Origin of the sequence: Microbacterium sp. VKM Ac-2923 (assembly GCF_022815605.1) — a bacterium.
Lineage (GTDB): Bacteria > Actinomycetota > Actinomycetes > Actinomycetales > Microbacteriaceae > Microbacterium.
Window position 1 is genome coordinate 1 of sequence record NZ_JALGRP010000016.1, and the last position, 51,392, is coordinate 51,392.

63 protein-coding genes are annotated in these 51,392 nt (G+C 69.2%); 30 read left to right on the plus strand and 33 right to left on the minus strand.

Going from position 1 to position 51,392, the window contains the following annotated elements:
* The 8 genes from MT347_RS16940 to MT347_RS16975 form a co-directional block, all read left to right on the plus strand.
* Window positions 1–622 (plus strand): hypothetical protein (locus MT347_RS16940; RefSeq protein WP_243502562.1); only part of this gene is annotated, 622 nt, incomplete at its 5' end.
* Between the two features lie 101 nt (window positions 623–723).
* A complete protein-coding gene (locus tag MT347_RS16945) occupies window positions 724–2,226 on the plus strand; it encodes a hypothetical protein (protein WP_243502563.1) in 1,503 nt (500 codons plus the stop codon).
* Between the two features lie 3 nt (window positions 2,227–2,229).
* A complete protein-coding gene (locus tag MT347_RS16950) occupies window positions 2,230–3,741 on the plus strand; it encodes an SCO6880 family protein (RefSeq protein ID WP_181065741.1) in 1,512 nt (503 codons plus the stop codon).
* A 478-nt stretch (window positions 3,742–4,219) separates the two neighbouring features.
* The gene (locus MT347_RS16955; protein ID WP_243502574.1) at window positions 4,220–5,800 is read left to right on the plus strand and encodes an ATP/GTP-binding protein; all 1,581 of its coding nucleotides are present in this window, start codon (window positions 4,220–4,222) and stop codon (window positions 5,798–5,800) included.
* Window positions 5,797–5,991, plus strand: coding sequence for a hypothetical protein (locus MT347_RS16960; protein WP_104277468.1), 195 nt, complete (start codon window positions 5,797–5,799; stop codon window positions 5,989–5,991). The genes MT347_RS16955 and MT347_RS16960 overlap by 4 nt, the downstream gene beginning before the upstream one ends.
* A complete protein-coding gene (locus MT347_RS16965; protein WP_104277469.1) occupies window positions 5,988–6,200 on the plus strand; it encodes a hypothetical protein in 213 nt (70 codons plus the stop codon). The genes MT347_RS16960 and MT347_RS16965 overlap by 4 nt, the downstream gene beginning before the upstream one ends.
* Entirely contained in the window at window positions 6,200–8,017 is a 1,818-nt protein-coding gene (locus MT347_RS16970) for a type IV secretory system conjugative DNA transfer family protein (RefSeq protein WP_159424208.1), read from the plus strand. Before MT347_RS16965 ends, MT347_RS16970 begins: the two co-directional genes overlap by 1 nt.
* Complete coding sequence (locus MT347_RS16975; RefSeq protein ID WP_159424207.1) at window positions 8,014–8,493, plus strand: DUF4913 domain-containing protein; 480 nt, start codon at window positions 8,014–8,016, stop codon at window positions 8,491–8,493. Before MT347_RS16970 ends, MT347_RS16975 begins: the two co-directional genes overlap by 4 nt.
* A 58-nt stretch (window positions 8,494–8,551) precedes the next feature.
* Here MT347_RS16975 and MT347_RS16980 read toward each other — a convergent pair whose 3' ends face one another.
* The 9 genes from MT347_RS16980 to MT347_RS17020 form a co-directional block, all read right to left on the minus strand.
* Complete coding sequence (locus tag MT347_RS16980; RefSeq protein WP_146084500.1) at window positions 8,552–9,907, minus strand: hypothetical protein; 1,356 nt, start codon at window positions 9,905–9,907, stop codon at window positions 8,552–8,554.
* A gap of 31 nt (window positions 9,908–9,938) precedes the next feature.
* Complete coding sequence (locus tag MT347_RS16985; RefSeq protein ID WP_159424206.1) at window positions 9,939–11,651, minus strand: relaxase/mobilization nuclease domain-containing protein; 1,713 nt, start codon at window positions 11,649–11,651, stop codon at window positions 9,939–9,941.
* On the minus strand, window positions 11,648–12,301 hold the full coding sequence (gene mobC / locus MT347_RS18570; RefSeq protein WP_374206550.1) for a plasmid mobilization relaxosome protein MobC: 654 nt from the start codon (window positions 12,299–12,301) through the stop codon (window positions 11,648–11,650). Before mobC ends, MT347_RS16985 begins: the two co-directional genes overlap by 4 nt.
* A gap of 687 nt (window positions 12,302–12,988) precedes the next feature.
* Window positions 12,989–13,420, minus strand: coding sequence for a hypothetical protein (locus tag MT347_RS16995; RefSeq protein ID WP_243502564.1), 432 nt, complete (start codon window positions 13,418–13,420; stop codon window positions 12,989–12,991).
* 1,031 nt (window positions 13,421–14,451) lie between these two features.
* Window positions 14,452–14,697 (minus strand): hypothetical protein, encoded by a 246-nt coding sequence (locus MT347_RS17000; protein ID WP_243502565.1) that lies wholly within the window; start codon window positions 14,695–14,697, stop codon window positions 14,452–14,454.
* Between the two features lie 83 nt (window positions 14,698–14,780).
* Entirely contained in the window at window positions 14,781–15,401 is a 621-nt protein-coding gene (locus tag MT347_RS17005) for a recombinase family protein (RefSeq protein ID WP_104305026.1), read from the minus strand.
* 212 nt (window positions 15,402–15,613) lie between these two features.
* Window positions 15,614–16,006: a low molecular weight phosphatase family protein gene (locus MT347_RS17010; protein ID WP_159424203.1), complete on the minus strand. Its 393-nt coding sequence runs from the start codon at window positions 16,004–16,006 to the stop codon at window positions 15,614–15,616.
* Window positions 16,003–17,388 carry an FAD-dependent oxidoreductase gene (locus MT347_RS17015; protein ID WP_159424202.1) on the minus strand — a complete coding sequence of 462 codons (1,386 nt, stop codon included), beginning with the start codon at window positions 17,386–17,388 and terminating at the stop codon, window positions 16,003–16,005. Before MT347_RS17015 ends, MT347_RS17010 begins: the two co-directional genes overlap by 4 nt.
* Window positions 17,389–17,405: 17 nt before the next feature.
* The gene (locus tag MT347_RS17020; protein WP_159424201.1) at window positions 17,406–18,149 is read right to left on the minus strand and encodes an MIP/aquaporin family protein; all 744 of its coding nucleotides are present in this window, start codon (window positions 18,147–18,149) and stop codon (window positions 17,406–17,408) included.
* A gap of 49 nt (window positions 18,150–18,198) precedes the next feature.
* On the opposite strand from MT347_RS17020, the gene MT347_RS17025 reads away from it, so the two are divergent.
* Entirely contained in the window at window positions 18,199–18,867 is a 669-nt protein-coding gene (locus MT347_RS17025; protein ID WP_159424217.1) for an ArsR family transcriptional regulator, read from the plus strand.
* Here MT347_RS17025 and MT347_RS17030 read toward each other — a convergent pair whose 3' ends face one another.
* Window positions 18,868–19,218, minus strand: coding sequence for a metalloregulator ArsR/SmtB family transcription factor (locus MT347_RS17030; RefSeq protein ID WP_159424200.1), 351 nt, complete (start codon window positions 19,216–19,218; stop codon window positions 18,868–18,870).
* Window positions 19,219–19,306: 88 nt separating this feature from the next.
* Here MT347_RS17030 and MT347_RS17035 point away from each other — a divergent pair, with 88 nt between their 5' ends.
* Together MT347_RS17035 and MT347_RS17040 are read left to right on the plus strand one after the other, a co-directional pair.
* Window positions 19,307–20,626: an NAD(P)-binding domain-containing protein gene (locus MT347_RS17035; protein ID WP_159424199.1), complete on the plus strand. Its 1,320-nt coding sequence runs from the start codon at window positions 19,307–19,309 to the stop codon at window positions 20,624–20,626.
* Between the two features lie 14 nt (window positions 20,627–20,640).
* On the plus strand, window positions 20,641–21,117 hold the full coding sequence (locus MT347_RS17040; protein WP_159424216.1) for a GNAT family N-acetyltransferase: 477 nt from the start codon (window positions 20,641–20,643) through the stop codon (window positions 21,115–21,117).
* Window positions 21,118–21,218: 101 nt separating this feature from the next.
* Here the strand turns inward: MT347_RS17040 and MT347_RS17045 are convergent, their stop codons facing one another.
* A complete protein-coding gene (locus MT347_RS17045; protein WP_208544898.1) occupies window positions 21,219–21,932 on the minus strand; it encodes a DUF3800 domain-containing protein in 714 nt (237 codons plus the stop codon).
* Between the two features lie 140 nt (window positions 21,933–22,072).
* The gene (locus tag MT347_RS17050) at window positions 22,073–22,483 is read right to left on the minus strand and encodes a MerR family transcriptional regulator (RefSeq protein ID WP_159424197.1); all 411 of its coding nucleotides are present in this window, start codon (window positions 22,481–22,483) and stop codon (window positions 22,073–22,075) included.
* Between the two features lie 96 nt (window positions 22,484–22,579).
* Between MT347_RS17050 and MT347_RS17055 the strand changes: the two genes are divergently transcribed.
* The 9 genes from MT347_RS17055 to MT347_RS17095 all read left to right on the plus strand — a co-directional run bounded on the left by MT347_RS17055 (window position 22,580) and on the right by MT347_RS17095 (window position 27,690).
* Window positions 22,580–23,563, plus strand: coding sequence for a bile acid:sodium symporter (locus MT347_RS17055; RefSeq protein ID WP_159424196.1), 984 nt, complete (start codon window positions 22,580–22,582; stop codon window positions 23,561–23,563).
* Window positions 23,564–23,570: 7 nt separating this feature from the next.
* The gene (locus tag MT347_RS17060; RefSeq protein WP_159424195.1) at window positions 23,571–23,882 is read left to right on the plus strand and encodes a thioredoxin family protein; all 312 of its coding nucleotides are present in this window, start codon (window positions 23,571–23,573) and stop codon (window positions 23,880–23,882) included.
* A 325-nt stretch (window positions 23,883–24,207) separates the two neighbouring features.
* Window positions 24,208–24,450: a helix-turn-helix domain-containing protein gene (locus tag MT347_RS17065; RefSeq protein ID WP_146076566.1), complete on the plus strand. Its 243-nt coding sequence runs from the start codon at window positions 24,208–24,210 to the stop codon at window positions 24,448–24,450.
* 173 nt (window positions 24,451–24,623) lie between these two features.
* Window positions 24,624–24,875, plus strand: coding sequence for a hypothetical protein (locus MT347_RS17070; protein ID WP_243502566.1), 252 nt, complete (start codon window positions 24,624–24,626; stop codon window positions 24,873–24,875).
* Between the two features lie 484 nt (window positions 24,876–25,359).
* The gene (locus tag MT347_RS17075; protein ID WP_104349134.1) at window positions 25,360–25,551 is read left to right on the plus strand and encodes a hypothetical protein; all 192 of its coding nucleotides are present in this window, start codon (window positions 25,360–25,362) and stop codon (window positions 25,549–25,551) included.
* A 210-nt stretch (window positions 25,552–25,761) separates the two neighbouring features.
* Window positions 25,762–26,358, plus strand: coding sequence for a recombinase family protein (locus MT347_RS17080; RefSeq protein WP_243502567.1), 597 nt, complete (start codon window positions 25,762–25,764; stop codon window positions 26,356–26,358).
* Between the two features lie 192 nt (window positions 26,359–26,550).
* Window positions 26,551–27,099 carry a hypothetical protein gene (locus MT347_RS17085; protein ID WP_104353530.1) on the plus strand — a complete coding sequence of 183 codons (549 nt, stop codon included), beginning with the start codon at window positions 26,551–26,553 and terminating at the stop codon, window positions 27,097–27,099.
* 63 nt (window positions 27,100–27,162) lie between these two features.
* The gene (locus tag MT347_RS17090; protein ID WP_104353531.1) at window positions 27,163–27,411 is read left to right on the plus strand and encodes a hypothetical protein; all 249 of its coding nucleotides are present in this window, start codon (window positions 27,163–27,165) and stop codon (window positions 27,409–27,411) included.
* Window positions 27,412–27,543: 132 nt separating this feature from the next.
* Window positions 27,544–27,690: a hypothetical protein gene (locus tag MT347_RS17095; protein ID WP_159424192.1), complete on the plus strand. Its 147-nt coding sequence runs from the start codon at window positions 27,544–27,546 to the stop codon at window positions 27,688–27,690.
* Window positions 27,691–27,699: 9 nt separating this feature from the next.
* Here the strand turns inward: MT347_RS17095 and MT347_RS17100 are convergent, their stop codons facing one another.
* Genes MT347_RS17100 through MT347_RS17120 form a run of 5 tightly spaced genes read right to left on the minus strand, consistent with a single transcriptional unit; the run spans window position 27,700 to window position 29,407 of the window.
* A complete protein-coding gene (locus tag MT347_RS17100) occupies window positions 27,700–28,431 on the minus strand; it encodes a single-stranded DNA-binding protein (protein WP_159424191.1) in 732 nt (243 codons plus the stop codon).
* Window positions 28,428–28,658: a glutaredoxin-like protein NrdH gene (nrdH, locus tag MT347_RS17105; protein ID WP_159424215.1), complete on the minus strand. Its 231-nt coding sequence runs from the start codon at window positions 28,656–28,658 to the stop codon at window positions 28,428–28,430. Before nrdH ends, MT347_RS17100 begins: the two co-directional genes overlap by 4 nt.
* On the minus strand, window positions 28,655–28,921 hold the full coding sequence (locus tag MT347_RS17110) for a hypothetical protein (protein WP_159424190.1): 267 nt from the start codon (window positions 28,919–28,921) through the stop codon (window positions 28,655–28,657). Before MT347_RS17110 ends, nrdH begins: the two co-directional genes overlap by 4 nt.
* Window positions 28,918–29,178 (minus strand): hypothetical protein, encoded by a 261-nt coding sequence (locus MT347_RS17115; protein WP_216848815.1) that lies wholly within the window; start codon window positions 29,176–29,178, stop codon window positions 28,918–28,920. The genes MT347_RS17110 and MT347_RS17115 overlap by 4 nt, the downstream gene beginning before the upstream one ends.
* 28 nt (window positions 29,179–29,206) lie before the next feature.
* A complete protein-coding gene (locus MT347_RS17120; RefSeq protein ID WP_104277728.1) occupies window positions 29,207–29,407 on the minus strand; it encodes a hypothetical protein in 201 nt (66 codons plus the stop codon).
* A 750-nt stretch (window positions 29,408–30,157) separates the two neighbouring features.
* Between MT347_RS17120 and MT347_RS17125 the strand changes: the two genes are divergently transcribed.
* From MT347_RS17125 to MT347_RS17140, 4 genes are all read left to right on the plus strand, one after another.
* A complete protein-coding gene (locus MT347_RS17125) occupies window positions 30,158–30,685 on the plus strand; it encodes a hypothetical protein (RefSeq protein WP_243502568.1) in 528 nt (175 codons plus the stop codon).
* A 151-nt stretch (window positions 30,686–30,836) separates the two neighbouring features.
* A complete protein-coding gene (locus MT347_RS17130) occupies window positions 30,837–31,346 on the plus strand; it encodes a sigma-70 family RNA polymerase sigma factor (RefSeq protein ID WP_056045897.1) in 510 nt (169 codons plus the stop codon).
* Window positions 31,343–32,053, plus strand: a complete 711-nt coding sequence (locus MT347_RS17135) for an anti-sigma factor (RefSeq protein WP_132437352.1) — start codon at window positions 31,343–31,345, stop codon at window positions 32,051–32,053. Before MT347_RS17130 ends, MT347_RS17135 begins: the two co-directional genes overlap by 4 nt.
* Before the next feature lie 68 nt (window positions 32,054–32,121).
* Window positions 32,122–32,580: an OsmC family protein gene (locus MT347_RS17140; RefSeq protein WP_243502569.1), complete on the plus strand. Its 459-nt coding sequence runs from the start codon at window positions 32,122–32,124 to the stop codon at window positions 32,578–32,580.
* Window positions 32,581–32,646: 66 nt separating this feature from the next.
* Here MT347_RS17140 and MT347_RS17145 read toward each other — a convergent pair whose 3' ends face one another.
* Together MT347_RS17145 and MT347_RS17150 are read right to left on the minus strand one after the other, a co-directional pair.
* On the minus strand, window positions 32,647–33,213 hold the full coding sequence (locus tag MT347_RS17145; protein WP_243502570.1) for a uracil-DNA glycosylase family protein: 567 nt from the start codon (window positions 33,211–33,213) through the stop codon (window positions 32,647–32,649).
* Between the two features lie 18 nt (window positions 33,214–33,231).
* On the minus strand, window positions 33,232–34,392 hold the full coding sequence (locus tag MT347_RS17150) for a TDT family transporter (protein ID WP_243502571.1): 1,161 nt from the start codon (window positions 34,390–34,392) through the stop codon (window positions 33,232–33,234).
* Between the two features lie 69 nt (window positions 34,393–34,461).
* On the opposite strand from MT347_RS17150, the gene MT347_RS17155 reads away from it, so the two are divergent.
* The gene (locus MT347_RS17155; RefSeq protein ID WP_123706064.1) at window positions 34,462–35,367 is read left to right on the plus strand and encodes a LysR family transcriptional regulator; all 906 of its coding nucleotides are present in this window, start codon (window positions 34,462–34,464) and stop codon (window positions 35,365–35,367) included.
* Between the two features lie 440 nt (window positions 35,368–35,807).
* Here the strand turns inward: MT347_RS17155 and MT347_RS17160 are convergent, their stop codons facing one another.
* The 10 genes from MT347_RS17160 to MT347_RS17205 all read right to left on the minus strand — a co-directional run bounded on the left by MT347_RS17160 (window position 35,808) and on the right by MT347_RS17205 (window position 44,246).
* Window positions 35,808–36,230 (minus strand): hypothetical protein, encoded by a 423-nt coding sequence (locus MT347_RS17160; protein WP_056045796.1) that lies wholly within the window; start codon window positions 36,228–36,230, stop codon window positions 35,808–35,810.
* A 69-nt stretch (window positions 36,231–36,299) separates the two neighbouring features.
* Window positions 36,300–37,697, minus strand: coding sequence for a ParB/RepB/Spo0J family partition protein (locus MT347_RS17165; RefSeq protein WP_243502572.1), 1,398 nt, complete (start codon window positions 37,695–37,697; stop codon window positions 36,300–36,302).
* 398 nt (window positions 37,698–38,095) lie between these two features.
* Window positions 38,096–38,656 (minus strand): hypothetical protein, encoded by a 561-nt coding sequence (locus MT347_RS17170; protein ID WP_055794437.1) that lies wholly within the window; start codon window positions 38,654–38,656, stop codon window positions 38,096–38,098.
* A gap of 12 nt (window positions 38,657–38,668) precedes the next feature.
* Window positions 38,669–38,926 carry a hypothetical protein gene (locus MT347_RS17175; RefSeq protein WP_055794438.1) on the minus strand — a complete coding sequence of 86 codons (258 nt, stop codon included), beginning with the start codon at window positions 38,924–38,926 and terminating at the stop codon, window positions 38,669–38,671.
* Between the two features lie 327 nt (window positions 38,927–39,253).
* Window positions 39,254–40,261 (minus strand): DUF3560 domain-containing protein, encoded by a 1,008-nt coding sequence (locus tag MT347_RS17180; protein WP_159424187.1) that lies wholly within the window; start codon window positions 40,259–40,261, stop codon window positions 39,254–39,256.
* 27 nt (window positions 40,262–40,288) lie between these two features.
* Entirely contained in the window at window positions 40,289–40,654 is a 366-nt protein-coding gene (locus tag MT347_RS17185; protein ID WP_159424186.1) for a hypothetical protein, read from the minus strand.
* Between the two features lie 343 nt (window positions 40,655–40,997).
* Window positions 40,998–42,011: a zeta toxin family protein gene (locus MT347_RS17190; RefSeq protein ID WP_243502573.1), complete on the minus strand. Its 1,014-nt coding sequence runs from the start codon at window positions 42,009–42,011 to the stop codon at window positions 40,998–41,000.
* The gene (locus MT347_RS17195) at window positions 42,008–42,457 is read right to left on the minus strand and encodes a hypothetical protein (protein WP_159424184.1); all 450 of its coding nucleotides are present in this window, start codon (window positions 42,455–42,457) and stop codon (window positions 42,008–42,010) included. Before MT347_RS17195 ends, MT347_RS17190 begins: the two co-directional genes overlap by 4 nt.
* Window positions 42,458–42,511: 54 nt before the next feature.
* Complete coding sequence (locus MT347_RS17200; RefSeq protein ID WP_104353510.1) at window positions 42,512–43,807, minus strand: Y-family DNA polymerase; 1,296 nt, start codon at window positions 43,805–43,807, stop codon at window positions 42,512–42,514.
* Window positions 43,797–44,246 carry a LexA family transcriptional regulator gene (locus MT347_RS17205; protein WP_104277457.1) on the minus strand — a complete coding sequence of 150 codons (450 nt, stop codon included), beginning with the start codon at window positions 44,244–44,246 and terminating at the stop codon, window positions 43,797–43,799. The genes MT347_RS17200 and MT347_RS17205 overlap by 11 nt, the downstream gene beginning before the upstream one ends.
* Before the next feature lie 189 nt (window positions 44,247–44,435).
* Between MT347_RS17205 and MT347_RS17210 the strand changes: the two genes are divergently transcribed.
* Both MT347_RS17210 and MT347_RS17215 read left to right on the plus strand, forming a co-directional pair.
* Window positions 44,436–45,194 (plus strand): ParA family protein, encoded by a 759-nt coding sequence (locus MT347_RS17210; RefSeq protein ID WP_104277458.1) that lies wholly within the window; start codon window positions 44,436–44,438, stop codon window positions 45,192–45,194.
* On the plus strand, window positions 45,191–45,511 hold the full coding sequence (locus MT347_RS17215) for a hypothetical protein (protein ID WP_146083931.1): 321 nt from the start codon (window positions 45,191–45,193) through the stop codon (window positions 45,509–45,511). The genes MT347_RS17210 and MT347_RS17215 overlap by 4 nt, the downstream gene beginning before the upstream one ends.
* 68 nt (window positions 45,512–45,579) lie before the next feature.
* Here the strand turns inward: MT347_RS17215 and MT347_RS18500 are convergent, their stop codons facing one another.
* The 4 genes from MT347_RS18500 to MT347_RS17235 all read right to left on the minus strand — a co-directional run bounded on the left by MT347_RS18500 (window position 45,580) and on the right by MT347_RS17235 (window position 49,000).
* Window positions 45,580–46,707, minus strand: a complete 1,128-nt coding sequence (locus MT347_RS18500; protein ID WP_159424214.1) for a S9 family peptidase — start codon at window positions 46,705–46,707, stop codon at window positions 45,580–45,582.
* A gap of 5 nt (window positions 46,708–46,712) precedes the next feature.
* The gene (locus MT347_RS17225; RefSeq protein ID WP_159424213.1) at window positions 46,713–47,666 is read right to left on the minus strand and encodes a hypothetical protein; all 954 of its coding nucleotides are present in this window, start codon (window positions 47,664–47,666) and stop codon (window positions 46,713–46,715) included.
* Entirely contained in the window at window positions 47,663–48,205 is a 543-nt protein-coding gene (locus tag MT347_RS17230; protein WP_159424212.1) for a hypothetical protein, read from the minus strand. Before MT347_RS17230 ends, MT347_RS17225 begins: the two co-directional genes overlap by 4 nt.
* A gap of 96 nt (window positions 48,206–48,301) precedes the next feature.
* A complete protein-coding gene (locus tag MT347_RS17235; RefSeq protein WP_104277462.1) occupies window positions 48,302–49,000 on the minus strand; it encodes a helix-turn-helix transcriptional regulator in 699 nt (232 codons plus the stop codon).
* Window positions 49,001–49,135: 135 nt separating this feature from the next.
* On the opposite strand from MT347_RS17235, the gene MT347_RS17240 reads away from it, so the two are divergent.
* From MT347_RS17240 to MT347_RS17250, 3 genes are all read left to right on the plus strand, one after another.
* Entirely contained in the window at window positions 49,136–49,672 is a 537-nt protein-coding gene (locus MT347_RS17240; protein WP_146086139.1) for a hypothetical protein, read from the plus strand.
* 25 nt (window positions 49,673–49,697) lie between these two features.
* Window positions 49,698–50,837 carry a hypothetical protein gene (locus MT347_RS17245; RefSeq protein WP_159424211.1) on the plus strand — a complete coding sequence of 380 codons (1,140 nt, stop codon included), beginning with the start codon at window positions 49,698–49,700 and terminating at the stop codon, window positions 50,835–50,837.
* 72 nt (window positions 50,838–50,909) lie between these two features.
* A complete protein-coding gene (locus MT347_RS17250) occupies window positions 50,910–51,215 on the plus strand; it encodes a hypothetical protein (protein ID WP_104277465.1) in 306 nt (101 codons plus the stop codon).
* Window positions 51,216–51,392 lie beyond the last annotated feature (177 nt).

The window sequence follows — 51,392 nt, forward strand, 5'->3', positions numbered from 1 at the left end:
TGGTGGCGGGCAGCAGAGCGCGCCCGCCACCACCGCGACGCCGACGAGCGCGGCGACGCCCGAGGCCGACGCGGACGCGGACGCCGCAAGCGTCTGCGGACTTCCCGGGTACGAAGAGAGCGGCACCCTCACCGCCGCCCCCGTGACCGAATGGACCATCGTCGGCACGATGGCCGCTCCCGGAGGCGCCGACGTCGGCCCGGGTGTGACCGACAGCGACGGGCTCCGCCGCTGCTACGCGCACACGGTGGAGGGTGCCCTGTTCGCCACGGCGAACATCTGGGCGATGGGTACCAACGGAAGCCTTGGCGACTCCATCACCGACAAGCTCTCGGTCCCCGGGCCTGGCCGCGATGCGGCAATGGCTCGCCAAAGCTCCAACACAAGCAACGGACTGAGCGCTCAGATCATCGGTTTCAAGACGCTGGCCTACACCGGCGACGCCGCGACGATCGATATCGCGTTCCGCCTGAACACGGGAGTACAGATGAGTATCGCAACGGAGCTGCGCTGGTCGGAGGGCGACTGGAAAGTCCAGCTCACCGACGACGGCCAGAGCTCCTACCGCCCGGTCACCCTGCAGAGCCTGGGTGGCTACGTGCCATGGGCGGGTGTTGAGTGAACCCCGCCGCCGCTACGGACGCCCCCTGCGACTTCTGGGACCTCGGATGCCAGGCCGGTCAGGGCCTCGGTGAAATCGTCTCTCAGGCATCGAACGATGCCTTGCAGCAATTCGTGAACAACATCCTCGAGGGCTACGGCAAAGCGATTGTCTCGCTAGGCACCCTCTGGGTGAACGTCCCCTCCCCGGTGACCGTGGTCGACAGGGGAGGCGGCGTCAACGGCGGCGGAACCCCGCCGCTGCCTGAGGCTTTCGAGACGATCCTCGGTTACGTGACGTGGGTCGCCGCGGGCCTCGCCGTCATGTCGCTCATCATCGCTGGCGTGATGATGAGCAGCCGTCGTCGCCACGGCGACGGCGAGGCGCACATGGGCCGCATCGGCGTCATCATCCTCGCCGTGTTCCTGCTCTCCTCGGCATCCGCGCTCGTAGCTGGGTTCCTCCCGCTGGCGATGCACCTCAATGAATCCTCGAGCGTGGTCGGCTGGGTGCAGGGGCAGCTCGAGTGGTACGCCGGCGGCCTTGCAATCCTCTCGATCCTCGTCGCCGCGGGCCGCATGGTCTGGACGCAGCGCGCGGGCGAGCTGCGCACCCTCGCCCGCTCCGTGCTGACGCTGATCGCTGTCGCCGGGGCCGGCCTCGTCGTAATCCGTCTCGCCACGCAGGCGGGTGACGCCTTCTCCATCTGGATCCTCAACAACTCCACCAACTGCGACGTCACCAACGGTGAGAGCAACTGCTTCGGCACCAACATTTTCGCGATGATCAGCCTCACCGCGACCGCGCCCATCGGCCTGATCGGTCTGTTCTTCCTCGGCATGCTCGCCGTCCTGATGACCTATATCCAGATCGCTCTGATGATCTTCCGCGGCGCGATGCTCGTCGTCCTCGCCGGCATCTTCCCCATCGCCGCGGCCGCGACGAACACCGAAATCGGTCAGCAGTGGTTCAAGAAGGCGATGGCCTGGACTCTCGCCTTCATCCTCTACAAGCCCGCCGCCGCGATCGTCTACGCGATCGCGTTCCGGATGACCGGCACCGACCTGTTCAAGTCGGACGGCACTGGCCTCTTCCAGATTGTCACGGGCCTCGCACTGATGCTGATCGCGCTCATTGCCCTACCTGCGCTGATGCGCTTCCTCGTTCCTGCTATCGCCTCGGTTGGTGGCGGCGGCGGCGCAGGACTCCTGCTCGGCGCAGCAGCGGTGAGCGGGGCCGGAGACATTGCCACCGGTGCGATCCGGGCTAGCAACGGGGGCGGAAAGTCCGGAGGCGGAGGCGGCGGCTCGTCGACGAACGGACCGACCGGAAGTAACTCCTCTCCGGGATCGCCAGCGTCGTCATCCGGGATGGGTGCCGCGGGTGCGGCGCCTACCGGCGGTGCGGGAGCTGCAACAAGCGGAGCGGGTGCCGGAGCGGGTGCCGGAGCGGGTGCCGGAGCGGCAGCCGGAGGCGGAGCGGCCGCAGGTGGCGTGGCCGCCGCTGGGCCGATCGGCGCCGGTGTCGCCGTCGCGATGAAGGCCGCCGAAGGCGCCAAGCACGCGGCGGGAGCCGTGAAGTCGGCCACCGACGACGCCACGGGCAGCAATCAGAACGGGAGCTAGACCATGACCACTACCGCACCTGAGCCGGTCAAGGCTCGCACCTACGGCAACTGGCGAAAGCCCCAGACCGCCGGCCTCGGCGGGCTCGGGCAGCTCGCCACCCTCGTGATGTTCGTGGGCATCTTGTCCTCGATCGTCGCGTCCATGTTCGCCGGCCTCGGGCCGGCACTCATCGTCGCTGGGATCTTCGGCGGCATCCTCCTGACCGTCTCGGTCAAGGACAAGCACGGGCAATCAGCCCTGGGAAGGACGGTGGTCCGCGTGAACTGGTGGCGCACCAAGAGCAAGGGAGCGAACATCTACCGCTCCGGCCCGATCGGCCGCGCGAAGTGGGGGACGTTCCAGCTGCCTGGCCTGGCCGCACCCTCGCAGCTCACCGAGCACGAGGACTCCCACGGCCGCCGGTTCGCGCTGATCAGCACCCCCATGACGAAGCACTTCACCGTGGTCCTGGCGACGGAGCCGGACGGCGCCGCGCTGGTGGATCAGGAGCAGATCAACAACCAGGTCGCGGAGTACGGCATCTGGCTCGCCAACCTCGGAGACGAGCCCGGTATCGAAGCCGCCTCCGTCACTGTCGAGACGGCTCCGGACACCGGCACCCGGCTGCGCGGGGAGGTCGAAGGGTCGATGGACCCCGACGCCCCGCTATTCGCTCGAGCGATGCTCGCTGAGGTCGTGGACAGCTACCCGGTCGGCTCCGCGACCATCCGCGCGTACATCGCGCTCACCTTCACGGCCACGGCTCGGATCGGCGGAAAGCGCCGCAACGCCAAGGAAGTGGCTGCGGATCTTTCCGCGCGCATTCCCGGCCTGACGAACTCGCTCGCAGCGACCGGCGCCGGTGCTGCTCGGCCTCTGAACGCGCAGGAGCTGTGCGAGGTCATCCGCACCGCCTACGACCCCGACGCTGCGGTGCTGATCGACCAGGCCCGCGCTGCGGGCGAGACAGCCGACCTCTCCTGGACCGACGTCGGCCCCGCCGCGGCCGAAGCCCACTGGGACTCCTATCGGCACGACGGAGCCGTGTCGACGTCGTGGACGATGACCGCCCCGCCGCGCGGCGTCGTGCAGGCCGGCATCCTCGCCCGTCTGCTCGCCCCGCATCGCGACATCGCCCGCAAGCGCGTCACCCTGCTCTACCGCCCCATCGACCCCGCCCGCGCCGCAGCGCTCGTGGAAGCGGACCTCAACGCTGCACAGTTCAACTCCTCGGCCTCGACCAAGCCGACCGCGCGCTCGACGCTCTCGACGCGCTCGGCGCAGGCGACAGCCGCGGAGGAAGCCTCCGGCGCCGGGCTGATGAACTTCGGCCTGATCGTCACCGCCACGACGATGCAGCGCACGCAGGAGCCCGAAGCGCGTGCCGCCGTCGACTCCCTCACCTCCGCCGCACGGCTGCGGATGCGACCGGCCTACGGATCGCAGGACTCCGCCTTCGCCGCCGCGCTCCCGCTCGGCCTGGTCCTCCCGCGGCACCTGCGCATCCCCAACGAGGTCCGAGAAGCGCTGTGACCTCGATGAGCGCGCAGGGGACGGCACCGGGCGAGTGTCCGGTGCCGTCTCCGCTTAAGTCCCACCGCCCCGCCCCGATCACTGCCGGAGGTTCCCAGTGAGCATCATCAGCACCAAGTTCTTCTCTCGCCACCGCGACGAGACGCCCGATGACGTCTCCACGGATGCCGACGAGCTGCCCACCGGCGCCGGCGGAGTCGATGAGGAGCAGGAAGCTCTCGACGTCGACGTGTTCGACACGGCCGTGCCCACGGGTGCGGTCGGTGCTCCGTCGACGGCGGAGGCCGCGTCGGCGTCGATGTACAGCCGTGCCGGCTCCCGCCGAGCCCGCAAAGAGGAGGAGGAGGCTGCTGCGGCTCGCGCTGCGGCATCACCGCTGGCGCGGGAGAAGCCCTCGAAGCGGTCGCGGAAGAAGCGGGCGATCCCGCACCAGGGCGGCAAGCAGAAGGTCGAGAAGAACGTCGCGCCGATCCGGCCGATGCGCCCGACCTCGACGGGGTGGCTGGGACGTGGCGGCGGGCAGGCCGTCTCGATCCAGCCCGCCGATGAGTTCCGCGCAACGACCGTGCAGGTGTGCGGGCTGTACCCGTTCTCGGTCGGCACCGGAACTCCCATGATCGGCGTGCCGCTGGGGAAGAACCTCGCCACCGGGGCGTCGGTGCTGTGCGATCCGATCAGCTGGTTCCAGCGGGCGCAGCTCATCTCGAATCCGTCGATGTTTGTCCTCGGTAAGCCGGGCCTCGGGAAGTCCTCGCTCACCCGCCGCATGGCGACCGGGCTCGCCGGATACGGCACCCTCCCGCTGGTCCTCGGTGACTTGAAGCCCGACTACGTGGACCTGATCCGCGCCCTCGACGGCCAGGTCATCACCCTCGGCCGCGGCCGCGGCTACCTCAACATCCTCGACCCGGGCGAGGCGACGGTCGCCGCGCAGCGACTCCGCGACGACGCCGACCAGGCCCTCGAGCGCGCCTCCGAGCTCGACGCTCGCGGCGAGAACTCGGCGGAGGAGCGCAAGCACGCGGTGAAGTCGCAGCGCCTCGCGTCGCAGGTGCTCGCGGACGCTCACGGCCGCCGGCACACGATGATCGCGGCGTTGCTGACGATCCTCCGCTCCGAGCCGCCGAGCGACCGGGAAGAGACGATCATCGACCGGGCGCTGAAGTACCTGGACGAGACGCACGAGGGCATCCCCGTCCTCGCGGATCTTCTGGCCGTGATCCAGGCAGCGCCCGACGAGATTCGCCAGGTCGCCCTCGACCGCGGCGACCTCGCCCGCTACAAGGCGATCACCGAGAACCTCGAAGCCTCCCTCATCGGCCTCACGACCGGCGGCCGGCTGGGCGAAATCTTCTCCCGCCAGACCACCACCCCGATGCGCCGGGATCGCCCTGTCGTCTACGACGTGTCCTCGATCGATGACTCCGAAGGCGATCTGCAGGCCAGCATCCTGCTCGCCTGCTGGTCCGCCGGCTTCGGAACGGTCAACGTCGCCTCCGCCCTCGCAGAAGCGGGGCTGGAACCGCGCCGGCACTACTTCGTGATCCTCGATGAGCTGTGGCGGGCGCTGCGCGCGGGCAAGGGCATGGTCGATCGCGTCGACGCGCTCACCCGCCTGAACCGTGCCCGCGGTGTCGGCCTGGCGATGATCAGCCACACGATGAGCGACCTGCTGGCCCTCTCCTCGCAGGAGGATCAGATGAAGGCCAAGGGCTTCGTGGAGCGCTCCGGCATGGTGATCTGCGGCGGGCTCCCCGGCGCGGAAATGCCGCTGCTGACCTCCGCAGTGCCGATGTCGAACGCGGAACAAGCGATGCTGACGAGCTGGCAGGACCCGCCCGCGTGGGACCCGGTATCGGGACATGAGTCGGAGCCTCCCGGGCGCGGCCGGTTCCTGATCAAGGTGGGCGGCCGGCCCGGTATTCCGATCCGGGTGCAGCTGACCAGCGCCGAGCTCGACGTCAACGACACCAACAAGCTCTGGCACACCACCTCCCGTGCCGGACGCGCGAACGAGCCGCTGGCGACCGATCCGGTCGTGGTGGAGATCCTGCCGTGAACCTCTGGCTGGGCTTCGTCGGAGTCGTGATTTTCGGCCTCGGCAGCCTGTGCCACGTCGTCGTGCAGGGCACCGACGTTTGGACGCAACGCACGTTGACCCGGCCACACGCGCTCTCGATCGCCGGCTGGCTGTTCACCGCCGCCGGCGCGGCGACCGTCGCCGCCGTGATGATTCCCGCGCTGCCATGACCTGCCCCTCGACCCTCGCGTTCGAGGGCTACCTGTGGTCCTGCGTCACCAGCTCGCCCTGGCATGAGTTCCACGCCGCGGACCTTCCGATCGAGTTCGTAGAACGCGGTCTTGCCCTCGTGCACTGGGGCACCACGCAACAGGCACCCGACGACGACCCGACCCCGCGGTGGGTCGGCCCGATCTACACGACCGAGAGGACGAACTGATGAGCATGACCAACAACCGCCGCAGAGAGCCGGGGAAGGCCGGCGGCGGGTTCGGGATAGCGATCGCGGCCGGCGGTGCACTCGTGGTGATCCTGGGGCTGTACATCGCGATTCGCGTCGGATCACAGGCGGACGGGGTCAACCCCGACATGAGCACCGACCCCTCGAACTTCGTCAGCGTCGTGGTCGACGTGTTCCGCGGCCGCCTCGTCTGGCCTGCGACTGCGACGTGGATTGCGGGCGGCATCGGCGCCGTTCTCGTCGTGCTGGTCGTGTTCTTCCTGCTGATCAAGTCCAGCGGCGGCAAGCACCGCACCCCGCTCGACTGGGCTGCCCGCCACATGGCGACGCCGAGCGAGCTGCGTCAGATGCGCGGCAAGGAGGCCAAGCAGAAGTCGGCGCGTCTCGGTGTGCCCGACTCCTTCGGCGTCCCTGTGGGGGCGCTGCTGACGGACGGCCGTCCGCTCTACGCCTCGTTCGAGGACATGACGCTGCTGCTCGCCGGTCCCCGTGTGGGCAAGTCGACGTCGTTCGTCATCCCGGCAATCGCCAATGCGCCGGGCGCGGTCGTCACGACGTCGAACAAGCCGGACGTGCTCTATGCGACGCGGGACCTGCGTGCGCAGGCCGGCAACGTCTGGGTGTTCGATCCGCAGCGGGTCGCCGTCGAGCCGGCGTCCTGGTGGTGGAATCCGTTGTCCTACGTCACCGACGACACCAAGGCGGCCAAGCTCGCGCAGCACTTCGCGTCGGGGTCGAGCGAGCTCGGCGCACGAACCGATGCGCACTTCGAGCCCTCCGGCCGCGAACTGCTCGCGGGCTTCCTTCTGGCGGCGGCGATCGACGGCCGCCCGATCACCGACGTCTACGAGTGGACGACGACCCCGGGCGACGAGACGGCCGGCGACATCCTCGCAGCGAGTGAATGGACCCTGATGGCACGCAGCGTGCAGGGCTCCTCCCGCCTCGAGCACAGGGAGCGCGGATCGGTCTACTCGACAGCCCGCCGCATGGCGTCCTGCTTGAAGGACTCCGGCACCCGGCAGTGGGTGAACCGGCAGGGCGAGAACGACCCGCGCCCGGAGTTCGATCCGGCCGCGTTCGTGCGCTCGACCGGGACGCTCTACAGCCTGTCCAAGGAGGGCGCCGGCAGCGCCGGCCCTCTCGTCCTCGCCCTGACCGCCGCGACGGTCGAGGCGGCAGAGGAGCTGGCAGCGGTGTCGCCCGGCGGCCGGATGCAGACGCCGATGCTCGGCGTGCTCGATGAGGCCGCGAACGTCTGCCGCTGGCGGGACCTCCCCGACCTCTACAGCCACTACGGCTCCCGGGGCATCCCGATCATGTCGGTGTTCCAGTCCTGGTCGCAGGGCATCGGGGTATTCGGCAAGGAGGGCATGTTGAAGCTCTGGTCGGCCGCGAACGTGAAGCTCTACGCCGGCGGAATCTCCGAGCCGGAGTTCCTGGGCATGGTGTCCGATCTGATCGGCACCTACGACCGCGAGACGACCTCCGCGAGCATGAACAAGGGCGTGCGCTCGACCACCACCGCGTTGAAGCGAGAGAAGATCCTCGACGTCGCGGAGCTGGCGACGCTCCCGATCCCGCGGAAGGGACGCAAGACCGGTCGAGCGATCATGATGTCCTCCGGCTCCCGTGCAGCGATGCTGCGCACGGTGCCGTGGTTCGACGGCCCCAAGGAGTTCGTCGCGGGTATCAACGCATCGATCGCGCGGAACCAGCCCGGCGGCGCTGCACCGGCAGCACCAGCACCGGCGCCGGTCGCTGACCGGCCGCTCGCCCCGGTGGAGGGATCATGAGCGACATCTACGGCGGCGTGGACGACGACGACCTCACCCCGGGACCCTACGAGGGCGCAGAGGAGGAGCCGACGACGTTCTTTGGGTCAGCGGATGAGTTCGTGCGCAAGCAGCTGATCGGCACCTACCGGCGCCGCGTCATCCGGGGTGGCTCCGGCAGCGGACTGCGCTGGAAAGCCGCCTGGTGGTCGAGCGCGGAGGCGCAGCAGCGCATCGAGGCCCTGTGGCGAGCGTGGGAGGCCGCCAGAGCCGACGAGAAAGCCGGGATGAGCACCTGGTGGATCAACCACTGCGATCCGCACATGACCGCTCTGCTCTCCCCAGACGGGCCGTTCGCGGACTCGCAGGACGAGAACCGGGTCGGGGAACCTCTGCCCTACGAGCTTCCCGTCGAGGGCCTGTTCGAGCCCGACCGTCAGCCGCCGCTCTACACCGAGCGGACGACCGAGGGAGAGCCTGCGGGCACCAACGCCTGAACGGCAAAGAAGAAGGGGAGCACCAGTCGGTGCTCCCCTTCTTCGCACGTGGTGGCGGTTACCTGCTGAGGTCCCCACGGTCGGCGCCCTGGCCGCGGCCGCGGGTGCGCCGCGTCGACGGGACGGTGCTCGTGGCCGCCTTCGAGGTCACCGCGGAGCTGGCCGGGGTCGCGTGGGCGCTATCAGCGCTCATCCGCGCTTCGATCAGGTGCGGCGGGACTCCCTTGGACTCCATCGCGTGAACGGTGGCCTGTCGACGCTCCGAGCTGTCGTAGGCCACCTCGCCCGCCTCGCGCGCCGCTGACGCACGAGGATCGGACGCCGGGGTCGTGGGGTCGCCTGAGGTGCCGTTGGCGCTCTGAGCGGCGTCCTGGCGCTCGGCGGGGGCGGTGTCGCGGTAGAGCTGCGCCTGCGCCCGGGCGTCGGCTGCGAGCTCGCGCAGCTCGTCCGGGCTCGCGTGCTCGGTGCCGCCGGCGGCGGCATCGCGGTCGTAGTCGTTGGCGCGCGCTTCCAGCTCGGCAGCCATGACGGCCTGGCCGTTGTCGACGTCGGCCGCGCCGGGAACCTCTCGAGCTGCTGCGTCGGATCGGGCGTCGTTGGCGCGGTCGAGCCGGTCCGCCTCAGCGATGAGCACCTGCGCCTCGGTCAGTTCGGTGCCGGCACGCGCGCGCTCGGGAGCAACAGCGTCCTTCCACTCCTCGACCAGTGCAGCACGAGCGGCTGCGACGGTCGCGGGGTCCGGCGTGGACACCTGGCCGGCGTCGTTCCAGTCGATCGACGTCTGGACGCGGTATCCCTGGAACCCGGCGGGGTCCGTGTCCCGCTTCCACTCCTCGGCCACCGACAGCTCGACAGTCGCGACGTCGCCGGCGAGAGCGGCGCGGTAGTCGGTGATGAGGGCGCGCTGCGCGCCGGTGTCCGGCTCCGTGCGGTCCCCGACCTGCATGGTGAGACGGTCCTCGTCGTGGCGGTGGTAGTGCTCCGGCGCAGACGTGGCCGCCCATTCCTTCGCCAGATCCAGCTCGGACTTTCCGCGGGTGGCGGCGTCGCGCAGGACGGCAGTGTCGACGCCGTAGCGCTCCATCACCTCGCGCTGCACGACGGCCGCGGCACGCTCCGCGATGGGGTCCTGGCCCTTCCACGCCTGAGCCGTCTCCGCGACGCGGGCGACGTCCTGGATGCTCGCGCGATCCCACCACTCCGGCCGGTCCACGACCTGCAACGTTGCTCGTGCGGCACCCCGCTCGGCGTCGAACCGCGCAGCGAGCTCGCGCGCCTGAGCTGCCGATCGAGCCTGCGCGTCGCGCGCCAACTCCTCCCGCAGGCGGGCGAACTTCTCGCCCATCTGCATCGCGATCGTCAGTGCTACTCGAACGTTCTGACCGACCTCCTGGCCGACCTCATCGTCACTCATGACTTCCTCCCCCTATGGCTGTCGTGCCTGGTTATCGGTCGAGTCCGCCGCGGTCGTGACCGGGCTTCTCGCGGGCGTCTCGGGCGCGCTTGGCGAGGAGCGCATCGGCGCTCTCCTGCTCGCGCGGCGTGAGCTTGGTCGGCACCGGGCTCCCGGTCGGGAACGACGCGGCGACCGCCTCGCGCGACTGCCGCAGCTCGGGCGGCAGAGCGGCCCGCTGGGCCTCCCACGCCTCGGCCTTGTTCGCGGTGTCCTGCTTCGTGTAGCTGTCTCGCACTGCTGTCAACTGACCGCGGAGCGTCTGCGACAGCTCGCTCATCCGACGTGCGTCTCCGGCGGCCTTGTGCGCCGAAGCGATCGCGTGAGTCATGCGGGCGAGCTGGTGCAGCAGCAGCAGCTCAGCGGCCGCGTTCTTCTTCTTGCCGGCGGCCGCCAGGATCAGCGCAGTGGTGTGCGCGCTCGAGGGCATCGCTGCGGGTCGCGGTCGCGTCTCGTGGGCGCGCAGGTGTGCCGACCGCGCGAGCGATCGCGCAGCGTCCGCGAGCGGTCCGGGGGTGGGTTCCATGCGCCTCGACCACGCGGCGTAGGCGCCGGCCGTCTCACGCGCCACGTGTGCCCACGTCGACCGGTCGGACGGGTCGACGGAGTTGATGTACTGGTGCAACCGGTCCATGTCGGCGGCGTACTTCGCGAACAGATCGGGCGAGGGCTCGGCAACCTCGCGGCCCGGGTTCACCGGCTGATAGCGCCACGGGTTCTTCGACGTCGCGCGCCATTCCTCGGCCGCTTCTGTCGCCTTCAACGGCTCGTCCGGCCACCCCTCGCGCAGTCGCGGGAGGGTCAGGTCGCGCGCGAGGGTCCCGCCGCCGTGCCAGCGCACGGGCTCGTCCTTCTCGGGGCGCAGCGCCACGCTGTAGCCCTGCACAACGTCGTTGCGGCCCACCGCGAAACGCGGGCGCACCAGCAGCCCCTCTTGACGCATCCGACGCACGAACTCGCCCTCATCGACGCTGGACGATGCAGCAGCGCGGACGCTGCGCTCGAGGCGGCGCACGTCGGGCTCAACCGCGTTGCGTGTGCGGGCCGCCTCGCGGGCTCCGGGGACGATCCCGCGCTCTCCGAGCTCACGCCCCTCGGGGTGCAGCTGCGTCAGACCGTGATCGCGTTCCAGCTCACGGCTGACCTTCTGAGCGAGCCGCTTGTCGTAGGGGATGTGCGCCTTCGTCCCGTCCTCGCGCACGAGGGAGACGGCGATGTGGATGTGGTCGTTGCCGTTCTTCGACGCGCCATGACGAACCGCGACCCATCGCGCGTTCGCCTTCCCGATGTCGTCGCCGGCGAACCCCATGCGCTGCACGAAATCGGTGGCGATCGCTCCCCACCTCTCATCCGTCAGCGTGCCCTCTTCGGCACTGAGAGAGAGCGAGCAGTGCCACACGTGCGCGTCCTGCTTCACGACGGCCTGCTTGCCCGTCGACGGATCCAGGATCGGCTCTCCCGTCGCACGGTCGAACTGCTTCACGGACCGCATGACCTTCGTGCCGTACACCTCGGCCGGCTCGTCAAGATCGCGTGCGATCGCGAGAGCTGCGTCGCGGTCCAGCACCTCGTAGCCGTACAGCGCCATGATCGCGGAGTCGCCAGCGACCAGGTGCTGCTCGGTGTGCTCGTTCGAGCGACCGGGGCCAGCGAGATAGGTCATCAGCCCGCCCATCTGCGAGCCGTAGGTGACGTTAGGAATCACTTGCCGGCCACCGCACGGCACGCTGCGCTGATTTGCGGGACAAGTGCCGCGAACTGCGCTCGGAACTCCTCGACCTGTGCGGGGAACTGCCCCTCGGTGTTCGCGAACCGCGCGAGCTGGTTGAGGTTACGAGCCATGCCGCCAAGGTCAGCGCGAACCTGCATCAGCTCGGCCACTGCGCTCTTCCACTCGGCGTCCGTGCGGACCTGCGCGTTCATCGCAGACTCGAACAAGAGTCGCGGAACCGTGATGTCGCCGGCCACAACTGCGCGAGCCTGCAACGCCGCATCTTCTTCGGCGGTGACGTACACGCGGTAGTACTTCTCGCGTGCCCCCTCGGGTGCGTTCTCGCGCCTTTTCCGAGCGAACAACCGTCGAGGAGTCGACTCCGACACTCGAACCACCCGCCCTTCCCTTGCCAGCGCAGCGAACCCGCCACCCGGCGGGGACCACACCTCTAGTGTGCACCCGGAGCCAGCGCAGCGCCAGCCCGGCAAGCCATTTACCAGCGGTAAACGGACAGCTTGCTCCACAAAACGCTCTGCCCGAGCGTAGCGATGGTGCAGCAAAGCGGCTCCACGAACGGGCATCCGTCGCGGGAAGGAACAGCCTCCGGATGGGCGACGCTGCGGCGCCTTCCGGATGCCCATTTGGGCATGTAGCCTGATCCCATGAGCGACAACACGAGGAACCCAGAGGACGCCGCCGACGCCGCACGCCGGCTGCTCGAAGCGAGTGTCGAGAAGAGAGTCGCAGCGGTGCGCACGATCGTCACCGCCGCGAACGACACTGACACTGCACGCGCGGCTCTCACTGACGCGCAAAGTCGGCACACGAGGGCGTGGGCCGATGCGCTCGCTACCGGGTGGTCCGAGAAGGAACTCCGCGCAGCCGGAGTGCCGCGGCCCGACCAGTCCCGCGGCCGTGCACCTCGTTCGCGTCGCTCACCGGGGAGCGACAGCGCTCCCGGCGACTCGACGGAAAACAGCGCTACGGAATCGACTGACGACGCAGCCTGAGCGACCGGACGATCGCCTTCGTCGGTCCCGCAAGCCCCCACCGCGGTAGGACGGAACACGTAACGTCGACCGTGACGCAGCGACCCCCTCGCTCGCGTCGGAGCCCCCCGCTCGAGCACAGCTCGCGGGGGCTTCTTCGTTCCCGGGCTGATCGCGCCGGCTGCGGTCCGGCCGTCCATCCGACGCTTCACTCTTGCCTACGCTGATCACCCGTCAAGAGCGCTCCGCGTCCCTTCGGGATGCCCCTGCGGGGCACTCCTGACGGCTGCCCATCTCCGGCATCGCGCCGCTTATCGGATGGATGGCCTCGGTGCGTGCTCAGCCCCGTGATCGTAGCTCCGCGGTACGGATCGCAAGTTCCTCGCGAGCCTCGGCGGCGGCGCGCTTGAGTGCCGCCTCGCGCTCCCGAGCTGCCCGCTCGTACTCGTGCTGATCGCGCTTCATCTGAGCGATCACCCGATCCACTTCGTCCTGGTCGATGTTCGCCAGCCGTGCAGCCTCCGCGGCTCGCTCGGCGGCGCGTCGCTGCTGGTCAGCGGCCCGCTCCGCCGCAGCGTCACGACGAGCCTGGTCGAACCGCGAGTGCTCGGTGATGACCTGGCGGATCGCCCAGCCGTAGAACCCGAGAGCGTTGCGACTGGTGAACGTGTCCGGCACGCGGCGACCGTCCCGCGTCAGCCAGGCAGTGATAGCGAACATCAGCCCCTCGACGCTCCACTCGGAGACGTCGATCCCTGACCGCTCGAGCATCCCAACCACGTGACCGACGTGCACACCGCGAGCAAGCCAAGGGATGCGCTGAGCCATCGCAGCGGCGAAGCGTTGAAGTTCAATGGGTCTCGGAACCGCCGGCCGACCGATCGAGCTGCGCCGTGTGTTAGTTCCTCGTCCGGGCTGCTGCGAAGCGGCTTCCAAGCGCGGTCTACCGCGCGTTGGTGGGATCTTCTTAACTGGAGCTGTAGGAGGAACGTGGCGCCTACGGGGTAGGTGGACATTCTCCACAGATCGGGTGATCCGGCCGCCCTGCGAGACGCGGGACGGAACCGGAGCCGGCGCCGCGCACGCGGCGCGTAGGGCAGCCGCACGGGGCATCACGAGCGCCCGCGTGGAAGCCATGCGGAGCTGGCGGCCACCGTGCGCGAGCTGCGCGGCAACGCGCTCACCTCCGCACAGGTAACGGCCCTCGATGACGACTGCGGCGAGGCCCAACAGCAGCAGGATCTCTCGGGCGCGCTGCACGGTCCTCTTGCACATGCCCAGGCGATCCGCGACCGTCTGGTGCGCTGTCGTGACGCCGCGTCCCGTACCGACGTCGGCCGAGCGCATGTCCTCCTGAGCGACGAGCAGCAGCGTGTGCGGTGCGACCTTCACAGCCGCTCGCACGGCTTCGCCCTCGGGCGTTGCCAGGGCGTCCAACACGGCGTCGAACCACGCGCTACCGGACGTCCAGCACGGCAGCGGCGCGTAGGCGCCCGGTGCCGGCTCGGGGCTCCACGAGCCCGACCGCGATTTGTTCGGCCGCGACGCGGCCGCCTGTGACGTCTCGGATGCAAGCTCGACCGACCGCTCCCCTGAAAAAAGGGTGGGTCGGGAGTGCACGGAGACGAACTCCGCTGTTACGATGTGGTCATTCCTTCCGGGTACGTTCCGGCGGGTACACCGAAGGCCCGGCTGGTAACCGGTTCTTGGGTGGGACTGCTTCACACCTCTGAGTCGCCAAACTGTGCGAGGTGGGAAGCCAAGGCTTCTAGGCCCGTCGCGAGAGCGACGGGCCTAATGCGTTAACGGGTGTCGATGGGCAGCTCCTCATCGGAAAGAAGGGTCGGCTGCGACGGCCACCACGAGGGAACACCCTCGTCGGTCAGCTCGCTTTGCACGTGCTCGACCAGGCGCTCGAAGAACACCGCCGACGACACGTTGGCGTGCGACGCCATGTCGTTGAAGCGATCGCGCGCCTGCTTCTCGACGGTCCAGGCAACGTTGGTGGGTTCCACCATCGTTCCTCGGGGACGCCGCGTCGTAGCCATGTGATTAACGTAGAGCTGTGGCTGTGATTAGCGCGACGCGACACGCCGCTTTAGATGCCCATTTGGTCACTCGCGGCTGAGGGCTACTCCGCTGCGGGAAGCGGGAGCGTGACGTCCACCGCGCGGAACTCCGAGACGGTCGCCCGCTCGACTGCTCGGTAGACCGTCGAGCGCGTCACACCGAACTGCTCCGACAGCTCCGCGACGGTGTAGTTCCCGGAGCGGTACTCCGCGACCAGGTGCGCCTCGATCTTCGGGGAGAGCTTCGGCGCGCGGCCGCGCAGCCGGCCCTTCGCTTTGGCGACCCGCATGCCCTCCTTCGTGCGCGCGCGGATCAGGTCGCCCTCGAACTCCGCGATCATCGCCAGCACGTTGAACAGCAGCCGCCCGATCGGGTCGTTCGGGTCGTGCAGCGACCCGCCGATGTTCAGGCGCACTCCCCTGCGCGTGAGCTCGTCCACGATGTCTCGCGCATCGGTGATCGAACGGGCGAGGCGGTCGAGCTTCGTCACGAACAGAGTCGAGCCAGCGTCGCACGCGGCCAGGGCCTCGCGCAGCGCGGGCCGCTCGCGGTTGCTGCCGGTGAGGCCGGCGTCGACGTAGATCCGCTCCGCCGGCACACCGGCCGCGAGCAGCGCGTCACGCTGCGCCTGCGCGTCCTGCTTGTCCGTCGAGACGCGGGCGTATCCGATCAGCTCAGCCATTGGACCAGTATCCCGTTTGACGCCCCCCTACCGAACAAATCACCGGACGGGTCTAACGGGACACTCAGCACCGCGGATTTTCGCGGCGCTGTCGGTTCTCGAGGTCCTCTGCACGAATCTTCAAGGTCCTCTGCACGGCGGCGTGACCCATCATTCGGGCCTGTGGGTCTCGGCGCCCCGTGGCAGCGTTCTGGCGCCGCTCGATGTCGCGTCTAGTCGAGGAGTTCCGTGCGGATGCGCGCGGCGACGGCCTCGCGGAGGGGGCGGACGTTCTCGGCGCTCCAGTCGGTCGGGTCGGGGAACTTCCACTCCAGGAACCGGCCGGTCGGAGTCGCGGGGAGGGTGAGGCCGGGCTTCATGGCGACGACGATGTCCGCGTTCTCGAGGTCCTCGACCGTGACGGCTCGGGGGGTGCGGTCGCTGATGTCGAGGCCGAGCTCCGCGACGGTCGCAGCGATCGCGGGGTTCACCGTGTCGGCTGGCGAGAGCCCGGCGGAGGTGGCGGTGTAGCGGTCCCCGGCGAGGACTTCGAGAAGGCCCGCGCCCAGCTGGGAGCGGCCGGCGTTGTGCTGGCAGAGGAAGAGGACGGTGGGCTTCTCGGTCATGCGGGGATGCTGCTTCCGGTGGTGGTGCGGGTCCAGGTCTGGGTGGCGATCTGCACGGCGTCCCACGGGGAGCCGAGCGGGGGCGTGTAAGAGAGGTCGAGGTCGGAGACCTGCTCGACGGTGAGCCCGGCGAACAGGGCGGTCGCATAGGTGTCGACGCGCTTGGCGGTCTCCGTGCCGAGGCGGCCGACGAGCTGCGCGCCGAGCAGGCGCCCGTCGCGGGTGTCGCCGGTGATGCGGATCGTGATCGGCTGCGCGCCCGGGTAGTAGCGCTTGTGGTCGTCCGCAACCGCGGTCGTCGTCGCCGGAGCGAATCCGGCGGCGAAGGCTTCGTGCTCGCGCAGTCCGGTCCGGGAGGCGACCAGATCGAACACCTTCACGACCTGCGTGCCGACGGAGCCGGCGAACCGGGCGTCGCCGCCGAGGGCGTTCTCGCCCGCGACCCGGCCCTGCTTGTGCGCCGTCGTGCCGAGCGGCAGGTAGGTGGTTCCGAGGAGCCGATGGTGGGTCGTCACTCCGTCGCCTGCCGCGTACACGTGCGTGAGGCCGGTGCGCATGGCCTCGTCGACGACGACGGCGCGGCCGGCGCCGAGGGACGCTCCGGCGCGGGCGAGCAGGTCGGTGTTCGGCTTCACTCCGACTACCAGGAGGACGACGTCGGCGGTGCGGGTGAGAGGTGTGCCGTCGTGATCGGCGTGCACCGCGAGGCCGGTCGCGGTCTTCTCGATCGAGGCGACGGTGGTGCGGGTGAGCACCTCGACGCCGCGCTCAGTCAGCTCGGTGTGGACGAGGGCACCGAGTTCGGGGTCGAGGGTGGAGAGCACTTCGGGGCCGCGCTGCAGCTGAGTGACCTGGAGGCGTCGGACGGTGAGGGCTTCGGCCATCTCGAGGCCGACGTAGCCGGCGCCGACGATGATCGCGGTCTGCGGGTCGCGGCTGTCGAGGAACCGCTCGAGGGCGAAGGTGTCGCCCATCGAGTGCAGCACGTGCACCCCGTCCTCCGGACCCAGCGCGTCCACTCCGGCGATGCCGGCGGAGGAGGCGAGGGCGCCGGTGCCGACGATCAGCTCGTCGTATCCGATCCGGTCGAGCGAGCCGTCGGGGGTGCGGACGGTGAGCTGCTGCCCGGTGACGTCGATGTCGGTCGCGAAGGTGTCCAGGCGCAGGGTCATGCCGGTGGCTTCGAGGTCGGCGTGGGTGCGGTGCGCGAGCGACTGCCAGGGCTGCACCTCGCGGGAGAAGTAGTACGGGATCCCGCAGATGGAGAAGTTCGGGTAGGAGTCGGCGACGACGACGGTCACGTCGACGGACGGGTCGAGCTCGCGGGCGCGCAGCGCGGCGGAGATCCCCGCGTCGCTGCCGCCGATGGCGACGAGATGCATCAGATGGGCCTTTCGAATCAGACGTGTGAAGAGGTCGAGGTGGCCGGGACCACGAGGTCCCCGGCGGCTCGCGCGGCGCCCGGGAAGAGGAACACGGCGATGCCGACGCCGATCGCGGCGCCGACGAGCTGCGCGGCGATGAAGGGCAGGACGGAGGCGGGGGCGATGCCGGCGAAGGTGTCGGTGAAGACGCGGCCTACCGTCACGGCGGGGTTCGCGAACGAGGTCGAGGACGTGAACCAGTACGCGGCACCGATGTACGCGCCGACCGCGGCCGCCGCGAGCGGGCCGCGGTTCGTCCGGGCGAGGGAGAGGATCACGAGGACCAGGCCCGCGGTGGCGACGACCTCCCCGAGCAGATGCCCGGCGGTGACGCGCTCGGTCGTCGCGATCGCGGTCGGGACCTCGAACATCGCGTTCGCGAGGACCGCGCCGCCGACGCCGCCGAGCAGCTGCGCGCCGACGAACACCACCAGCTCCCGCCCGGACAGGCCGGTACGGTCGCGACGACCGAGGAGCGCGTCGACGGCGGACACGAGCGGATTGAAGTGCGCCCCCGACACCGGGCCGAAGACGAGGATCAGCACCGCCAGTCCCAGCGCGGTCGCGAGGGAGTTCTCCAGCAGTTGCAGGCCGACGTCGTCCGGAGAGAGCGACTGCGCGGCGATGCCGGAGCCGACGACGATCGCCACGAGCAGGCCCGTGCCGAGGAACTCGGCCACGGCCCGACGAGCGAGCGGAGGAGAGGAAGTGGTGTCCATGTCGTCGGCCATCTTGACCGCTCACGTTCACTCAGTCAAGATTGAGTCAATGAACACCGAGCGAACCGAATTGGAAGCGCGGGCCGCCCGGCACGCGGCCCTCAGTGATCCCGCGCGCCTGCGGATCGTGGACCTGCTCACCCTCGGAGACCTGGCGCCGCGGGAGCTGCAGGACCGGCTGGGGATGCCCTCCAACCTCGTCTCGCACCACCTCGCCGTCCTCGAGCGGGAGGGAATGATCCTCCGACGCCGTTCGGAGGCGGACCGGCGCCGCAGCTACGTCCACCTGGTCCCCGGCGCGTTCGATCAGCTCGGGCCGTCGTCCACCGCCGCGGTGCGGCGGGTGCTGTTCGTGTGCACCGCGAACTCCGCCCGCTCCCAGCTCGCCGCGCAGCTTTGGTCGCAGCGCAGCCCCATCCCCGTCGCCTCCGCCGGCACCCACCCGGCCACCGCGGTGGCGGTCGGCGCGATCGCGACCGCCGAACGTCACGGCCTCCCGCTACCCGAAGGTATCCCGCAGCAGTTCGCGGACGTCGCCGCGGACACCGACCTCGTGATCACCGTCTGCGATGCCGCGCACGAGGAACTCGGCTCGGAGGCGCTGCACTGGTCGATCCCCGACCCTGTGCCCGCTGGCACAGACGCCGCGTTCGATGCCGCCTACGACGAGCTCGCCGCGCGCGTCGACGCCCTCGCGGCGAGGGTCACGGCCGCCTGATTAGACGCGGGTGAGCATCCCCGCGAGGGAGTCGAGCGCGCCGGGGACGAGGGAAAAGTACGCCCACGTGCCGCGCTTCTCGCGGGCCAGGATCCCGGCATCCACGAGGATCTTCAAGTGGTGCGACACGGTGGGCTGACTCAGCCCGACCGGCTCCGTGAAGTCGCACACGCACACCTCGCCCGTCGCGCTAGACGCGACGATCGACACCAGCCGGAGCCTCGCCGGATCCGCCATCGCCTTCAACGCCCGCGCCAGCAGCTCCGCGCCCTCGGCGCTCAGCGGCTCGCGCGCGAGCGGCGCGCAGCACGCGGCCGCCGCCGCGGTGAGGGTCAGCTCGGTCGTCGCCATGCCTCCACCCTCCCACACATTGACAGTCATCGATATGCCGGGTCAGACTCGGTCCATCGATGACCGTCGATGTTGAGGAGTGCACCTGATGACCATGCTGCTGACCGTCCCGCCCCGCACCGACGAGCGCCGCCTCGCCGGCCTCCCCGTCGCCGTCATCGGCGCCGGCCCCGTCGGTCTCGCCGCCGCCGCGCAGCTGCTCGAGCGCGGCCTCGACGTCGTGGTCTACGAAGCAGGTGAGAGTGCCGGCGCCGCGGTGCGGCAGTGGGGTCACACTCGCCTGTTCTCGCCGTGGGAGTACCTGGTCGACTCCGCTGCCGGACGCCTGCTCGACGCCGCCGGCTGGGAGGTGCCCGCCGCGAAGAAGCTGCCCACCGGGCACGATTTCGTCCGCGACTACCTCGCACCCCTCGCCGCGACCCCGCAGCTCGCCCCGCTTATCCACTACCGCTCCCGTGTGACCGCCGTCTCTCGTGAGGGCATGGATCGCACCCGCTCCACCGGTCGCGCTGCGACACCGTTCCTGCTGCGCCTGGACACCCCGGAGGGCGTCACCGACGTCACCGCCCGCGCGGTCATCGACACGTCCGGTACGTACTCGACCCCCAACGCGCTCGCCTCCGCGGGCCTTGACCCACTCGGTGTCCTCGATGTCGCGGAGCATCTCAGTCACGCCCTGCCGGACGTGCTCGGCGCCGACCGCGCCCGGTTCGCCGGGAAGAGCGTCCTCGTCGTCGGCGCCGGCCACTCCGCCGCGAACACGCTGATCAAGCTCGCCCGTCTCGCCCGCGAGGAACCGGATACGAGGATCACGTGGGCGATTCGCGGCACCAGCCCGCTGCGCGTCTTCGGCTCCGGGGACGATGAGCTGGAGGAGCGCGGCAAGCTCGGCGGGACCGTGCGCCAGCTCGTCCGCGACGGCGCGATCACTCTCCTGGACCGCTTCGAGATCGACCGCCTCGAGAAGGCCCCCTCCGGCGGTGTCACGGTGATGGGGCGGCGGCGGAAGGAGCGCGAGAGTGTGGAAGTCGATGTCGTGGTTCAGGCCACCGGGTTCCGGCCCGACCTCGACATGCTGCGCGAGATCCGCGTCTCCCTCGACGAGATCGTGGAAGCGCCCCGCGCACTCGCCTCGCTCATCGACCCGAACCTGCACTCCTGCGGCACCGTCGACCCCCACGGCGTCGCGGAACTCGCCCACCCGGAGCCGAACTTCTTCATCGCGGGGATGAAGTCGTACGGCAGGGCGCCGACCTTCCTGCTCGTCACCGGCTACGAGCAGGTCCGCTCGATCGCGGACGAACTCGCGGGCGATCACGCCGCCGCCCGGCGCGTGCAGCTCGTCCTCCCCGAAACCGGCGTTTGCTCCACCGACATCGGATCCGCCGGAGGGAGCTGCTGCTCGTGACCGCGATCCGGCCGATGCTCCCCGAGGACTGGGCGGCGGTCGAGGCGATCTACCGCGAGGGGATCCTGACCGGGCACGCCACGTTCGAGGCCGAGCCGCCGACGTGGGAGGCGTTCGATGCGGGGAAACTCGACGTCGGGCGCCTGGTCGCTGTCGACGGAGAACAGATCCTCGGTTGGGCCGCGTTGTCGAAGGTCTCGGCCCGGCCCGTCTACCGGGGCGTGGTCGAGCACTCCGTCTACATCGCCGCCGCCGCACGTGGCCGCGGCGTCGGTTCGATCCTGCTCGCCGCGCTCATCGCCGCGGCGGACGACGCGGACCTGTGGACGATCCAGTCGAGCATCTTCCCGGAGAACACCGCCAGTCTCGCCCTCCACGACCGTGCGGGATTCCGGCGCGTGGGCATCCGGGAGCGCATCGCGCAGATGACGTATGGGCCGGAGGCTGACCGCTGGCGCGACACGATCCTCATCGAGCGGCGGCGCCCGTGAGGCCGTGACTCGTCCAGGATCCGCGTGTATCGTGATCGTCACAACGGGCCGGTTCCCGGAACGTTGCCAGCCGAAGACCCCGCCTAGCGGGGTCTTCGTTTTTAAGGCGTCCAGATCCAGTCGTGCGACGTCGACGCGGCGATCAGTCCGCTCAACCGCGCCATCGTCGCCGCGGACTTCGGGTGCGTCTCCGTCACCGTCTGGCGGCGCCGATGCAGATAGACCGCGAGGTCCACTGCCTGCAAACCGGCGGCGTTCCTCGAGGACGCGAACTGGATCGGGGAGGAAATCAGGTCGAGCTTGCTCGGTCGGTAGCCCGGCGTTCCCAGCAGCTGGTAGCTCTCGAACTGCCGCCGATGCTCTTCCTGCGTCGCGATCTCGTCAGCGACGACGATCACCTCCTCCGTGTCGGAAGAGAAGACGTAGCGGCGGTACTCATTCACCCGCTCGAGCAGGTGCTGCAACACGACCTTGTGCGGCTGCTCCGGGTACCGATACCGAGCGTTCAGACGCTTCACGTCCACACCGCGGAACAGGTAGCGGACCTCGGCCTCCTGCGCGATGCGCAGCGCGGCCGCGTAGATGCCGGCCGCCTCACGGTGCTTCCCGCGCAGAGGCGCCCACTCGCCGGCGCCGCCCATCAGCTCGTGCCCGTGGAACTCGACATCCGTCGGGACCCCGTGGTCCACGGCGATCTGCTCCCGGAGAGCGGCGTAGCCCTGCTCGAGCTGCTCCCACTTCTCCTGCGTGGTCACGGCAGCGCCGATGAAGTAGAAGTCCTGTGTGTAGGACTCGTCCACGTACGCGATCAGCATCCGGTCATCATGTCAGCGACCTCCGCCACCACGAGCGGTAGAACAGCGCGTGCGGGCCGCTGCGAACGGCTCGCAGACGTGAGCATGTCGCGGGAGCACTGATGCTCGGGGTGCACGGAGCGCACCTGATCGATCTGTCGTCACTGGTGTTGTCCGCGGGAGCGGAAGATGCACTCGGTCGAGCAGAGCTCGTCCCGGTCGGGGCACTCGGCGAGGTCGTGGTCGGCGCGATCGAGGCGAGAGCGCAGCTCGTCCAGTCGCGCGCGCTTCTCGTCCAGCTGCCGGACTCGTTCCGCGAGGAGCGGGCGGAGAGCGTCGCGGACGTCGGTGCAGGAGGTGGTTTCAAGGGCGCGCAGGTGACGGCCGATGTCCTCGAGCGGGAGGCCGAGTTCCTTGCTGGACTCGATGAGGTCCAGGCGGGCGAGCACGTCGGCGTCGTAGTCGCGGTACCCGTTGCTGCTGCGGCCGGGGGTGATGAGTCCGATGGACTCGTAGTACCGCAGCGCCGTCGCGGAGACGCCGCTGCGCTTGCTGACGTCCGAGATCCGCACACGCCCGACCCTACGGCGCGAACCCCGCTTGACCTTCAACCGGCTCGAACGTTTACCGTTGCACCCCGTGCCCTTCCTTCTTCCCGGTGTGCTGTCGTGAGCGCCCTCGTCGCCTGGCTCGAACACCGCCAGATCCCGCTCTACCTCGCCGCGATCGCCGCTGGAGCTGCGCTCGGACTGCTGCTGCCCGCCGCGCACAGCCTGGAGATCGCGATCGAGCCGGTGCTCGCGCTGCTGCTGTTCGCCACGTTCCTTGGCGTCCCGTTCGCTGCGATCGGCCGGTCGCTGCGCGACGGTCGTTTCCTCGCCGCGGTCGGGGTGTTGAACTTCGTCGTTGTGCCCGTCGTCGCCTACGGCCTGTCCCGGTTCGTGGCCGACAGTCCCGCGCTGCTGTTCGGGGTGCTGCTGGTGCTGCTGACTCCGTGCATCGACTACGTGATCGTCTTCGCCGGCCTTGCCGGCGGCGCCTCCGATCGGCTGCTCGCCGCGGCACCGCTGCTGATGCTCGCGCAGATCCTGCTCCTCCCGCTATACCTGCTGCTCTTCCTCGGACCGGAGGGCGTCGCCGTGGTCGAGATTGGTCCGTTTGCGCGCGCGTTCCTGCTGCTCATCGTCGTACCACTCACCGCGGCCGCTCTCGTGCAGGCCCTCGGTCGGCGGCACTGGGCGGGCCGGGTCATCGAGTCCACGATGCTCGGGCTCATGGTGCCGCTGATGATGGGGACCCTGTTCGTGGTCGTCGCCTCCCAGGCCGGCGCCGTCGGCGCGGTCGCCGGACAGCTACTCGTCCTCGTCCCGATTTACGCCGGCTTCCTCGTCGTCATGGCCGCCGCCGGTCTGGGCGTCGCGCGGCTCTTCCGCCTCGAGTACTCCGCGACCCGCGCACTCGTGTTCAGCGGCGCGACCCGCAACTCCCTCGTCGTCCTGCCGCTCGCGCTCGCGCTGCCCGCATCACTTGCGCTCGCTCCGGTCGTCGTCGTCACGCAGACCCTCGTGGAGCTCGTCGGCATGGTCGTGTTCGTCCGGCTGATCCCCCGGCTCGTCCGCGACCCGACGGGCACGCATGTCAGAGGCGCATGATCAGCAGATGAGATTCGAAGTTCTCCACATCGACGCGTGCCCGAACTCAGCGGAAGCGATCGGGCGCCTCCGCGAAGCTCTCGTCGCCACAGGGCACCCCGATGCGGTGGTCGAGACCCGACTGCTGCGAACGCCGGAAGACGCCGCGGATGCACCCTTCGCCGGATCACCAACGATCACCCTCGACGGGACCGACCTCTTCCCCACAACCGGGCGGACGAACGACCTCGCCTGCCGCGTCTACGCGACTCCAGTTGGACTCGCGGGGGCGCCGACAACTGCGCAGATCATCGACGCGATCACCCCTCGTGCCCACTGACACTCCTCTGACCTGCTCGTGCTGCGGCCGACCCAAGAACCGCCGCCAGCTCCACCAGCTCAACAACGGAGCCGCCTTCATCTGCCGCCGATGCGGACTATGGATCGCGCTTCGCCTCCGCCGGGACCACTGACGTAGGCGGAAGGTCCGCGAACGATCGTTCGCGGGACGCCAAGGTCGCCCGCGTCGTCCAGGTGCCCTTCGACCTGTTCAACCAGTCTCTTCAGCTCGGCGTGCTTCCGACCCGTTAGAAATGACTTCTATAGGCTTGCGGCCAGTGGAGCACGATTAGTCGGTAGAGATTGTGACTATCAGGCCGGACCAGTTGGACACAGGCAACCGCGTCGAGACGCTCTACACGATCAGCGCCGCCGCCCGTCGCGTTCAGCGCCGCCGCGCCACCGTCCGAGCCTGGATTCAACAGGGCCTCCTGCCCTTCGAGATGATCGACGGCGACCACGCGAAGTACATCAAGGAGGCCGACCTCCTCGCCGTCTATCGCCAGACGTTGACAACACGACGCCTGCGCCCGCGTGATGACGCCGGTCGCTTCATATCCCGGATCTAGGTCCGACCGTCCACCCCACCTCGTGTCCCTCCAGCTCGTGATCGATCCGTACCGGGGAGTTCTGGGTGCCTTCTTCCGAACACGGCCAAACCCGCCACGTCGCCGAGCTACGCTTGCCGCTAGTGGCGCAAGACTCAGAACCTCGCATCTGGACAACTGCCGACGACTGGACGATGGTCCCTCGTTCGCCAGACGAGGCCGCGCACGACCTCTACACGCTGAGCGCCGCAGCGAAACGGATCCGGAAGCGCCGCGCGACGATCCGTGCGTGGATTCAGCAGGGCCTTCTCGACTACTACCAGCGCGAAGGCGATCACACGAAGTACGTGAAGCTCAGCGAACTTCAGGCCGCCTACCGGAACCGCCTCACCGCACTCCGAAGCCGACCCCGCGACGACGACGGCCGATTCACGCCCTGGACTTGACCAACTCCATACCGTCCACCCCAAAATCTAAAGTGGGGATCGTGGCATGTGCTGCCGCATTTCATTCCTCTTCGCTCGCCGTTTCGGATCCTTGACTTCTCCCCGGACGCGAAATCTGTATGCTCGCGCTAGGCCGCGAACTGGCTCACGGCTTGTGCGAGACATGGCCGATACCGCAAACTAGTACCGCTTGTTACAAGTGCGCCCAGACCAGCCGAACGGCTGGTCTTCTGCGTTAATGGACGACGCAGCGATCACACCCCGCGGCTCGACCGCGACGCCCTACCCACCACGACCGCTCCACCGAAACCACGCCGGCCTCGAGCCGGCTTTTTTCATGCCCGGCCCGGATTTGAGCAGCACCAGCTCTCCTGGCCCCCTCCTCATCTGACTACACACCTGGTTGCTAGTAGTCAGTGAAGCCGAGCCGACCGGCTCGGTGTCGAACGGACGCGCTCGCGCGTCCCCCGCGGAGAGGTTCGTCATGTCGATCCTGCTTCCCGAGTCACCGGAGGAGGTGAACTTCCTGAACGCCTTCGCTGAGCAGCTCCCCGAGCTGTTCGCGATCGCCGTCTTCGCTCCGCTCGTCTACATCGTCGTGCTCGGCAAGAACGGCGCTCCCGCGAAGCGCATCAAGAAGATCGCCAAGGCCCTCCGCCGCCCACCCCAGGCGTAGCGGACTCGAAAAAGCGCACCTCCTTCGCGGAGGGGAGAGCTCTGTCTTCGACCGACTCGAAAAACAGTAGCTTTCCGAGACGTGCCATCCGGCGGTCGTCCCGCACTCCGGAGGTCCGGGTTCTCGGACGTCGGCTGTCTCGAAAAGACATCTTGCCGTATTTCGTCTCAGGAGGGGACACGGAGGGTATTTCCGAGTCAGAATGAGGTCGTGAGGCTTCTGGGTTATACGCGTGTGAGTACATCGAGTCAGGATGCGCAGCTGCAGCTCGACGCGCTCGTCGCCGTCGGCGTGCAGAAGCGCGACGTCTTCGCGGACGTCACCTCGGGGAGTAAGACAGCGATTGAGCGGACCGGGATGAAGAAGCTCCTCGAGTACGCCGAGGACGGCGACACCGTGGTCGTGTGGCGAGTCGACCGGCTTGGCCGCTCCCTGATCGACGTGCTGAACACGGTGAACCTGCTGCGCGAGCGCGGAGTGCAGGTCCGGTCGATCTCGGACGGCATCGATCCGTCGACATCGACGGGCCGACTGATGCTGAACATGCTCGCCACGCTCGCGGAGTACGAGCGAGAACTCATCGTGGAACGGGTCAACGCCGGCATCGCGGCCGCCCGCGCGAACGGGACCCGGTTCGGCCGGCCTCTCTCGGATCCGGTCGTGATCGCGGACAAGCTCGCGATCGCCGCCGACGCTCGCGCACGTGGTCGCACCGCTGAGGACGCTGCTCGTCTCGTCGGGTGGAGTCGCGCGACGCTCTACCGCCACCAGCAGGCCCACACCGCCCGCGAAGACGCAGCGGTCTAGCCCGCGGCCCTCTTCACAGCGATCCACCCTGGCCGGTTGTGCAGGCGACTTCGAGCATCTGAATGTTCACGGTCGTCTGCACGAGTGCCGAGACGGCGCGAAGAGTTGTGCAGAGGAGCGTGAAAACCGACAGGCGCTCGATGTCGCGTCTGCGTGTACCGGTCACCGATCCCCTTACGGGATGCTGGTGGGATGGATGAAACCATGCTGGATGTTGTGACGGGGATCGCTCTGCCGGCGGCCGCGATCGTGATTTCGACGCTGGTCGCCGTTGGTCTAGCCGCGTCAGAGCGGAAAGCCGCGGCCACCGCTCGGGTAGAGGAACGAATCGACGCCGCCTTCGTTCGCGCTCTCACTGCTCTCGCGATCCTGAACACGATCAACCTGCGAGCGGAGTCGGTTGCGGAGCCGCTGCGAGAACTTCGCGTGAGCCTCACCCTTCTAGAAGCACTGAGCACACACGCGGACGGCAACCTCCTAGGCGAATGGTTTGAAGCCGAACGGGTGGCAGGAAACGAGCAAGTGGCCGAGTCGATGCGCCGGCTCCAACTGGTGCCGTCTCCGCTGCGCACGGATGCCGACGTAGAACGCGCTCTGGCCGCGGGCGGTCCCGTGAACACCTGGGCGCGCGACTTCGCGAACCGCCTCCGCGACTGGCACCGTCGAGGCGCGTCCGACGACGAGATGAGGGCGCACATCGCGTCAGCCAGGGCGCTGCACCCCGGGACGAGCGCGGTCTAGATCACACGGCAACGCGGACGTCTCGTCGTGGACACGTCCAGCCTGCGGTGAGAGGGTGAGGGCATGTCGAAGCCTCGGACCAAGCTGGCGCGTGCCGCGCTGATCAGCAACGGCATGGTCTGGTTCGGGTTGTCGCTGATGCTCTTCTCCATCGCCGGCGAGCAGACCTATGCGGCCTTCAACGGCACGTGGTTGAACGTGCTCGGCTGGTCGTTGATCGTCCTCGTCGCCGCGGGTCTGGCGGTGGTCGGTGTGATCGAGAACCGGAACATCCGGGCGGGGAAGAAGTTCAAACCGCGTCCTCGCAGCTGACTCCCGCTCGAGCACGAGGCCGTTCCACGTGCTCGGGTGGGGGGTCGAGGGGGCTCTCCCCCTCGTGGGCCGGCGCCGCCGGTCCGCCGCCCTCTAGGCGCCCACGTCGGCCTCGGGTGCGACGATGGGAGCATGTGGGAACTGGCACACCGGACGCGCGCTGAATCGGCATCGACGGTGGTGCAGAGCAACGCGGCGACGTCGGCCGCGGCGATCGCGGAAGTGCGCGCGGCGATCCCGGAGGATCACGTCATCCTCTACGTGCTCCGGATCGGCTGAGCGGTCGCGCTACTCCGCTGCGGGCGCAGCGCTGCGGCGCGGTGCGCGCTGCGTGGTCGTCGTGACGACGGCGGTCGCGCGTGTCAGGTTGGGGCCGATCGCATCAGCTTCGAGGACGCGGCCGGTGCGGCGGTTCTCACCCTCACCCCAAGAGACGGTGCGCTCGTAGCCGACGACGATCACGGCGTCTCCCTTCTGGAGGGAGGCCAGCACGTGCTCGCCCAGCTCGAACTTCGCTTCCACGAAGTGAGTCGTGGGCGCCTCGTGCGGGGTCCATTCGCCGCCGCGGTATTCGCCGGTGTTCTCGATGACGCGCAGCTTCACGATCTGCACGCGGCCCGCCTGCACGGCCTCGGGGTCGGTGGCGAGGTTCCCGGTGATCGTCCTGGTGCTCATCTGTCGTCTCCTGCTCGTGCGGTTCGTGGGTCCCATCGCCGTCGACGGGCTCGGGGTCGCGGGCTCGGCCGCGGGGGTGTCTGCGGGCTCCTCGGTGGGCAGCTCGATCCCCCAGGATGCGAGCGCTTCGCGCCGGGTGATTTCCACGGGCGGCTCGGACAGCGCTCTGCGCTGTTCGAGCTCGGCGCGGGTCACGTACTGACCGGGGATGCGGCGTTCGTCGCCGTAGGCGGCGCGGTAGAGCCGGTCGGCGTCGTTCTCCAGCCGGTCCACCTCGGCCTGACGGTCCGCGAATCCGGCGAGGTATCCGGCGCGGAACTCGTCGCCTGGGATGTCGCCGGTCATGCCGCGTGCTTCTCGATGAGGTCAGGACGGAACCCCGACCAGTGGTCCTGATCGCTGGCGACGACGACGGGAGCGGCGGAGTAGCCCAGCTCCTCCATGACGTACTCGAGCGCGGCCGGGTTGGTCGTGAGGTCCACGACCTCGTACTCGATGCCCTTCGCGTCGAGCGCGCGGTAGGTCGCGGTGCACTGCACGCACGACGGCTTCGAGTAGACCGTGAGCATCAGTCGGCCCACCCGTCCGACTCGTCGCCGCGGTGCGGGTCGTGCTCGTCGTTGAGCCGGGTCCAGGCGTGCAGCTCGGCCCACTGCTCGGCGGCGTCGGTGTGTCCTGCCTCGGTGAGGAGGTCGATGATCGGCGTCGCGCGTGCGCACGTGAGCGTCGGGGCGATCGCTTCCGCGACGGCGGGGTCCGAGAGAGTCACCGCGAACGTCGCCACGGCCGCCTGGTAGATCGCCACCGCGTCGGGGGTGGCCTGCTGCTCGCTCATCGCTCCGATCCTCCCTCAGCGTGGTGCCGATCGCCCTCGTCGTCGTCCGTGGCGTGCTCCGCGATCCACAGGTCCGCGGCCTCGTCACGTCCGAATGCTCGCAGGAGTCCGGCCAGCGCGTCGACCTCGGCACAGCTGAGTCGGACGGCCAGGTCGTCGGCGGTGTCCCCGTGGGAGAACACGGAGGCGAACTCGGCAACCGCGTCGAGGAGGGTCGGCTCCTCCGCCGCGGGGCTGGTGGTGATGGTGTCTGACATGGCGTTTCCTCCTCGATGGTGGTGCGGGCTACTGCTGGGTGCGGGTGAGGGTGTCCACGAACATGACGCCCTCGGTTCCGGGGATCGTGGCGGTGTGCGCGAGCGCCCAGCCGTTGCGTGCGTGGGCGGCAAGGTCCTCGTCGCGCTCCGCGATCTTGCGGAACTGGGTGCGCATCCCCTCCTCGGTGGCGGCCGGGACGAAGGTGCTGACGGTCGTGATCTGCTGCATTTCTCTTCCTCTTCCTCATCGTTTTTTTGCCATGATTCTCAATCAGGTTTGTCAAGCCAGCGGGGGTGGTCTGGCTCGCCTGTTCTTCCTTCTCTCCCAGCGTTTTTTTGCCTGGAAGGCACGTAGTGCCGAGCAGAGGCGGAGGCGGGAGCGCAACCCGGAGGGCGGCGGAGGAGAGGTTGTCGGCGCGATGTGAGGGAGCGCAGCGACCGCGTGGCGGGAACCTCGGAGGAGCCGGCCGCGCAGCGGCTTGCGTGGACGCCGCAGGCCCGTACGCTGCCGAAGGCTTCCAGGCAAAAATGCGCGCAGCGCACACCACAGCGCCGACCGAGGTCGGCGTCTGCTTGCTTGCGGAGACTTCCGCCGAGGGGGTTCGATCGGCCAGAGGACGAGCCTCTACTGGGAGGCTGTCTGCTCTTGAGCAGGAGCGCGCCGAGTGGCGTCCGCCTCGTGGCGATACAGCGAAGCCCGATCCCACCTGACGAGGTGGCCCGGATCCTCAGCAGTACGGCCGCGGGTACCGTTCCCTGGCGGTCTGCGTGCTCGTTCGCCTCGGTCTGCGCGGGGATGGAGAGCAGCGCGCTGCCTCGGGCCTTCACGCGAAGGAGCGCGCAACGGATCGTCGCTCTCGCTGAAGCCGCCCGCCGCGCGGATGCTCTCCCAGCGATCTTCTCGCCTCGTTGAACGTCCGCGACTGCTGTGTCGTGTCCTCGGTGGGACCACCTCGGCCCCCGCACTACAGGAGGCATCATGCTCAAGCGAATCGCGACCACTGTGACCACTGCGGCGTTCGCCGCCGTCCTTCTCGCCGGATGCTCGACGGCCGCCGGCTCGGCCGCCTCGTCGGAAGCGCCGGCCGACAGCCCTTCCGCCACCGCCTCCGCCTCCGCTGAGACGGCGGCTCTCACGACGGCGTCCTCGCCGCTGGGCGAGATCATCACGGACGAGGCCGGCTCCACCGTCTACACGTTCACGAAGGACACGCAGAACTCGGGCAGCAGCAGCTGCTACGACGAGTGCGCCACGACCTGGCCGGCCGTGTCGGCGTCCAGCACGACCGCCGCGGACGGGATCACCGCAGAGGTCGGCTCGATCACGCGCACCGACGGGACGACCCAGCTGACCGTCGACGGATGGCCGGTCTACCGGTTCGCGAAGGACACCGCACCGGGCCAGGTCAACGGGCAGGGTGTGAAGGACGCCTGGTACGTCCTCCTCCCCGACGGCACGATGAACAAGGAAGCCGCGGCCATGAGCACCTCCACCCCGGCGTCCTGATGCGACGGCGACCCGTCCCCGCGCGCAGCGATGCGCATCGCCCGGACGGGTCGCCGGTTCTCGACAGGCAAGGACGGAAAGGGATGACCGGCAGTGATCGCAGCAACCGAGATGAGGGAGCGCGCCGTGGCGCTTCGAGGCGGTGAGCACTGTGCCCCGCCCCGTCGATGAGCTCCTGGCCGCGCTGTACGAGAGTCACGGCCCGGCGTTGCGACGCTTCGTGCAGAACCTCACTCGGAACGCGGCGCTGACGGAGGACGTCGTGCAGGAGACGATGGTCCGGGCCTGGCAGCGCCCGCAGGTCCTCGAACGCGACGCCGACGCCGCGCGCGCGTGGCTGTTCACCGTCGCCCGCAACCTCGTCATCGACGACGCCCGCTCCGCTCGGAGCCGACGCGAAGTGCCGGCGAAGGACGAGGACGGCGGCGGCGCCGTCCCCGATCGCACCGACGCGGTCCTGGACAGCATCCTCGTCGCCGACGCTCTCGCCTCGCTGTCGGTGGAGCATCGTCGGATCGTGGTGGACGCGTACTTCCTCGGACACACCGTCCCCGAGATCGCCCGCCGGCACTCCATCCCCGAGGGAACAGCGAAATCCCGATTGCACTACGGACTGCGCGGACTGCGACTGGCTCTGCAGGAAAGGGGCGTCACCCGATGAACGACCACCACGGAAGCTCTGCGACGGAGGACGAGTACCGCGACTGGGACGCGTCCTACGTCCTCGGCGCTCTCCCCGCGGATCAGCGACTCGAGTACGAGCAGCACCTCAGCGGCTGCGCGGCCTGCCGCGCGGCCGTGGCAGAGCTGGCAGGACTGCCCGGCATCGTCGGTCGCCTCTCCGTCGAGGACGCTCTCGCCATCAGCGCATCGGACGACGGCGAGGAGGCGCCGCCGTCGATGGTGACGCTGCCCGCCATCGCCCACCGTGTCCGGACGCGCCGACGTCGGCGCCGGCTGGTGACGTCCCTCGCCGTCGCGGCCGCCGTCACCGCCTCCGTCTTCGGAGGCGTCGCTCTCGGCACGGGCATCGCGGGCGCTCCCGTGGCGAGCGAGGCGACCCTCGAACCGATGGACCCGATCGCGGCCGATCCCGCTCTCGCTGCGGACATCGAGGTCGAGGGGAAGCCGTGGGGCACCCGGCTGGAGTGGAGCTGCACTTACAGTGGTGACGCGCCCGCCGACGCGGAGTACGAACTCGTGATCACCCGCACAGACGGCAGCACGATCACCGTCGCCACCTGGACGGCGGCCGGGCAGCGCGCCGTCGACCTGGCGGCGTCCACGGGCATCGCCCGGTCGGAGATCACCGGTGTCGACATCAGGGTCCGCGGCACGAACACTCCCCTCGTCCGCACCGACACCTGAGACACCATCCACCCGCAGGAGACACCGACACTGCCCGCGGTGCCGCGGACACCGGACAGGAGCAGACCATGAGCACCGAGACCACACCGCTGCACATCACCCGCGAGGGCCCGAGAAGCTTCATCGGCCGCAACGCGCGAGGAGCCGAGGTCCGCATCGGCGGGTCGGACGCCGACGGCGTGTTCTCGCCCGGCGAGCTGCTGCACCTCGCCCTCGCCGCCTGCGGCATGCTCTCCTCGGACCACCTCCTCGCCAGCCGACTCGGAGCCGACTTCGAAGCGACCACCGACATCACCGCGACCAAGCCCGAGAACGAGGACCGCTACGACTCCATCACCGCCGTGATCCGCGCCGACCTGTCGGCGCTCGATCCCGAGCGGATCGCCTCACTGTCCGAACGCACCCACCGGGCCGTGGATCGCCAGTGCACCGTCGGCCACACGCTCGAGCACGGCGCGGCGTACACCGTCGACATCGTGGACGACCAGGCCGCTCCCGTCAGCGGTCCGCGGACCGGGACCGTCTGAGATCAGCGCCTCATCGGTCACGACGACCGGTGCCGACCGAGCCGCGGACGTCTCCCTTCAGTGCCGTCAGTCTGCGATTCGCCGACCGGATCCGAGACGATTCGCGAGGCGGAGCGCGTTCACGGAGCGGAGGTGCTGGTCGGCGCGGTGACGTCCGTTGGCCGGTGAGGGGTGCGGTGCCGCGAGTACGGGGACGACACGGGGATCATCGTGCAGGGTCAGATAGCGCATGACCCCGTCGAGCGCCACGGTCCCGTAGGTGACGACGGCGCCGAGCGCGGGCAGCAGCTCCAGCAGCTCACCGAGCGCGAGCCGACCCTCCTCGATGTCCGCGGGGCCGACGCGGCCAGGGATCTCCCACGGGATGAGGTTCCATCGGAGGTAGTGGTCGCGGGAGAGTCCGGACTCGATTCGGGCCGCCCGGAACGCGGCGGCGGTGGGCCCGAGGTTGTCCTCACTGCAGACGGCAGCGGATCCCGCGGCGATCGTCCGAGGGCCGGGTGACTGCATCAGCACCAGGACGCGACTGGCGGTGCCGCCGGAGCAGGGATCGAAGCCCGGAACGAAGCGTCCGGTCGCGTCCGCGGTACTCCGCCAGGTCTCGGCGAGGGCGTTCAGGGTTCCGACATCCACGATGGTCCTCGATCCCGGTCAGGCCGGCCGCGGTGGTGCGAGCAGGGTTCCGCGGATCACGGAACCGTGGAACGTGCGGGCGGCGACGAAGATCCACGCGGCGACCAGGCCGACGTAGTAGAGCACCGCGAGGCCGGCGACAACCGTGAGACCGGAGTGCAGGGCGAGGCCGTTCAGTCCGGTGACGCAGGTGCCGACGGGGAACGTGAACGACCACCACGTCAGGCTGAACGGCAGGTGCTCCTTCGCGGTGCGGAGGGTGATCGCGAGGGCGATGACGGTCCAGAGCAGTGCGAAGCCGAGCATCGCGAAGCCGTACACCAGAGCCACGACCAGCAGCGCACGCGCCATGCCGGCGTCCACGACGGTGGGCGCGTTCGAGGCGAGCAGATTCACAGCGGTGATCGACTGTCCGACCGGACCGAGGACGATCCACAGCGTCGGCACCATCCCCGCCGCTCCGACCTTGTGCTGCGCGAGCCGGTTCCAGATCAGGGTGATCACCACCAGCGACGCGACCAGGCTGAGGCCGAAGAAGCCGTAGCAGGACCACAGGAGCGTCTCCCGCGCTTGCCCGGCGGGCGCGTACGGCAGCAGCAGTGCGCCGGTGGAAGCGGACACCATCGGCGGAACGATCGGCATCAGCCAGCCGCCGAACGCCGAATCGGGCTTGTTCTCATGCCGGGTGAACGCGAGGTAGGGCACCAGGACCGCCGTCACCAGCCCGCCGAGAGTCCCCGCACCCCAGAGCACCCAGTCGATGGTGACAGCGGCCGGCAGGCCGATCCAGTCCTTGCCGAGGAGGAGGGTCCCCGCGCCGACAGTGAGGAACGCCATGGGCGGCGCGCCGTAGAAGTGCGAGAGCACGGGATTCAGGTGGTGCCTCACCGCTGTACCGCGGTAGCGGACCCAGTGCAGCCCGGTCGCGACCGTCAGCGCGACGAGCAGCAGCGCGGCGATCGCCCAGACGACGGTGGCCCCGGTGCGGAGTCCGGGGAACTGGAGTGGCAGGGACGCGGCGGCGACCGCGACGATGCCGGTGCCCATGATCGACGCGAACCAGTTCGGCGTCAGGTTCGACACGATCAGTCCCGGATGCTCCAACTCCCGGAACAAGCGCCTCGACCGCGGAGGATGCCCGATCGAGGAAGATGCGCGGGCGGGGGAGAAAGTTGTCATGCCTCCAGCCTGAGCATCGCCGGCACCAGCCGATACAGCGATCGTCTTGGCGGGGCACAATGAGGGCTTGTGGCGACGCGGCGATTGACGGACCGGATCCTGGATCTCGACACGCTGGAGGTGCTCGAACGCATCGCCGAGGCGGGCTCGCTCTCCCGCGCCGCCGAAGACCTCGGCGTCACCCAGCAGGCCGTCTCGGCGCGTCTGCGGGTCGCGGAGCGCGCCATCGGGCAGCCGCTCGTGCGCCGCTCTCCGACCGGGTCCCTGATGACCGACGCGGGCCGGCTCGTGCTCGAGCTGGCCGGCCCGGTCCTCGAGGCGTCCCGCCGCCTCGAGGCGGGCGCGGCAGCACTGCGACAACCGACCGGCTCACTGGTCCTCGCGGCGTCGCAGACCATCGCCGAACTGCTGCTCCCACGCTGGCTCCTCGAATTCCGACAGCGCACACCCGAGGTGAGTGTGCAGCTGATCGCCGGCAATTCAGCCACGGTCACAGAGCTCGTGAGATCCGGTGCCGCGCAACTCGGATTCGTCGAGACACCAGCGTCCACGGCCACGCTCTCCTCTCACGTGGTCACGGAGGACGAACTCGCTGTCGTCGTGGCACCCGACCACCCCTGGGCACGCGCGGCGAGTATCAGCGCCGAGGACTTGGCCGGCACCGCACTGCTGACACGAGAGGAAGGCTCCGGCACCCGGACGACCCTCGAAGCATGGCTCCACGACGCCGGGCTCGCACCCACGACTCCCGCCGCGATCCTGGAGACGACGGCGATCATCCGAGCGAACGCCCGCGCCGGCATCGCGCCCGCCGTCATGAGCATCCTCACCGTCGAAGCAGATCTCGCCGCGCGCTCACTGATACGAGTGCCCCTCCGCGGACCAGCACTCGTGCGACCTCTCCGCGCCATCTGGTCCGATCGCATCGGGTCGTCCGCGGCGGCGTTCCTGGAGATCGCGCACGAGATGCGCTGACCGGTGCACGGCTCGTCGCAACGCCGATCACGCCAGCGGCCGTGTCTGCTCGAGCTGGAAGGCGGTTTTCCGCCTTAGCAACCGGAGGGCGCAGTGCAACCCGCAGGGCGAGGGGGGAGAGAGTTTCGGCGCGAAATAAGGGAGCGCAGCGACCGCGTGCTGAAAGTCTCGGAGGAGTCGGTGGCGCAGCCACTTGAACGGAGCCCGTAGGTAGCTACGACCGCAGCGAAGCGGAGGGAGCCGCCGAAGGCTTCACGGCAAAAAAGGGTGTGAGCCCGCAGGGCGACCAACGGCGGCCGGCGCAGCCGGTCGACCTCCGGGCGTCGCTCCGTCGACGCTGCGCGGGCGGAGCTCGCGCCCCGCCGCCGGCGGAACATCGGGGAGTGTGAGGGGGTCGCCCCTCACGGGCCGGCCCGGTCCGGGGCGGCCCGCGCCCGCGCTCAGAGGGTGAGGGTGTGCAGGATCAGGACGGTGGAGCCGATGGGCTTTCCGAAGTCGGTGTAGTCGAGGGTTTCGCGGCGGTTGCTGATGAGGTCCAGGGCCACCAGCTCCTCCTCGGACTCATCGCTCATGCCGCCCGGGTCGTCCTCCCACTCGCGGAGGGTCTGACGATCGGCGTCGAGGACTCTCCACAGCCCCCAGACGTGGGCGACGGGGCCGGTCGTCTCGTACTTGAACACGAGGGCGGTAGCGGTGGGCCAGGCGTGCGCGGCCGCGGCGACGATCAGCGCTCGCGCGGCCGCGGCGATCGCGTCGAGGTCGCCGGTCGCGGTGGCGGCGGCGACGGCGGCTTGCGCATCGCGCAGCGCCGGGGTGTGTCCCCACACGTCGACGTCGACGGCGGGTGTCGTGGTGGTGGTCATGGCGGGCCTTTCTGCAGGAGTCGGGAGCGGGGGTGCGGGGACCGGCGGATGCCGGTCCCCGCGGAGCGGCTAGCTGATCCCGGCGGCGTTAGCCGGGGTGCTCTCGCCCGTGACGACCTGCTCGACCGGGGAGAGCGCGTACTCCCACGCAGCGAGCTGGCGGAAGTGGGCGGCGGCGCGCTCGTCACCGCGTCGCCACGACTCCTTGCTCGTGTTCGCCTCCTGACCTCCGAGCACGACGGCCAGCGCGACCAGCCGGGCCTTCGCCGGGTTCGCCTCGACCAGCGCGGCGAGAGCGTCGGTGCGGTAGCCGGAGGGGCGGTCGATGCCGAGCAGCGTGTGGGCGAGGTCGCTGCCGTTGCTCATCCCCGACGACACCGCAAACCGGTGCGCGGTGAGCCCGAGAGCGATCACCCGATCCGCATCCTTCGGAAGCGTCTTGCGGCTGAGGAACGTGGCGATCCACTGGCGGCGGACCGTCTCGGCGGCAGTCCACGCCTTGTTGTTGGCGATGAGCACCTTCCGCTCGGCGGACTTCTCGACGCGCTCCTCCTCCGCCTCCTCGGGGGTGAGCGCCGCGGCGGGCACGTCGCCGCGGTAGGCGTAGGTGAATCCGGCCTCCGTGGGCTCCTGCACGAAGTGGGTCACGTCGATGTCGCCGTTCCAGCGGGTGTCGATGAGAGCCCCGCGAACCGGGATCGCGGCGATGTGCTCGGCGGTGACCTGCTCCCCGTCGGCGGTGCGGAGCTTGCGGAGGGCGACCCACGGGCTGCCCTCGCCGTAGGCGTCGGAGCGGGTGAGCACCTGGAAGCCGTTCGCGATCTGCTCCTGCTCGACGGCGGCGAGGCGTGCCTTCTCCGCGGCGTCCTCGCGGAGGCTCTGCGCGGTGTGCTCGAACTGGGTCGGGTCGTTGGTCGCGACCTCGATCAGGTGGGCGCGGGCGTCGGCGTCGTCCTCGAACTCCAACAGCACCGCGGCCTGGTCGAGAGTCAGCTCGTGCTCGTGGAGAACGGACGTGACGGTCGCGGACTCCGCGACGGCGAGGCCCTTCTTCACCGCGTCGGTCTTGGTTCCGGTGCGCTTGGCGATCTGCGAGGCGGTGATGCCCTCGAACGCGAGCTGCGCCCAGGCGGCGGTGCGATCCGCGGTGCTGAGTTCGGCGCGCTGGTCGTTCTCGATGATCTGCTGAATGATCCGGTCCGCGGTGGTGTCGTCGCCCTCCACGACGTAGACGGGGACCGTGGCGACTCCGGCCTCGCGTGCGGCGAGGGTGCGGCGCTGGCCTGCGCGGACGATGACGTTTCCGTGCTCGTCGCGGCGGGCAAGGATCGGGGTGATGACGCCGTTCTCGCGGATCGACGCGACGAAATCGCGTGTCACGGGGGCGCTGGTGCGCACGTTCGCCTCGATGACGAGGGTGGTCGGGTCGATGTGCTGAACGGTCCCGGTTCCGGTGGTGATAGTCACGATGGTTTCTCCTTGATCGGTGTGCGACCATTGAGGCGACGGGTTCCGTGGTGCTTCATTCACTACGGGGCTTTTGTCGTCTTCCTGATCGTTTTTCTTTGCCTCTCCGGCGAGTGAAAACCAATTGAGTGGAGTCGGCGGAGTGACGCCGATCACGGGCGAAATAAGCCCGCAGGGCGCGTCCGGGATCGGTGGCACGTAGCCGATGGAGCGAGATAGGTTGAAACCGCGGAGAGGTGAAGAAAACGGGGAATCCTGCCGCGTAGCGGCACCTCACCGGCGGTGCTCCGTCACCGCTGCGCGGGCGGAGCTCGCGCCCCGCCGAAGGTGGAACACCGGGGAGCGCGAGGGGGTCGCCCCTCGTGGCCGGCCCGAAGGCCGGCCCCTCCCCCGCTGGGTCAGTTCCAGCTCTCGGTCCAACCCTCGGGCGGGACGACGGCGTGCGGCTCGCCTGCGGCGTGGAGGTAGTACAGGGTGCTGCTGTAGTCGTCGTCTCCGCGGGTCATGCTCATCTGCTGGTGCTCGGCGTCCGTCTCGGCGGTGCTCCACCTGGTCGACACGTCCACGGCGTACAGGTCGCCGGAGTCGGTGACGAGCTGGCCGCATGCGGGGCAGCGCAGCGCGGGGTACGTCTCCCCGTCATCGGTCACCGTCTCGACGGTGAGGACGGGGGCCGCGGCCCACACCTGCTGGTGCAAGCTCTCGATCGTGGCGAGCATCGCGTCTGCGGTCGGGACGGGCGACAGGAACGCGATCAGCGCGGCCGCGTAGTCGCTTCCGTCGTCGGTGACGGGGAACCCGCCCGGGCATCCCTCCCCGGGCAGGGTCAGGGTGTTGCGGACGTGCGCGAGGATCTCGGCGTCCGTGGCGGCGGCGTCCTCGTCGGACTCCGCGCGGCGGGTGGTGAGGATGAGGGCGAGCTGTTCGGCGCTCGCGCGGCCGGTATCAGTGCGAGTCATGGTCAGGTCCTCTCAGCGGCTCAGGAACGGGGCGACGCGGCGGATCGCTGCGCGGCGAGCGTGGGTGACGCAGTGGCGGAACGAGCCGCTGGTGATGCCGTGCAGCTGGTCGGAGTGCCACGCCTCCCAGACGCCGGAGGGACGACGGGTGACGAGCACGGAGGGCGTCGTCTTGGGGTCGGTGCCCACGACGCGGATGCTGACCGCGCGAGTGTTGGCGAGCGTGAGATAGGTCTTGGCCGTGGTCTGCAAGTCGGTGGCGGTCTGCATGGTGTGGGTGCTCCCTCTGGCTGATCGTTTTTCTTTGCCTCTCCGGCGGGGAAAACCGTTTGAGTGGAGGCGGCGCAGTGACGCTGATAGCGGGCGAAATAAGCCCGCAGGGCGCGTCCGATAGCGGCGGCACGGAGCCGATGGAGCGAAATAGGTTGAAACCGCGGAGAGGTGAAGAAAACGCGGAGAATGGGCCGCATCGCGGCCTCCGATCGGCGGTGCTCCGTCGCCGCTGCGCGAGTGCAGCTCGCGCCCCGGAACGGGACATCCGGGGAGTGTGAGGGGGTCGCCCCTCACGGGCCGGCCCGGGGGCCGGCCCTCGCCTGCTCAGCTCGCGGCGGCCGTCTCGGCGGCTGCCTTCTCGGCGGCCGCGGCGCGGGCTGTCTCGACCTCGGCGGCGGTGTGGTGTCCCTGCACGTCGGCGTAGTTGACCTTGTAGGGGCGGGTTCCGTCGTTCCAGTCGAGCGCGACGGTCACGCTCTTGGGGTTCACGCGGGTCACGACGTGCCAGCCGAAACGGTGCTTGATCATGTCGCCCTTGGCGATCGTGTCGCGGCTGTGGATCGTGACTTCCCCGGCGGCGGCCTGCGCCTCGCGGACGGCGGTCCAGTAGGCGTGCTCGTCCTCGAGCTGCGCGCGCTGGGTGATCAGCCGCTCCCGGTAGGCGCCGGTCGCGGGCGCGGTCGTCTCGATGTAGCCGCCGCCGAAGTTGTGCGAGCTGCCCTCGATCTTCCGGCTGTACCCGCGAATGTCGGTCGCGATCCGCTCGATGCGGCGGGCGACCATCCCGGGCGCGTACCGGTGATCGGTGGTCTTGGCGGCGACGTCGGCGCGGGCGCGGGCGCGGGTGGCTTCGCGGTCGGCCTCGACGCTGCGGCCCATCGCGGCATCCGCCTTGGCGATCGCGTTACGGTGCCGGTTCTCGGAGTGGTGGCCGATCTTGATCGGCTCGCCGCCCTCGGGCAGCCGGTCGAGTGCGCGGCGCGCGGCCGCGTCGGCGGTGTCGGCGTCCGCGGCTCGCCGGTCGGCCTTCGCGTCGAGCGCGTCGACGCGGGCGGCCTGGCGCTCGATCTTGTCTGCCTCGGCCTCGGCGGTCGGGCGGAACGTCTCGTCGGCCTCGATCGTGACCTCGTGCCCGGCCTCGCGCAGGGCAGTCGCGGCGCGGTTGATGGTCCACCACTTCGGCAGGCGGTCGCGGGACTGCGGGACGTACCAGGCGCCGATGGAGCGGCCCCAGCGCCAGCCGGACGCCTTGAGGATCTCGGCGGTGCCGTCGCCGCGGCTGGTGCCCTCGATGAGGGTTCCGGCTTCGGGGGTGTGGGTGATGGTGAGCATGTCGGTTCTCCTTCTCGGTTCGGGGGTTCAGGCGTTGTCGCGGTAGTCGGCGGGCGTCTCGCTGCGGTCGTGCAGTGCGTAGGCGGCCGGGTACAGGTCGAGCGCTCGCGCGACGTCGACCGGGACGACGACGTAGGCGCCGGAGGCCATGTAGCCGACGCGATCCGCGGGCACCGGGTCGACGGGCTCGAAGTGCTGCAACGTCACCCCGGGAAGCCCCGCGCGACCCTCGCGGGTGACCAGGCGAACGGCGGGGGTCTGCTCGGTCACCGGGTCGCGGCCACCGGCGCCGACGATGACCACCTGACGGGCGGTCCGGCTGATGCCCTCCGCCCCGGGTCCGTGGTACTCGCTCTTGATGACCTCGGTACGGGTGCCGCGCTGCTGGCTCATGGTGTCTCTCCCTCTGGCTGATCGTTTTTCTTTGCCTCTCCGGCGGGGAAGACCGTTTGAGTGGAGGCGGCGGAGTGACGCCGATTCCGGGCGAAATAAGCCCGCAGGGCGCGTCCGGGATCGGTGGCACGCAGCCGATGGAGCGAAATAGGTTGAGACCGCGGAGAGGTGAAGAAAACGCGGAGAATGGGCCGCTGTGCGGCCTCCTCACGGCGTCGCGGAGCGACGCTGCGCGAGGACCCTCGCGCCCCCGGAACGGGTGTCTAAGACGCGCCCTGCGGGGTACAGGGCATGACAGAGCGCCCGGCACGCGAACCGCGTCGGGCGTGATCGTGCGGGCCGACTAGCGGCCGAGGCCTCCGAGTTCGGGGCCGCGGGCCGGCTTCCGGGTCGTGGGGAAGCTCTGAGCGGCTGCGGCGCGTGTCTGCACGAGGGCCGTGTCGACCAGGGGCCGTCCGAACGCGGTGCGGGACTTGTCGACGTCGATCGTGCGCGGTTGTCCCTCGCCGGGGGTGTTGAACCGGCGGAACCGCATCACGGTCGCTCCGGTTTCTGCAAGTTGTTCAGCGGCGAACTCCGGGAGGGAGCGACCCTCGGGGCCGGCGTAGACGTTGCGCGCGTACTCGCTGGGCACCCATCGGCCGCCGAGCTCGTCGGCGCCGGCGAGGGCGCGTTCGTAGGACTGCTGCCACCGTCCGGCGATGCGCGCTTCCGACAGCTCGAACGGCACCTCGACGTCGATCACTTCGACGCTGTAGCCGGCGGCCGCAAACCGTTGCCCCAGCTCGACTGCCTTCTCGGGCGAGGAGAGCACGGTGTCGATCACGACGTTCTGGCCGTCTCGCATCGCCACGTCGCGGAGCTGGGTAGCGAGTATCGAGGATTCTTCGTGCACGAGGGAGGCCAGCTCGAGCGGGAAGAACTTCTCCCCCGTCGCCTCGGCGGCGCGGACTTCCGGCGGCAGAATGGCGCGGTCGTAGCTGCCGTCCTTGATCGCCTCGGTAAGCAGCGCCCGCTTGAACTCGTCGGCATCGACGGTGAGCCACGCGCTGCGGTCGGCGCCGAGCACGTCCGCGAGGACCGTCGATTTTCCCGCTCCTGGCGGGCCGGCGAGGATGATCGCCTTCTTCTCCGAACGCACATCGGGGAAGTGGGCGCGGTACTCGTCCACGAGGCGGGCGTGCAGGAGTCGGCGGGCAGCGCGAGGCTGGACCGACCCATTCGACTCCCGGGTGAACCACTCTCGGTTGTTGACCGTCGCGTGCTCACTCGCAGGGCTCAGCGGGCCTCCCGCCCGAGCCCACGCGCGCACCGTCTCCCGGTGCGCGGCGATCGCTGACGAGTCCTGCCCCGTCACCGACCTTGCTCGCTGTAGCGGTCAAGGATCTCGTCGTACGCGGCCGCGTCGATCAGGTGCTCAGTGAGCGCACGTCCCACTTCTTCGAACTCCCCCGGGTCCAAAGTCGTCCAGTCGTAGCCGTCGCTGGGCGATCCGGGACGATACGGCCAGCGGCCAAGCTCATCGATGACCTGCTCCCGCGTCAGCTCTCCCGCGTCGTAGCGCTGGGCAATCTCGTAGGGCGTCGCGCCGGAGAATCCGGGACGCACGTCGGGCACCGCGGCCGCGGACTTCAACGCGCTGTTGACCGAGGGCTGCGAGATACCGATGTCGCGCGCGAGCTGCGACTGCGTGGTGCCTTCGGCCGCCGTGCGCAACGCGCGGAGGTACGACACGCGAGTCACGACCTGCAAGCTGCGCAGCCGGCGAACAGTGTCCCCATTGGGCCTCTCAGCGATCGACACGGCAACCACCTCCTATAGAACATTCTATCTCAGCGCGAGAGCCGCCGACAGTGGTTACCGTGCGTGCGCTGTTGCCAGCTCTCCCCAGTGCGTTGTCGCGCGCAGTGACAGCGCTTCGCGTTTCATCGTCCATACCGGTCCCTTGCGGATGCCGGCGAGGCCGAGCCCGACCGCGGAGCGGCCGTGACGCTTCGTCACGGCGTCGATCGTGGCGCCGATGCCCTTGGTGTCGAAGTCGTTGTCGAACACGTCGAGCAGGGCGTGAGAGCCCTTCGCGGACAGGTTGGTGAGGATCACGCCGGCGCGCACGTAGCGCGCGCCTTCGCGCAGTCTGGGCACGAGGGTGCCGGTGGCGGCCTTGACGATAGTCACCGGATCGTCGGTGGGGACGGGGAAGCCAGCCATGCCGCCGGCGGACTCGTAGGGCGCGTCGGCGTAGGGCGACGTCGACGCGAACACGCTCATCGTCTTGGTGACCGACCCCTGCGCTCGGAGGCGGTGCGCGGCGCGCTGCGCGTAGACGGAGAGCACCTGTTCCATGTCCGCGATCGTCGTCACGGGTGAGGAGAACGAGCGCGAGAAGATCAGCTGGTCCCGAACCGTGCGTGCGGCCTCGAGCGGGATGCAGTCGATTCCGCGCAGCTCGTAGACGGAGCGCTGCAAGACGACGGAGAACTTCTTGCGGATGAGCGCGGGGTCCGCGTCGCGGAGGTCGCGGATCGTGTGGATGTTCAGCTCTGCGAGGCGCTTGGCGGTGCGGCCAGCGACGCCCCACAGCTCGGTGACGTGCTGGGAGGCCATGAGGCCGTCCATCTGCTCGGGTGTGTACCAATCGGTGTCGCACACTCCCCCGAGGCTCGGGTGCTTCTTCGCCCCGCCCTTGTTGACGAACTTCGCGAGAGTCTTGCTCGGCCCGAAGCCGACGCACACCGGCAGGCCGACGTTCTTCGCGACGGCCGCGCGCATTGCTCGGCCGATCTTCTCCCGCTCCGTCACATCGCCGTCGACTCCGACGAAGCTCTCATCGATCGAGTACACCTCCTGCCAGGCGGAGTACCGGCCCAGCAGCTCCATGACGCGCGCGGACAGCTCGCCGTACAGCTCGTAGTTGCTCGAGCGGGCGATGACCTCCGGGAGTCGGCCGGCTCTGATCAGAGGTTCGATCTTGAACCAGGGGGTGCCGTTCTCGATGCCGAGCTGCTTCACCTCGTCGGAGCGGGCGACCACGCAGCCGTCGTTGTTCGACAGGACGACGACGGGCCGCCCGCTCAGCTTGGGATCGAACAGGCGCTCGCACGACACGTAGAAGGAATTGACGTCGATGAGGCCGATGCGGCGCTCAGAGCGCACGGTGGAGCCGGTGCAGGCAGACGGTGACGACGCCCCACACCTGGAGGTCGCTCAGCTCGGGGACGACGATCGGGGGATAGTCGGGGTTCTCGGCACGCAGCACCACTCCCCCGCGGTGCAGTTCGAGCCGCTTGACGGTCAGCTCGCCGTCGAGAATCGCGATGACGACGCTGCCGTGGGTCGGTGTGATCGAGCGGTCGACCACGAGCTCGTCGCCGTCGCTGATGCCGGCGCCGGTCATGCTCTCGCCGGACACGCGGACGATGAACGTCGAGGTCTTGTCGCGGATCAGGTGGTCGTTGAGGTCAAGAGAGCCGTCGAAGTAGTCCTGCGCCGGCGACGGGAAGCCTGCGGCCACCGCGTCGCCGGTGACGAGGAAGGCGATGGAGACGGCCTCCTCGGCCGGTGTGGCTATGCGGTCCACGACGGTGACGCTCATGCCACCCTCCCTCGCTTAGTCGAACGTGTGTTCGAACGCGTTCGAGTGTATGTCGACTCCACCGACATGCGATCACGGCCCAGGCGGCGGGCGGCTCGACAGGTTTCGGTCGGGCGTGTTCTATCCAGATACCTATATAGGTATCTGGGTAGCTTGCTATCTGTGTAGGTATCAAGATAGGTTGCGACCATGCAGACGATGATGATCTACAGCGAGAGCGGTGGTGCGACCAAGAGCACCACCGCCGTCTCCCTGGCGACAGTGGCGGCGGAGGACGGCAAGCGCGTCATCCTGATCGACCTCGACCCGCGCGGGGCGACGACCAAGTGGCTCGACGCGCAGCCCGTCGACGTCGGCCTCGACGTCGGCGCGATCCTCGGCAACCAGGACCCGCGGGGGTGGGCGGACGAGCTGGCCGTGCCGTCACCGTTCCACGAGAACCTTCGAGTCATCCCGTCCGACCGCAGCGTGAGTGCCCGCGAGACGGACGACCCGGGGGAGGTCGGGCATCGTCTGGCCGACTCGCTCGAGGGAGTGCCTGCCGACCTGGTGATCATCGACTGCCCGAACCGCCAGGGCGGCTCACTGATCTTCAACGCTCTGACGGCGGCCGAATCGGTGATCTACGCGGCCACGCCGACCGCGGACGGCGTAGACGGGTTCCTGGGGGCACAGGAGAGCGTGATGCGCTACAACGCCACCAGCGGCCGCCAGGCGGTCGCTGAGGCCGGCATCATCGTCGGCGGCTACAAGGAGACGGTAACGCCGCGCGAGGCGACCCACAGCATCGAGCAGATGCGGGGGACGGGCCTTCTGCTGACGCCGCTCATTCCACATCGGACGATCGTGGGGGAGGTCCGGTACTCGCACGACTGGTACGGCCGCTTCCGCAAGGGAGCCCCCGTCGCCCAGGCATACCGAGAACTCGCACGAAAGGTGATCCGATGACCAACGAGGACCGCCCCCAGAGCCTTCCCGCTCGACGGGCACAGCCGGCGCCGGACCGGCGCGACCCGATCGACTCGAAGCCGCGCCCGGCGCCGGCTCCTGCTGTGGCCGCACCGGCGACGTCGGCCCCGGCGCGAACGGGTGCCACGGCTCCTCGTTCTCGGCCGCGGAAGGCGCCTACGGAGGTTCTGCACGCCGATATCGAGGCGGAGCTGTCGTACTACGTCGAGGACCTGCGCGTCGCAACAGGACGAACCAAGCGCGACATTGTGGAGTCGGCGCTGCGCGAGTACCGCGATCGCAACCCGCTGGCCTAGCCAGCCGCGTGGTACTAGATAGCCAGATACCTATATAGGTATCTGGCTATCTTGCTTTTGACGGGGCGTCAGAGCGTGGCTGCGCACCAGGTTGTGACGGCCTTCTCGAAGACAGCCGGGTCAGCGTTCCATTCGAGGGCGTGAGCGGAGGGCCGGGCGGGCACGAGAGGAGCCTGCTCGTGCGTCTGGCTGAACGCACGGGAGTCGCTGAACGGGGTGGTGCGGTCACCTTCGGAGTGGATCAGGAGTGCGGGCACGGGGACTTGCACTGACGCTCGGGTCCAGTCGAGAGCGTGGAAGTCCAACGGAACCGGCGACCCGAGGAGGCGGCTGAGGATCGGCGTCGCGAGGGCGGCTATGGCCGCGGAGGCGATGACGCGGGGGACGCCGGCATTGGCGGCGCTGTAGAGCACGCTGCTGCGCCAGCTGAGGACGGGGGAGACGAGGATCAGCCCGGCGATCTGCGAGCGGTGCGCCGAGCTCGTAGCGAGGCGCAGAGCGATCGACGCTCCGCTCGACCAGCCCACGAGCAGGACGCGGCGGGCTCCGCGCTCGAGCGCGAGAGCGATCGCGGCGTCGACGTCGGGCCACTCCGTCTGCCCCAGGGTGAAGGCATCCAGCGGCGCAGGCGGGCCTTCTCCGTCGCCTCGGAACGAGGGGACCAGTGAGGTGTACCCGGTCCTTCTGAGGGCGTGAACGGAGCGGAAAGCGCCGTCTCGTCCGGACAGGCTGCCGTGAACGTGGATCGCCCAGGTGCTCGCGGCGTCTCCGTCGCCGGGGAACAACCACGCGGGCGCGTCGCCCAGCTCAGTTGCGACCGGAACCTCCCGGGCCTCGGGGTCAAGTTCTTTCGCCGTGGCAAACACGTTGCCGATTGGTCGGCTGACGGAGCCGGCGGCGGGGGAGGGGCTGCCGGGAGGGACGGTCAGCGTTCGCTCGATGCCGTCCGCTCCGGTGCGCAGAATCGGGCCGAGAACAGCGTGCCGAGATTCGTCGTCGTAGAGCAGCCCGAGGGTACCGTCCTGCTTGGTGATCGGCGTGGGCGCGAGCACGATGCGATCGGGCGCCGGAACGGCGGCGATTGGTGTCGGCTTGCTGCGCTGGGGTCGGATGACGCGGCCGGCCACGGTCGCGACGATCCCGACGCCGGCGGCACCGACGACGGCGGCGGGGATCGCGATCCAGAGGGCTCCCACGAGGGCTACGCGGCCTTCCCGATGCCGTTGCCGCCGATGACCCGAGGGGTGAATGCCCGGTCGGGTGAGATGAGCGCCCGCAGGCGCTCGAGCGCAGCACACGCGGCGGGAGTGAGGTCGATGTCCCCTCGAACCTGAGCGTTCTTGGTGCTCACGAGCACCTGCTGAGCGTGAGCGATGAGTCGGCGCTCTCCGAGATAGGTGGTGATGGTCGGCCGCTCAATGAGGTTGTGGCGGACGGCGTAGCGCGACGCGCGAGCGACGACGAGGCGGTGGCGGATGGGGAGAACGATCGCGGTCCATCCGATGCCCAGCATGATGATGAGCAGCCCGAGGAAGAAGGGGATTTCTGCAGCGTTCCATGCGGAGTAGCGGAAGGCGTCTCCGCCGTATCCGAAGTGCGAGGCGGTAAGGAAGCCGATTTCGATCAGGCATCCCACGGTTGTCACGGCGAAGCCGGTGGTGAACACGACCTGCACTCCGCGCCAGTTGCGGCGGGCGTTGATGATCGAGGAGACGGACAACCACACGAGAGTCGCCATGTAGGCCGATCCGTAGAGCCACACGGCCGTCTGGTCGAGGCGATCGATGATGAAGTCCTTGCTCGTGTCTCCGCGGTCGCGGATGAGCAGGAACGGGACGATGTAAGAGCCGAACATGAGGGCGAGGCCCCACCGGCTGCCGATGCGGCCTTCGCCGCCGGCGCGACGTCCGAGAGCTTCACGGAAGAACCAGAATGCGGACGTGGCCGCGAGGTCGCGGACGAGGGTGATCACGTTGGATCCACCCAACAGGGTGTCGTAGTTGTCGAACGGGACTGGCCAGCCGTAGGTGGAGAGGGCGACGATGCCGCTGACGGTGGCCCAGAACGCGGGGCGACCGGCGGGTGACGCGATGGCACGGGGCGCGCGCACCATCACCAGGGCGATGAGGAGCGCGAGGCATACCTGCTGGATCATCCGAAATACGTTTCTTCGGTCGTCCTATTGAGTGTTTGGATGCGGCGGACCATGGCGAAGGCTACTTCTTCGATTGCAATCTCCGCCTTGGCTTCCACACTGTCCGGATCGTCGGTAGGCGCGCAGAGGTGCGTGGCGCCGGCCCTGCGGTCGGGGTGCACCAGGCGCGGGATCTGCTCGCTGAACCAGGCGTCGGGAGCGTAGACGAAGAGGATGTGAGCGAGCTCGTGGCAGGCGTTCTGGCTTTGGTAGTGCAGCTCGTCGCTCTCTCGGCAGACGACGGTGCCGAACTCGGCCGTGTCGATCCACAAGCCGGTGACCGTTTTGAGGGCAGTGCTGGCGGAGGCGATCAAGTAGATGGGCTTGCCGTAGACCTTCTCGACAGCCGCTTGCAGGTCATCCCACGTCGCGGCCGCGGGAAGGGCGAGCTGCGCTACGAACTCGTCGGCGGCTTGGACGATGGAGCCGCTGCGACCCTGGCCGTTGCGGCGGAGCATCCGCCACCGGCCGCGGCCTCGTTCCGTGGAGTCTGACGCCATAGGTGGACTCCGTTCGCCTGGCCGGGACAAGCTCATCCACTTTAGACGGCATTGCGCGCAGGGCGAAGCTGCGAGCCCGGCGGGGCGGAGCGTGCGCTAGCGGCGCAGCTCGGTGACGATTTCGGAGACGACGGCAGCGATGCCGCGCAGCTCGGCGGGCTCAATCGTGCCGAGGGAGCGCGCAGCGACGCGCTCGATGCCGAGGGTGCGCATGGCACCGTCGAATCCCAGCCGCGCCTCCACGGCTTCGACCAGCTCGGGATCGTCGCGAAGGAGGTAGTCAGGGTCGATGTCGAGTGCTTCGGCCACGGCGAAGAGTACGTCGACTCTCGGCGCGGAGGGGAGTTGCCCGGTCATGAGCAGGCCCCATTCTTGGCGGTCGATCGAGGCCCCGCTGAGGAGAAGGATCTCGGAGATTTTGGTGCGGGAAGAGGTCGCATCGAGGCCACGTGAGTTGAAAACGAGCGAGAGACGGCGCGCCAGTTCGGCGGGCCGGAGTGCGCTGGATTCTTCACCCGTGGTGTTTCCGTCTACGACGTAGCCAACCAACTCCTTGAAGGCTACGCGCCCGCGAAGTTGCTTCACGAGTGCATCCAGGTCGGCGTTGGTGGCGTGCACGAGGGCAAGAAGTACCGGTACCGGCATATCTCGCTCGCCCTTGATGTAGCGGAGGACGGTCCGATAGGGGAGGCCGGCTCTTTCGGCCGCGGCCTTCACGTTGAAACCGGCTTCGTAGATGGCGCTCTTGACGGCCTCGCCTATTGCGGCATTGACGTTCGTTGAGTCCACCTCCACACCACGATTCTAGGTCGGCGGGTGTCGCCTGCCGTCAGTGTAGACAGGCAGTGTCCCATTTGGGCAACTCGCGAGTGTCCAAACGGGCATTTCTGGTCTAGGTTGGTGCTCACGGCGATGAAGGGGACCACCGGCATGAAGCACACACGGCAGCGCAACAGCGTTCAGCTCGGCGCGGTCGCCGTCGCAGTCGGGCTCGCCTTGGCGGGTTGCTCGAGCAGCGAACCGGCGGTGCAAACGTCCTCAGGCTCGACTCCTTCTGTATCGGCCACGCCCTCCGTTGAGGCATCCGCTGAGGAGACGCCCGATGCCGAGTCGGTGCCGCACGACCACGACGCCGAAGCTGACCCGGATGCCGAAACCGACTCGACGGCTCTCGCGACCCGCGCAGTGACACTGTTCTGTCGTCCGTCCCTCGACTACGACACGTGGATCGCTGAGCTGTACCCGGTGCTGTCGCAGGCTGCGGCGGTTGCTTACGAAACCGTCGACCCGGCGAACGTGCCCTGCACGGGCGTCACCGGTACCGCGCAGATTCGGGACACCGACGGTGCCTACACCGCGCGCGTCCTGGTCCCCACGGATGCCGGCGACTACTCGGTGTACGTGCACCGCCCCCTCGACACCTCTCCGTGGGCTGTCGAGCAGATCACCCCCTTGGCATCGGAGTAACCCGGTGGCGAAGGGGGGAGTGGGGGTGCTGGCAGCGATCATGGTGCCCGTCGTCGCGATCGCGATGCTCCTGTGGGTGCTGTTCTTCGGCGGCTCGGCCGCTGCGGCATGTCTGCCGGGCGGGGGACCGGTCAACGTGGCCGCGATCCCGGCAGATGCTCGAGTCGGTGGCTACGGCCACGATCAGCTCGTCAACGCGGGCCTGATCGTCAACGCCGGGGCCGCGAAGGGCCTCGGCGCGGACGGGCAGACGCTCGGCGTGCAGACGGCGATCGGTGAGTCCTCGCTGGTGAACATCAACTACGGGGACGGGGCGATCAACCCGGACGGCTCGGTCGCTGACTCGATCGGCCTGTTCCAGCAGCAGTCGAGCTGGGGCACCGTCGAGCAGCGCATGGACCCCACGACCTCCGCGGGCTTCTTCTACGACCGCCTCGTGGCAGTCGAGGGCTGGCAGACGATGGAGCCCTCCATCGCGATCAACAAAGTCCAGCGCAACGCCGACCCGAACCACTACACGAAGTACCGCGCCGACGCCGTGGCGATCATGGCCTACCTCGCCGGCCTCGGCAGCACCCCGGCCGCGACGACCGGGGCCGCAGTGCCCGTGTCGACGTCGACAGCCACGCCGCCCCCCGTGGCCGCCGGATGCGCGGCTATCTCCGGCGATGCGCAAGCTCTCGCGCAGGGCCTCGTGAAGGCGATGGATGAGGGGCGTCTGCGCTTCCTCGAGGACCGCTACGCGCAGCAGGTCCGCGACGTCGCCGCGGGCACCGCGTCGGCAGACTGCGGCCTCGACGTCCGCATCCTCCAGATCATCACCATTGCGCTGAACACGTTCGACACGGTGGGCGTCTCCGACCTCAACCGCAAGTGCACGAACGAGACCGGGCTAGGGGCGGGCACCGCCTCCTCCCACTACATCGACGGCGGCGGTCACGCGGTGGACTTCACCGCATTCAACGGCACCGCCACTACGGGCTGCGACGCGAACGCCTTGCAGCTGCTCAGCGTCCTCGACCCCCAGGTGCCGAACGGCTCGCGGGCCGGCCAGATCCAGTGCCGCTCGACCCACTACACGAACATCGGCGGGTTCTACGACACCCCGAACCACCTGCACTTCGACATGGGCTTCACCGACGCCCCTCTCACCCTCGCCGGATAACCGGACCTTCTCGGCGCCCCAACCGGCGGCACCGATAACCCCGCACCACCAACCAAGAAAACGGAGCACACCATGTCTGTTCTCGCTCTCTCCTCCGAGCTGATCACCGCCGCCGGCGCCCTCGCCGGTGTCGTGCCCGACCCGGGCCCCGGCGGCATGCCCCCCGGGTTCGAGGCCTTCACCACCGTCATGGGCTGGGCCAAGTGGGTCGGCCTCGGCGTCGCCGTCGTCGGCCTGATCATCCTCGGCGTCACCATGACCGTCTCCGCCCGCCGCGGCGAAGGCGGAGAAATCGGCGGCTGGCTCGGCCGCCTGCTCGTCGGCGTGATCATCGTGTCCGCCGCGTTCACGATCGTTGGCTTCCTGATGGGCGCGTAGCGTCCCGGGGAAACCAACCGATCAACGAAAGGCACGACGTCATGAGCGACACGGGATCCCGCAGCCCCTTCACCAGTCGAGGATTCATCTTCGGAGCGATCATCTTCGGAGTCCTCGTACTGGCGGCGATTCTGCTCGCTGTCACGTCCCTCGGCGGTGGGGGGGGGGGGGGGGGCG

Bases quoted from the DNA above. Each gene is read 5' to 3' on its own strand.
- MT347_RS17210 (WP_104277458.1), top strand. From the start codon at position 44,436: ATGCAGACGATGATGATCTACAGCGAGAGCGGTGGTGCGACCAAGAGC.
- MT347_RS17225 (WP_159424213.1), bottom strand. From the start codon at position 47,666: ATGATCCAGCAGGTATGCCTCGCGCTCCTCATCGCCCTGGTGATGGTG.
- MT347_RS16975 (WP_159424207.1), top strand. From the start codon at position 8,014: ATGAGCGACATCTACGGCGGCGTGGACGACGACGACCTCACCCCGGGA.
- MT347_RS17250 (WP_104277465.1), top strand. From the start codon at position 50,910: ATGTCTGTTCTCGCTCTCTCCTCCGAGCTGATCACCGCCGCCGGCGCC.
- MT347_RS17180 (WP_159424187.1), bottom strand. From the start codon at position 40,261: ATGCTCACCATCACCCACACCCCCGAAGCCGGAACCCTCATCGAGGGC.
- MT347_RS16980 (WP_146084500.1), bottom strand. From the start codon at position 9,907: ATGAGTGACGATGAGGTCGGCCAGGAGGTCGGTCAGAACGTTCGAGTA.
- MT347_RS17010 (WP_159424203.1), bottom strand. From the start codon at position 16,006: ATGACCGAGAAGCCCACCGTCCTCTTCCTCTGCCAGCACAACGCCGGC.
- MT347_RS16995 (WP_243502564.1), bottom strand. From the start codon at position 13,420: ATGCTCGAGCGGTCAGGGATCGACGTCTCCGAGTGGAGCGTCGAGGGG.
- MT347_RS17005 (WP_104305026.1), bottom strand. From the start codon at position 15,401: ATGGCTGAGCTGATCGGATACGCCCGCGTCTCGACGGACAAGCAGGAC.
- MT347_RS17140 (WP_243502569.1), top strand. From the start codon at position 32,122: ATGAGCACCGAGACCACACCGCTGCACATCACCCGCGAGGGCCCGAGA.
- MT347_RS17120 (WP_104277728.1), bottom strand. From the start codon at position 29,407: ATGCAGCAGATCACGACCGTCAGCACCTTCGTCCCGGCCGCCACCGAG.
- MT347_RS17115 (WP_216848815.1), bottom strand. From the start codon at position 29,178: ATGTCAGACACCATCACCACCAGCCCCGCGGCGGAGGAGCCGACCCTC.
- MT347_RS17070 (WP_243502566.1), top strand. From the start codon at position 24,624: ATGGTCCCTCGTTCGCCAGACGAGGCCGCGCACGACCTCTACACGCTG.
- MT347_RS17170 (WP_055794437.1), bottom strand. From the start codon at position 38,656: ATGACTCGCACTGATACCGGCCGCGCGAGCGCCGAACAGCTCGCCCTC.
- MT347_RS17205 (WP_104277457.1), bottom strand. From the start codon at position 44,246: ATGAGCGTCACCGTCGTGGACCGCATAGCCACACCGGCCGAGGAGGCC.
- MT347_RS17060 (WP_159424195.1), top strand. From the start codon at position 23,571: ATGAGATTCGAAGTTCTCCACATCGACGCGTGCCCGAACTCAGCGGAA.
- MT347_RS17185 (WP_159424186.1), bottom strand. From the start codon at position 40,654: ATGAGCCAGCAGCGCGGCACCCGTACCGAGGTCATCAAGAGCGAGTAC.
- MT347_RS17125 (WP_243502568.1), top strand. From the start codon at position 30,158: ATGCTCAAGCGAATCGCGACCACTGTGACCACTGCGGCGTTCGCCGCC.
- MT347_RS17035 (WP_159424199.1), top strand. From the start codon at position 19,307: ATGACCATGCTGCTGACCGTCCCGCCCCGCACCGACGAGCGCCGCCTC.
- MT347_RS17025 (WP_159424217.1), top strand. From the start codon at position 18,199: ATGAACACCGAGCGAACCGAATTGGAAGCGCGGGCCGCCCGGCACGCG.
- MT347_RS17020 (WP_159424201.1), bottom strand. From the start codon at position 18,149: ATGGACACCACTTCCTCTCCTCCGCTCGCTCGTCGGGCCGTGGCCGAG.
- MT347_RS16965 (WP_104277469.1), top strand. From the start codon at position 5,988: ATGACCTGCCCCTCGACCCTCGCGTTCGAGGGCTACCTGTGGTCCTGC.
- MT347_RS17150 (WP_243502571.1), bottom strand. From the start codon at position 34,392: ATGACAACTTTCTCCCCCGCCCGCGCATCTTCCTCGATCGGGCATCCT.
- MT347_RS17090 (WP_104353531.1), top strand. From the start codon at position 27,163: ATGTCGAAGCCTCGGACCAAGCTGGCGCGTGCCGCGCTGATCAGCAAC.
- MT347_RS17215 (WP_146083931.1), top strand. From the start codon at position 45,191: ATGACCAACGAGGACCGCCCCCAGAGCCTTCCCGCTCGACGGGCACAG.
- MT347_RS17085 (WP_104353530.1), top strand. From the start codon at position 26,551: ATGGATGAAACCATGCTGGATGTTGTGACGGGGATCGCTCTGCCGGCG.
- MT347_RS17100 (WP_159424191.1), bottom strand. From the start codon at position 28,431: ATGACCGGCGACATCCCAGGCGACGAGTTCCGCGCCGGATACCTCGCC.
- mobC (WP_374206550.1), bottom strand. From the start codon at position 12,301: ATGGGCATCCGGAAGGCGCCGCAGCGTCGCCCATCCGGAGGCTGTTCC.
- MT347_RS17095 (WP_159424192.1), top strand. From the start codon at position 27,544: ATGTGGGAACTGGCACACCGGACGCGCGCTGAATCGGCATCGACGGTG.
- MT347_RS17135 (WP_132437352.1), top strand. From the start codon at position 31,343: ATGAACGACCACCACGGAAGCTCTGCGACGGAGGACGAGTACCGCGAC.
- MT347_RS17000 (WP_243502565.1), bottom strand. From the start codon at position 14,697: ATGGCTACGACGCGGCGTCCCCGAGGAACGATGGTGGAACCCACCAAC.
- MT347_RS17240 (WP_146086139.1), top strand. From the start codon at position 49,136: ATGAAGCACACACGGCAGCGCAACAGCGTTCAGCTCGGCGCGGTCGCC.
- MT347_RS16970 (WP_159424208.1), top strand. From the start codon at position 6,200: ATGAGCATGACCAACAACCGCCGCAGAGAGCCGGGGAAGGCCGGCGGC.
- MT347_RS17040 (WP_159424216.1), top strand. From the start codon at position 20,641: ATGCTCCCCGAGGACTGGGCGGCGGTCGAGGCGATCTACCGCGAGGGG.
- MT347_RS17230 (WP_159424212.1), bottom strand. From the start codon at position 48,205: ATGGCGTCAGACTCCACGGAACGAGGCCGCGGCCGGTGGCGGATGCTC.
- MT347_RS16955 (WP_243502574.1), top strand. From the start codon at position 4,220: ATGCGCCCGACCTCGACGGGGTGGCTGGGACGTGGCGGCGGGCAGGCC.
- MT347_RS17160 (WP_056045796.1), bottom strand. From the start codon at position 36,230: ATGACCACCACCACGACACCCGCCGTCGACGTCGACGTGTGGGGACAC.
- MT347_RS17110 (WP_159424190.1), bottom strand. From the start codon at position 28,921: ATGAGCGAGCAGCAGGCCACCCCCGACGCGGTGGCGATCTACCAGGCG.
- MT347_RS17015 (WP_159424202.1), bottom strand. From the start codon at position 17,388: ATGCATCTCGTCGCCATCGGCGGCAGCGACGCGGGGATCTCCGCCGCG.
- MT347_RS17075 (WP_104349134.1), top strand. From the start codon at position 25,360: ATGTCGATCCTGCTTCCCGAGTCACCGGAGGAGGTGAACTTCCTGAAC.
- MT347_RS17030 (WP_159424200.1), bottom strand. From the start codon at position 19,218: ATGGCGACGACCGAGCTGACCCTCACCGCGGCGGCGGCCGCGTGCTGC.
- MT347_RS17045 (WP_208544898.1), bottom strand. From the start codon at position 21,932: ATGCTGATCGCGTACGTGGACGAGTCCTACACACAGGACTTCTACTTC.
- MT347_RS16950 (WP_181065741.1), top strand. From the start codon at position 2,230: ATGACCACTACCGCACCTGAGCCGGTCAAGGCTCGCACCTACGGCAAC.
- MT347_RS17175 (WP_055794438.1), bottom strand. From the start codon at position 38,926: ATGCAGACCGCCACCGACTTGCAGACCACGGCCAAGACCTATCTCACG.